Source organism: Janthinobacterium sp. GMG1, from assembly GCF_034427795.1.
Taxonomy (GTDB): Bacteria; Pseudomonadota; Gammaproteobacteria; order Burkholderiales; family Burkholderiaceae_D; genus Janthinobacterium.
This window is the reverse complement of sequence record NZ_JAXQNT010000003.1, coordinates 514,863-571,899: the sequence shown is the minus strand read 5'-3', so window position 1 is coordinate 571,899 and position 57,037 is coordinate 514,863. Positions and strand designations below refer to the sequence as shown.

The following is a 57,037-nucleotide window of genomic DNA, read 5'->3' as shown; positions in this document are numbered from 1 at the left end:
TCCGGACACTGGGTGCCGACGGAAAAGGGCAGGGAGCATGCGCTCGTAATGGACACCGGCAAGGCGCACTCAAGCGGCACGCCCATCCAGCAAGTGAAATGGCGCGACTCGGTACTGGCGGAGGTGGCATTGTGACTGGCCAAGCTGACAATCGCGCGCGTCCGACTTTTGGCGTAAACAAGACGAAGCGCCGCCGCTCAGGCATCACGCTCCCGAAACAGGGTTCGCGCTCATACGCGCTGCTGCAAGCGATGCTGGCCGGACCAGGCACCTTCTACCAAATCTGCGAGCGCGCTGGCTTCGATATCGAAGAAGCGGGCATGGAACACCGCCTGCGCATGATCTTCTCGCGCTTCATCCAGGGCAATGTGCGCCAGGTTGGCATTCGCTACGTGCTGAAAGACGCCTCGCGCGCGGCGCTGCTTGGCGTCGAGCCAGAACAGCCTGGCGAGGTGGCCACGCCACACTTTCGAGGTACGGTGGGTGCAATGCCTGTCGTGGTCGTTCGCCGGACAGCTGCCGAGGTGGGCCAATGAAGCGCGACGCCTTCACCTTGTCCCTCGACCTGGGCACAGAGTTGATTATCGACAACTTCGCCGGCGGCGGCGGGACCAGCACCGGCCTGGAGCAAGCATTCGGCCGCCCGGTCGATATCGCCATCAATCACGACCCCGAAGCGCTAGCCATGCACGCGGCAAATCACCCGTACACCACGCACCTGTGCGAGAGCGTGTGGGACGTCGACCCGATCAAGGTCACCGGCAACCGCCCGGTCGGCCTGGTCTGGCTATCTCCCGATTGCAAGCATTTCAGCAAGGCCAAGGGCGGCAAGCCCGTCGAGAAGCGTATCCGTGGCCTGGCCTGGGTGACGCTGCGCTGGGCGGCAAAGTGCAAGCCGCGCGTGATCATGCTGGAAAACGTTGAGGAATTTAAGACATGGGGCCCGCTGCTGGTCGAGGCCGACGGCAGCGCCAAGCCGGACCCTGCGAAGAAGGGCAAGACGTTCGACAGCTTCATCCGCCAGCTGCGCGCACACGGCTACATTGTTGACTACCGCGAAATGCGCGGTTGCGACCACGACACGCCTACCATCCGCAAGCGCTTCTTCCTGGTGGCACGCCGCGACGGTATCGCCATCAAGTGGCCAGAGCCTACTCACGGTGCGCCCGACAGCATCGGCGTTCGCGCCGGCAAGCTGTTGCCGTACCGCACGGCGGCCGAGTGCATCGACTTCAGCCTGCCGTGCCCATCGATCTTCGAGCGCGACAAGCCGCTGGCGCCGGCCACGCTACGCCGCATCGCCAAGGGCATCATGCGCTACGTGGTTGACGCTGCCGATCCGTTCATCGTGAACACGGCCAACAGCAAAACCACCGGCAGGGCCCCGAACGTTTGGGAAACGGCCGAACCGCTACGCACCATCACCAGCGCACCAGGGTTTTCCGTCGTGGCGCCGACTATCGTCCCGGTGACACATCAGGGCGGCGACCGTACCGAATCCATCGGCGAGCCGTTCCGCACAATCACTGGCGCGCACCGCGGCGAGAAGGCCCTGGGCGTGGCCACGCTGGTACAGGTGGGCTACGGCGAGCGTCAGGGCCAGGCGCCGCGCGCGCTGGATATTAAGAAGCCGCTGGGCACGGTGGTGGGAGCGGCATCGAAGCATGCGCTGATAGAAGCAGAGCTTGCAGCATTCGTCATGACCAATACCACTGGCCACCCTGGCGCGGGCGCTGACTCGCCGGTGCCGACCATCACCGCCGCCGGCAATCAAGCGCTGGTATCCGCGTTGCTTGCCGGCGTCGGCGGCCGTGCTGGCCAGAGCCGACCGCGCGGCGTGGACGAGCCGACAGCCACCGCGACCTCGAAGGCCGATGCGGCGCTGGTGACGGCTGTGCTGGTCGATGCTGCGCACGGCGAGGTGTCGCCCGGCGGCGTCAAGCGCTGGGGCACTGGCGCACACGACGTCGAGGCGCCGCTGGGTACCGTCACGGCCAGCGGTAATAAAGCGGTGGCCACGGCATTCCTGGCCAAGCATTACACGGGCGTAGTCGGCTCCGACTTGACCGATCCTATCGGCACAGTCACCGCATGCGACCACCACAGCCTGGTGACGGCCTTCTTGACCGAGCACGCCAACGCGAGCAATCAGCGCGTGATGCCGGCCGACGAGCCGTTGCGCACCATCTGCGCCCAGGTCAAGGGCGGCCATTTCAGCATGGTGTCGGCGCACATCACGAAGTTCCGCACCGGCGCCACCGGCAGCTCGATGACGGAGCCGCTGCCGCCGATCACGGCCGGGCCGAAGGAAAAGCCAGCCGGCGCTCCGCATGCGCTGGGCATCGTCACGGCCCATATCCAGCGCGACATGGGCGCCAGCGTCGGCCACGCTGCTGATGCGCCGCTCGGCACAGTAACGGCTGGTGGTGGCGGCAAGTCCGCCCTGTTCACGAGCAACATGATCAAGCTGCGCGGCACCAGCACGGCGGCCGGAACGGACGAACCGCTGGGCACGGTTAGCGCCGGCGGTCAGCACCACGCCGAGGTGCGCGCGTTCCTGTTGAGCTATTACGGTACCGACCAGGCGCCGGAGATTGATGGGCCGCTGGCCACCGTAACGAGCCGCGACCGCTTCGGCCTGGTAACGATCCACGGCCAGGACTATCAGATCGTGGACATCGGGTTGCGCATGCTGCAGCCGCGTGAGCTGTTCCGCGCCCAGGGGTTCCCCGACGATTACATCATCGGCGACGACCCGGCGCAGGGCCTGAAATTGACGAAGAGCGCCCAGGTGCGTATGTGCGGCAATTCAGTTTGCCCGCCCATGGCAAAGGCGTTGATCCTCGCCAACTTCGCGCATGAGCGCGAGATCGCGAGGGTCGCATGAATCAATTAATTTCAAGAAAGGTGCATCGCTCGACCTGCAGCCTGGCATTCCGCAATACCCGTATCAAGAAGTGCCATGGTTCCCACGAGCAATTTGTGAGCACTACAGATAAATTTTTTCCGTTTTTCGCTGGAATCGAGGGAGTTGTCGTGTCCAGCTTTTTCAATAACTCGCCGCATAAGTCGTATTTGATCTGTTGCCTGGGTCAAGCATCCTGCTGCTTTATTGGGGAGCGGGACAAGGGGTATAAAAGTTTCAGCCTTCCAAATATCAATTATCGAAAGTTTTGGGGCGAAGCTCAAAATTCTATTTGTGATGGGGTCGATCAGGGCGAATTCAGCCATTTCATCAACTATAAGCTTCAGCTCTCCTCGGACATACGCGATATCCAGCAGTATGCCGGCAGCGTGCAATTGCGCCCTTGTCATTTCCTCTCGATTTCGTCTTCTCGATTCGCTCGTTGCCAGCCAGATTGTGCCAATAAGAGTTCCGACAGTCCCAAGTGCACCCGACCATGTGCCTTTATCTCCAGGCAGCAGTGTCGGCCAAATCCGGATCGTGTAACCGAAAAATATGAGCAGCCCGGCAATAAGTACAAACGTAACTACGTTACTGGCGTGCTTGTTAGCGAGTTTCCACATGAATTGCCTTATCAAAAGGAAATGTTAGCATGATCGCCAATCCCGCCCAAATTACCCGCCACCATCTGGCGAACCAGGCCGCACCAGCCTATTCGCTGATCCGCAAACTTTGCTCCTGCGGCAAAGCCAGCACCGCCAAGCAGCTGGCCCAGCACGGCAAATGCGCCGCGTGCGCGCTGGCCGCCGTCCGCGACGCGATCATGCCTGGCGACTTCGCCAAGCTGCAGCACATGCTGGGCGCCATCCAGGGCAAGCCGAAGTATTACTGGGGTTTGCGTAATTACTTTGCCGCCGGCGGCTGCCAGCAGCACGAGGCCATGCAGCGCCTGTTAGCCGCCGGCCTGGCCACGGCTGGCCGTGCTTCCAACGAAATGACCTACTTCCATGCCACTCGCCTGGGTTGCAAGGCTGCTGGCCTCGATGGCGCTGGCATCAAGCGCGCGATGGAGGAATAACGATGAGCGAGCCCGTATTGTTAGCTCCCTGGATCACGCAGTTGCCCGAGCAAATCATCGACCTGATTGCGCGCGGCCCCGTCTTCGACATCATCAACCACATTGGCGGCAGCTACAGCCAGGACATGGTGCTGGTGACTGGAGTATCGGCTGAATCGCCGAGGCGCGGGATCGTGAGGCCGGTATGAAGTTACTTACTCGGCAACACAGCCAACAATTTGAGAATTTCGGATTTGGCTTCGGCGTATATATCCTTCAACCCGGTTGCGTAAGCTACGAGTTGCTCGAATTTCTCCTGAGCAATCGCGATATCCACCTGGGATTCAGATTTTCGGGCGATGGAACGTACCGCAACAAATTCAGCAAGAATGGCATTATTAGCCCTGAATGTCGTGACAAGACTGTTGGCAACTGCGCATGTATGAATTATCTGAACTCGCAGAGAGTGGTCTTTGATCAAGTAAAAGCTCGGCAGCATGGCATGGTAAACCGGCAGCACTCGTTCCGAAATTGGGAAGTCAATGTGAAAGATTTCGCCCGGAGCGATGTTTTCTATGTGCTCGCCGACGCGTTTTTCCACCATATTAAAACTTACCAGAAGCTCAGCTCGAATCCCCAAAAGCAGGCCATGCAACGCGACCGCCTCAGCTCGAGCTTCGCGTTTTTCGTGCACGCTGTTCTGATAGGCAGCAAGGGCAATGGCTACTGCTACTGCAATTATGGTACCTACCGCTCCGACCCAATACGCCCATTCAGAAGCGCCCATTTTGCAACCGTTTTCCCCCACTGTGCACCACGGAATCCAAAGTGCGAGGGCAAAGCCAAGCAGGGTGATTATCGCCGAAACAAAAACAAATGCCAGAGTTATGCGCAGAACCATTATTCCCCCAATTTAAGTTGGCGGAATCGTAACACGCAGAGTATTGGCGGTGGGAAATGAAGCGCTCACCGATGAAGCCGGGTAAGCCGCTGGCGCGCACACCATTCAATCGCACCTCGCCCATGCCCACCACCGGCATGCTCTCCGTGCAGTCGCACCAGCGCACGGCGCCGAAGCGTAAGGCCGGCTTGAAGTCAAAAGGCCCGCGATCAACACCCATCCGGCGCGCCGCGCGTGGCCAGGACTGCACGCTGCGCCTGGCCGTCTGTAACTTCGACCCTGATACCACCGTGCTCTGCCACAGCAATTTCCTGTCGGACGGGAAGGGCATGGGCCTGAAGGCTCCGGACACGGCCGCCGCGTTCGGCTGCAGCGCTTGCCACGACGTGCTCGACGGCCGGCGCCCGCGCCCGGCTGATCTGTCGCTGGCCGGCCTGGAGGCGGCTTTCCGCGCTGCCGTCAGCACCACACACGAAATTTTACGGTCGATGGGCCTGCTCGATGCAGCGCCCGTCGCCATTCAACCTACATTGGAACACCCATGAGCGCCTTTAGCCCGCAAGAGCAAAAACACCTGAAAGAAGCCGCGTACAGCGAATTCCTGCGCGCCAAGATCAAGCTGGCGCAGCGCAAGGGCTTCGACGTGCCGCTGGCCGATATCCATCCCGGCCTCAAGCCGCACACGCGTGACATCGTGCGCTGGGCCCTGGCAGGCGGCCAGCGCGCCATCTTCGCCTCGTTTGGCCTGCACAAGACCAGCACCAACCTGGAGGTGATGCGCCAGATCGGCATCCACCGGCCAGGCCTGCGCCTGATCGTGCTGCCGCTGGGCGTGCGCCAGGAGTTCATCCGCGAGGCGGCAAAGCGCTTCACGGGCGAATACGAAGTGCAAGTGCGCTTCATCCGCACGGACGCCGAGATCGTTGGTCAGGACGTTGTCTACCTGACGAACTACGAATCGGTGCGCGAGGGCAAGATCGACGTGCGCAAGTTTCGCGCTGTCGGCCTGGACGAGGCAAGCATGCTGCGCAGCTACGGTAGCAAGACCTATCAAGAGTTCCTGCCGCTGTTTGAACAGGTCGAGTTCAAATTTGTCTACACGGCTACGCCATCGCCGAACCGCTTCAAAGAATTGATCCACTATGCCGGCTTCCTGGGCGTGATGGACACGGGCCAAGCCCTGACGCGATTTTTCCAGCGCGACAGCGAGAAGGCCGGCAACCTGACGCTGTATCCGCACAAGGAACAGGAATTCTGGTTGTGGGTGGCCAGTTGGGCCGTTTTCATCCAGCGCCCGAGCGACTTGGGCCATTCGGACGAGGGCTACGACCTGCCAGCGCTCGACGTGCGCTTTCACGAAGTGCCGAGCAACTACGACACGGCCGGCGCCGAGAAGAACGGCCAGGGCCTGCTGATCCCGAACGTGGCCATGGGCCTGTCGGCCGCCGCTGGCGAGAAGCGTGACAGCATGGCCGCGCGCGTGGCCAAGGTGGCTGAGATTATGGCTGCGGATCCTGATGACCATTTCCTGATCTGGCATGACCTGGAGGATGAGCGCCACGCCATCCAGGCGGCCGTGCCCGGCGTGGTCAGCGTGTGGGGCACGCAGGACCTGGACCAGCGCGAGCAGCGCATTGCCGATTTCAGTGACGGCAAGATCAAGGATCTGTCGACCAAGCCGATCATCGCCGGCAGCGGCTGTAACTTCCAGGTGCATTGCCACCGTGAGATTTTCGCGGGCATCGGCTTCAAGTTCAACGATTTCATCCAGGCCATCCACCGCGTCCAGCGCTTCCAGCAGCAGCACGCGGTGCGCATCGACATCATCCACACTGAGGTCGAGCGCAAGGTGCTGGCCGATCTGATGGAAAAATGGCGCCGCCACGACGAAATGCAGGCCAAGATGGGGCAGATCATCCGCGCCTATGGCCTGGACCAGCTGTCCATGCAGGATTCGCTGGCGCGCACCATCGGCGTCGAGCGCGCCGTGGTGGCCGGCGAGCGCTTCTCGGTGGCTAATAACGACTGCGTGCTCGAAGCCATGCAGCAGCTGGATAACTCGGTGGGCATGATCATCACCAGCGTCCCGTTCGCCAACCATTATGAATACACGCCGAGCTATAACGACTTTGGCCACACCCAGGACAACGATCACTTCTGGGCGCAGATGGACTTCCTGACGCCGGAACTGCTGCGCATCCTGCAGCCGGGCCGCATCTACGCCTGCCACGTCAAGGACCGCATCAATTTTGGCAACGTTACCGGCGCCGGCGTGCCCACCGTCAGCCCGTTCCACGCCGAGGCGCTGTTCCACGGCATCAAGCACGGTTTCGATTACATGGGCATGATCACCGTCGTGACCGACGTGGTGCGCGAAAACAACCAGACCTACCGCCTGGGCTATTCCGAGGTGTGCAAGGACGGCACGAAGATGGGCGTCGGCTCGCCGGAATACATCCTGCTGTTCCACAAGCCGCAGACGGACCGCAGCCGTGGCTATGCCGATACGCCTGTGACCAAGGCCAAGCCAATGTGCCTGGACGATGCCGGCGACCGGATCCCGTTCGACCGCAAGGCCGCACCCATTCCCGGTACCGGCTACAGCGTGGCGCGCTGGCAGGTCGACGCGCATGCGTTCTGGCGCTCGAGCGGCGACCGCCTGCTGGGCGCGGCCGAACTGGCCAGCTTCGGCCCTGGCAAGTTGGCGAAGCTGTTCACCAACATGTCGCTGGAGAACGTCTATAACTACGAATACCACGTCGAGGTGGGCGAGGCGCTGCTGGCTGGCAAGGCGCTGCCTGCGGATTACCTCAGCCTTGCGCCCGGAAGCACCGACCCGGCAGTGTGGCACGACATCGTGCGCATGCGCACCCTGAATGGCGAACAGTCAGCGCGCGCGGTCGAAAAGCACGTTTGCCCGTTCCAGATCGATATCGTGGACCGCCTGATCAACCGCTACAGCAACTTGGGCGAGGTGATCTACGACCCGTTCTGTGGCCTGGGCACCGTGCCGGTGCGCGCAATGAAGCTGGGCCGCCAAGGCCGCGGCAGCGAGCTGAACCCGGCATATTTCGCTGACCAGGTGCACTACTGCCAAGCCATGGAGCGCGAAGTCAGCATGCCCACGCTGTTCGATATGGAGCTGATGGACGAGGAGAATGCAAAGTGAAGATCGATCATCCAATGTCAGCACGCCGCGTCGCGGCGATCACTGCGGCGCTGGCCAGTCAGGCGCTCAGCGCGCGCGACCTGGCACCGCTCGTCTTCCTCAGCGTCGAGCAGACGCGCCGCTATCTGGTGCAGATGCACCTCGACGGCGCCGTGCGCATTGCGCGCTGGGCCGTACAGGCTACCGGGCGCGAAACTCGGCTGCCTGCGTACAGGGCAGGCGCCGGCCGTGATGCGCCGCGACCGGCGGTGCTTACGTCGGCTCAGCGCCAGATCAAGCACGTGGCGCGCGTCAGGCGCGACGAAGACCGGTATGAACTGCACAAGGCCCGCAATCGTGCGCGCAAGCTGAAAACGGTACGTGATCCGCTGGTGGCTGCGCTGTTTGGCGCGGCGCGCGCGCAGGAGGGCCGGCTTTGAATTACTACAGCCATCACATCGGCGACTTTGACCGCGCGACCCGGCACCTGACGCGTATTGAGCGTAGCGTGTATCGCGATTTGCTCGACACCTACTATGACACTGAGCAACCGCTGACGCTGGACCGGGCCGCACTGTGCCGAAAAATCCTTGCACGTTCCAACGAGGAGGCAACGGCCGTTGAACAGACGTTGAACGAGTTTTTCATCGAAACGCCGACCGGCTGGTATCACCAGCGGTGCGAGGAAGAGCTAGAGGCATACCGCGCGTCGAATAGCCAGAAATCGGCAGCTGGGAAGGCATCTGCTGCCAAAAGAGCATTGAAATTGCAACAGGCGATGAACGGGAGTTCAACGACCGTTGCAACGACCGTTGAACAGACGCTCAACGGCTCGGCAACTAACCAAGAACCAATAACCAATAACCATAAACCAGTAAACCTAAAACCTACGTCGGCTTCGCCTCTGGGGGGATACCCCGAGGAATTCGAAACGGCATGGGATGCATACCCACCACGCCCTGGTGCAAGCAAAAAGGACTCGCACAAGGCCTGGGTTGCGCGCAGGAGGGAGGGTGTACCGGCCGAAGCGCTTCTTGCTGGCGTCCAGCGCTACGCGAACTACGTGCTGCTCTCGCGCACCGAGCCGCAATTCACGAAACAGCCGGCCACGTTCTTCGGGCCAGGAGAGCACTACAAGGCCGACTGGGCAGTCGGCGCAACGCAAACACAAAAAGGCGTCATCCATGGAAACTTTGGCAAGCAGGATTACCACAAGGGTGTTGGGGCAGATGGCACCTTTTGAAGGCAAGAAGCGCTACGCCAGCGCGCAGATCGAGCGGTGCCCGATGCACGGCGAGTACACGGCCATGCTGATTCGGGACGCCTGGTCCGGCTGCCCAGATTGCATGAACGTCGAGGACCAGGTACGCGAGGCCGAGCAGCGCGCCGCCTGGCGCCAGGAGCTCAAGGCGCGCGAGTGGAGCGCAAAGCTCGGCCGTGCTGCTATTCCCGAGCGTTTTGCTGATCGCCGCCTCGAATCGTACCGGCCGGATTGCCCTGGCGCCGAGCGCGCGCTGACGGTGGCCACCCGGTACGCCGAGAACTTCGAAGACGCCCGGGCCACTGGCGCGTGCCTGATCTTCGCTGGCGATGTCGGCACCGGCAAGACTCACCTGGCCGTGGGCATCGCCCACCACATCATGGGCCACGGCCGCCAGGCGGTGTTCACGTCGGTGATGCGCGCCGTGCGGTCCGTCAAGGAAACCTACGCAAAGGGCGCCGGGCGCACCGAGGCGCAGGCCATCCGCGACCTGGTCGAGCCTGATCTGCTGATTCTCGACGAAGTGGGAGTGCAGCACGGCAGCGACACGGAAAAGCTGATCCTGTTCGAGATCATCAACGGCCGCTACGAGGCGGCGCGCCCGACCATCGTCATCAGCAACCTTGATGCGGACGGCCTGGAGCAGTTCCTGGGCGAGCGTGCTTTCGATCGATTGCGCGAGGGCGGCGGCAGGCTGGTGGTCTTCGATTGGCAGTCGCATAGGGGAAAACGTCCGAGCGTCCAGGCTGCGAATACCGTTCAGGATTTGCCAGAGGCACCGCCGCACTGCGCAAGGGGCATGGACACTACGAAGTGACGTACTCATCAGAAAAACGCCTTAAAAGGCTTCAAATGAAAAATCAAGAAAACAAAATCGCAGCAAACAAACGCCTGGCCGAGCTGCTGGGCTGGTCCAACATTGTCGAGGTAGGCGGCGCCCTGGTCGGGACACCGCCGGCGGGCGCGCTCGCAAGTCGCGGCCAGGCCATGGTGCCGGACTGGGTGGGCGACTGGGCGGCGTCCGGGCAATTGATTTGCGAATACCGTGTCGATCTCGAATGGTCGCATGACGGAAAGGACGTGGTGGCGATCATCAACAGAAACTACATGTACGAGGAATTCACGGTGCTGCTGGCCGACTTCAGTACGCCCGATGCGGCCGCACGTGCCGCCGTGGTGCGCGCCGTCGCCGAGCTGGTGGGCTGCGCATGATGGCCCGTGGCTTACAGGCGCTGGGCCGCCTCAAGGTCGGCGCCATGAACAAGACTGAGGCCGCGTATGCGCAGACGCTGGAGCTGCGCAAGGCCGCCGGCGAGGTGGCCTGGTACAAGTTCGAAGGCCTGAAATTCCGCCTGGCCGACAACACGTTTTACACGCCCGACTTCGCCGTGCAGCTGGCCGACGGTGCGCTGGAGGCGCACGAAGTGAAAGGGTACTGGCAAGAGGATGCGCGCGCGAAGATTAAAATCGCGGCCGACATGTATCCGCTTCGCTTCGTCGCCATCCAGGCGCTGCCGAAGAATGCGGGCGGTGGATGGAAAGTGGAGGAATTTTGACGCAATGGACTTGCAGATGTGAATAAACCGGCTAGATAATTGCTTTTTGGAAATTGTGATGACATACTGTATTTTTAAATAACTATGGGCATGTTATGGCATTCGGATTCGGATTTTTAATTCGGGCAGAAGGTGGTGAAGCGGACAATGGTCGAGTGAACTTGTACGACGGTGCGCAGTCAATAAGCGGTTTGGCTCGTTGTTTGAATTTGGTTGCTCACGCGTTTGCTAATGGAGAGGCTGTTCGAACCAAAGGTGATAACCCAAAAGGTGTCGAAACGTTTCTCCATGCCTCAAAAAAAGGATGTTTTGAAGAAAGAATAGATATTGAGTTTAGTGATGCACTTGCTAAAAAAATTGGCAAGTCAGTGATCCAAAAAAATTTTTGGGATTATTTGTTATGGTCATGGTCTGCTGCTGTCGGCAGAAAATATGATCCGGTAACACCTTATGTTCGCAAAATTGAAAATAAAAACACTCCATATGCTGATGAAATTGCTGATGCATTGCAAAGTGCAATGAACGATTTTCATCGTTTGATCAGCGAGGCTCCTGGAACGACAATAAGCCTCGCTAAATTGATAGGGGAAGATGAGCTGGTACTTAATGATGAAACTTATCAGTATGTTTCAGCCGCTCTTAGGTCTCCAGAACCAATATATGCGTATGGAAATGTAACCAAGTATAATATATTATCCGGCTCTGGTCGTTACTTTGATGATAAGCGACGGGAGGTTGTTTCATTTCTTCTTTTGAATCATAAAGAAAAGCCAAATGATGAGGGGCTTGCCGTTAGGTCAATGGAGCAGCGAATATTAGGCGAGGAAGGAAAAATTAGGTTTAGAGGCGACACAATAACAACATCTCGTGGAGTATTGAAAAGATTTTTAGTGGAAAGTATCGAGTTGGAAAAATTGTGAAAACACCATTATCGCCAATTTTTTGTTTTGAGTATTTTAATGTATGTTATCGATTATCAGAGTGGCTAATCATGTGGCAGATATTTGCTATTGTGCTTACTTCTGTTGTCGGAATAATAGGAGTCATTAAAGTATATTCAGAATTGCAGAGAATTAAGGATCAGCGAGCAAAGGAATCCGCAGCAATTGAACTCGCTGCGAAACTTAAACGAACAGAATTTTTTCTAAGTCAACACCGCCGGCTATTCGATGATCAAAAACTTTTTGAGGTCTTATGTTTACTCGATAGTGATGACTGGAAATTGGCCGAAAGAGCTATGTGGGACAGTAATCGAAAATTCTTGACATTTATAGAGGAGATCGAGCTGTTGGTCGGTGCCGGGCAAATAAATTCTGATGTGGCTCAGTACATGTTCGGATATTACGCCTGCTGTGCAAGAAATGGTCCAAACTTTAACGCCGGAATTAATTCACGGGAATCCTATTGGCGACTATTTAATAGATTCTGCGATTCTCATGAAGAATTTCAGCGGCGAATTGAGGACGATAAAACCTTCTTGCCTAGGCTATAAAGTACGGCGAGATTTGTGCTGAGTGAGGTTGCAGAAAAAATCATGGAGATTGAATTGAGGTTGATGATCAGGTGCGAGCGCTGCGGCAAAGCATCTGTAAGGCGATGGTTTTCCTGCGCGGCGTCTCGAGTATAGAGATCGCGTGGACTTCACTCGCGGTCGTGCGCGAGTTCAACCGGACTGGCGTGCTTTGCGTATGAGCTGCGCCGGAGAGTGGCAGGGCTAGCACTTGTCAAAAAAGGGTGTTAACGTTGACGTACGGAATGAAGGGGAACTCATGGGCTTCGCAGAAAAGTATGTAGCATCGATCAACTCGACCAACCTGAAAGACGACGAGAGGCATCACCTTACCGAGGCCCTTGCCGCGGCGGCGCTGGCCGACCGGTCGGGTGCAGGCCTGGGGGCATTGTTGTCGAGGGTGAAGTATGCAGACGGTGCTGCGCGCCAGCTCTTCGAAAGTGGCTCGGCAAACCTGGCGCAGTTGCTGCGTATTTGGACGGCAGCTGTTGCTGAAAAGGGGCGCTCGCGTGGTTGGGTTAAGGCGAACACTGCATGGGACCAGCAAGCAGCCCAAGCCCTGTACCGCCGTGTGGCGCATGCGTCGCTTGCGCACTGGCTCGATGGGAAATGCGTTGCTTGCCAAGGAACGGGCGTAACGAATAATCGGCAGTTCTGCGTGCCGTGCAAGGGAGGTGGCAAGGGGGAGGTGCAATGCGCCGGAGGGTTTGAGTTCGAACGGATTAATGATATGGTAAGTGAATTAGATGGCTTGGTGCAGTCGCACAATGCGCGAGCGGCAAGTCGCTTACGAAATTATTAAAGGTCTTGCCTTATGAATCGAAAGCAGTTTATAACTCAAAATGGGGCCACTTGCGATAACTGGACATGGAGCTGGTCTTTTGTAAATCATTCGGCACGAGAGATTATTTTTGGAGCCTGGGATGTGAACACTGAAGGCAATGGCACACTCATTTTCTCCGATCGATGGAAAATAAACAAACGAACCGGGAAACGTCAGAGTGCCTACAACCAGTCGGTAGAACATATTGGTTTTCTTGAGAATGAGGGTTACAAGCTTAAAATCTTCAAGATGATTCAGTCGGATAAGAATAAACGATCAGATGGCACTGGCCCTGCGGCCATTGGTAAGTTTGATCCGATTTTGAAACCAGCTCGATTTGTGAGAAGCGGTGGGGATCTGTACGCTTACGAGCACGAGGCAATCGTCATTCGTGAGGAGGATATTGTTTTTGAGGAAAAGATTGGCAATATTGAAAGTTATATCGAGGGAGCGGTAAAATCGATAACTGTTAATGCATACGAGCGAAATCCGGAGGCGAGGCAGAAATGTATCAACCATTGGGGAGCAACGTGCAGGGTGTGCGAATTTGATTTTGGGAAGATTTATGGTGAAATCGGTAAAAACTACATTCACGTACATCATTTGATTCCCTTGGCAATGCGAGGTGCGCAATATGAAGTCAATCCAATAGATGATCTCTTGCCAGTATGCCCAAATTGTCACGCAATGCTACATATGGATGAGCAGCCCAGTCCGGGTGAGGACAAGCTTTGGAAGGTAAGGGCTCTTCAAAACGCTATGAAATTGCAACGTCGTTAATTTATCTAAACATTCATTTAAAAATGATTGCAATATATATTTTGAAGGCGTAAAATTATCTTACACAAACTTGCTGCACTCGTAATAGTCGTTTCTTTGCGACACCGATAGCAGTAATTCGCGAGGCGCCCATCTTTCGATGGATTCGCTCGCGATAAAATTTTGTAGCTCACCATGCAGATTGTCATGGGAGTAAAAACGAAGCCACCCTTGAGGTGGCTTTTTCTATGCCGCTGCGGCCGATTCTGCTCGGTACTGCAAGACCACCTTTTCCATGTGAGCTAGAACATCGTCATAACGGATCGAAACCACAGCGCTGGGACTGCCGTTTTCGAAACAAAGCTTGTCGCCCGTGTTTGATGCCCAGGCTTGAACGCACTTGTTGTCGAAAGGTGGTGCCGAGTTTTGCACATCGATAGGGCAGCGAAGACCAACTGTCTGCTTGGCAGTGCGGAATGAATTCTGCGTACGTTCCGTATAGCGGAAGACGTATGCAGGAAGAAATGACTTGTTCACATCAGCTCCAAAGATGAAGCCGTCCTCAGGGGCGGGGAGGCGTTTCAGTCTATATTGTATGCGTTTCTGTCAATATTGCAAAAAATTAACTTAACGGTAAGTTTTCAATCCCGACGTGATCATCGCGCGGGCGTAGCTCAATGGTAGAGCGGAAGCCTTCCAAGCTTTCCACGCGGGTTCGATTCCCGCCGCCCACTCCAGCTTCTCCTTGACCGGCACGCCCGGTTTCGCCGCCGGCCGCATCACTGCACTGGCGGCATCTTTTTTGCATTGCGCGAGCGCTCTAACACGGTCTTGATCATGGCAGAAAGTTGCTCAAGCGGGCGATCCAGGATTTTTTCACGCTGCACGGCTGCTACTAGGCCAACTAAATCCGAGTGGTGGAGTGTTTCTATCATTTGGCTTGCATCGTAGCGAGGGCCTACGGAGCCAGAGCTTAACCAGCGTGATATTTGGCGGTTGTGTCCGTGGGTGTAGTCATTGAATATTTTGTAATGATTTCTGAAAACCTCAAACCACTCCCCCAACTGGTGTGTGGCTCGAAGTTTCTGAGCCATCTTGTCGAAATTTGATGGGAAATATTTTAGCTGAAATATTTGCTCCACCTGCCCATCTGTGGCGCATGAGTCTATCCACACTCCTGTTACAGCTGCCTCAAGCAGCGAACGCTGCAAGGCTGTTGCGCTAGCGAATGCACCTTCCTGCACGAGCAGTAGAAGGGCTTCACGATGATCTAGCGCCAGGTTTAGGTATGCCATTGCCAGATAAGACCGCCGGTCAAGCTCTCCTTGGTCGCCAAGTATTTCTTGCAAAGAAAATGAGATCGCAGCGGACTGTTCGAGTGCGAGTTCCAGATTGTCATCCTGCATAGGTTGGCTCCGTATTGCTGCATGGTTGTGTGCGGTCGGTAGCAAATCCTACCATTGCGAACCTGCCAGCGCGCTCCCGTGGCAGAGCTTCAAGAAACGGGCGCAGCTCACCGACGTAGCAAAGATCCAGAGGACTCCAGCCGCGATTCACTGCGGCGCCTGCTGGGGGCGGGCGGTGACATTTCGAAAGCCAATATGCAGAAAATCCAACACACATCGAACAACGGCGTGCTCGGCGCACCTGTAGGCTGGAACCTGGCCGACCTGCCGTGCAACGCGCTGCCGATCACGCGCACGCACGTTGGCGACCTGCCGGCCGTGCTGTCGTACTGGCGCCCCGATGCTGACGAACTGGCCGCGCTGAACGCCGGCGGCGCCGTCCGGCTGTGGGTGGTGGGCGCAACGATGCCGCCCGTAATGCTCGATGTCGACGGCACGAGCTGATTCGCGCTACTCAAGCCGCTGAATGCCAAACCCGCTCGAAGAGCAGGTGCAGATAATAGGCGAGCTTAGCAAAGTTGGCAGCGACGCCCAGCTTGCGGCGGATTTTGATGTATTTACGTATGTTACTCATAAGTGGAGACCTCCATTGGGGTTTCGTGAGAAGGAGGCGGCCCACCGAGTACCGAAGGTGGGCCGCCGCTTGCGAATGTCATGGCAGATTTGCCTTCTGTCCGTCTCTAGTGTGGGTTAGCCGCGCCAAGCCATGAAAAATAACCGTTCTGCCACCCCTGGAGCTCGTCCAATCCCGCCCGAATGCTTCGCCGACCCGCTGAACAACCGCTACATGCCCGCGCCCGAGGTGCTCAAGTGGGCGCGCGCAACCATCCTCACCGAAGGCGGCGCGCTCTACAACCAAGACCACGCCCACCTGGAATACGCCGACGTGCAGTTCTTGTGGGCGCCGATGGGCTTCGTGAAGGCCGGCCGCACCGTGCTGGGCCAGTGCGAGGAAGTGACGTTCCGCTGCGGGCCATGGCAGAAGGGCCGCCAGCAACAGCAGATGGCCGACTGGTTCGGCGCGGTGCCGGACTTCCTCATTACCCTCGACGCTTCGTGTTGCCTGACCTGCAACGACGCTGAGTTCTGCGCGCTGCTCGAGCACGAGCTTTATCACATCGCCCAGGAACTGGATGAATTCGGCGCGCCAGCCTTCAACAAGTATGGGCTGCCGAAGCTGTGCATGCGTGCTCATGACGTCGAAGAGTTCGTCGGCGTGGTCCGGCGCTACGGCGCCAGCGAGGACGTGCAGCGCATTATCGACGCAGCAAAGACCGCGCCAGAAGTGGCGAAAATCAACATAGCGAGGGCGTGCGGAACGTGTCTTCTAAAGGCTGCGTAGCCTTTACGTTGCTTTACAGGAAACTAAAACATGGCCGCACTCAAGGACGAGGTGAAGCTGTACGTCGTCACCGCGCTGGCCTGTTTCGACTCGCCGACGCAGGTTTCGATAGCAGTAAAAGAGGAATTTGGCCTCGATGTGAGCCGCCAGCAGGTGTCCTGCTACGACCCGCACACGTACGTCGGCCGCAACTTGAGCCTGAAATGGCGCACGATCTTCGAAGAGACGCGCGCCAAGTTCCGCGCCACTGCCGAGGAAATCCCTATCGCCAGCAAGGCATTTCGCCTGCGTGGCCTGGCTCGGCTGGCACAGAAAGCCGAGAGCATGCGCAACTTGCCGCTGGTGGCCAGCCTCTACGAGCAGGCCGCCAAGGAAGTGGGCGATATCTACGTGAACAAGGGCAAGGCTGAGACGGCCGACCAGGCGCCCACACCTGTCGCCATTACCTTCGGCGTGAAAGACGCCAAGCGCCATGACGACAATCCAGTTTGACCTGAACGTCCCGCAGTCGAGCTTCTTGCAGTTGCCGCACAAATTCAAGGCCTACGTGGCTGGGTTCGGCTCAGGCAAGACGTTTGTGGGCTGCGCGGGCATCTGCGCCCACTTTTGGCAGTGGCCGGGCATCAATCAAGGCTACTTTGCGCCGACTTACCCGCAGATCCGCGACATCTTCTATCCGACGATGGAGGAGGTGGCCTATGCGATGGGCTTGCGCATCAAGGTGAAGCAGGGCGACCACGAAGTCGAGGTGTACGAGGGCCGCCGGTACCGGGGCACTGTAATCTGCCGCTCGATGGAAAAGCCTGAGACCATCGTCGGCTTCAAGATCGGCCATGCGCTGATCGATGAGCTGGACGTGATGCCCTTGAAGAAGGCGCAGATGGCCTGGCGCAAGATCATCGCCCGGATGCGCTACAACGTGCCGGGCCTGATGAACGGCATCGACGTGACGACGACGCCCGAGGGCTTCAAGTTCGTATATCAGCAGTTCGTGAAGGCAATCCGGGACAAGCCAGAGCTGGCCAGCCTGTACGGCCTGATCCAGGCGAGCACCTTCGACAACGAGTTGAACCTGCCAGACGACTACATCCCGTCGCTGATGGCCAGTTACCCGCCGGCGCTGATTGATGCCTACCTGCGCGGCAAGTTCACCAACTTGACCAGCGGCAGCGTGTATGCCGACTTCGACCGCGCGCTGAACCACACGAATGAGATCATCCTGCCCGGCGAGCCGCTGATGGTGGGCCTCGACTTCAACGTGCAGAACATGACCGCCTGTGTCAACGTGGTGCGCGACGGCCTGCCGCGCACGCTGGCCGAGCGCGTGCAGGTGCGCGATACGCCAGCCATGGCCAGGATCCTGAAGGAAGACTTCAAGGACAAAGGCCACCAGGTGAAGATTTTCCCGGATGCGTCCGGCCAGAACACCAGCAGCAAGAACGCCAGCGAGTCCGACCTGTCCATTTTGCGCCAGGCGGGCTTCCTGCTCGAAGTGAACCACTCAAACCCTGCGGTCAAGGACCGGGTCAACGCCTACAACGGCATGATCCTGAACGCGCAGGGCGAGCGCCGCTGGAAGATCAACACCGACATGTGCCCGACCACCACCGAGGCGCTCGAGCAGCAGGTGTGGGGAACTGACGGCCAGCCTGACAAGAAATCTGGCCACGACCATCCGAATGACGCGAACGGCTACTTCCTCGTGAAGCGCTACCCGATCGTGAAGAGCACGACGACCACCGCGCCGCTGCGCATGTAACAACAAGGATTTCCATGACCGACGCCGTACGCAAACAATCAGCCGAAGCCGCAAAGCTGAACGAGGATTGCGCCCTGGTAGCCGCGCTGCTGGGTGGCACCAAGGCCATGCGGGCTGCCGGCAAGACCTATTTGCCGCAGTGGCCAGGCGAGGACGCCGCAAGCTACGATCTGCGTCTGGCCGTGGCCACGTTGTTCCCGGCCTATGCTCGTACCATTGATGTGCTGTCGGCCAAGCCGTTCAGCAAGCCGGTGACACTGGGCGAGGATGTGCCGGAACGGCTCAAGCCTTGGTTGCAAAATGTCGACTTGTCCGGCCGCGACCTGCATAGCTTCCTGTCGGAGATCACCCAAGAGGCGATGGGCTACGGCTTCGCTGGCATCTTGGTCGACTTCCCCAAGGCTGGCAATCTGGTCACGAAGGCCGACGAGCAGGCCGCTGGCGTACGTCCGTACTTCGTTCAGGTGCACGTACAAAACATCCTGGGCTGGCTGCCGAAGAATGCCACCAGCCTGAACGGACTGACCCAGCTGCGGTTGCTGGAAAGCGTGTCCGAGCCGGATGGCGACTTCGACACCAAGGAAATTGAGCAGGTGCGCGTCCTGGGGCGGGGCACCTGGCAGACCTGGCGCCAGCGCGAGGCCGGCAGCAAGAAGGAGTGGGCGCTGTTCGAGGAAGGCGTCACCACGCTGGAGACAATCCCGTTCGTGCCCGTCTACGGCAAGCGCCTGGGTTACATGCAGGCCACGCCGCCGTTGCTCGAGCTGGCGCATAGCAACATCGAGCACTGGCAAAGCAAGAGCGACCAGCAGAACATCCTGCACATTGCGCGCGTGCCAATCCTGTTCTCCAAGATGCTGGGCGAGGGCGGCATCACGGTCGGCGCCGGGACCGCAGTGAAGTCGGACTCGCCCGAAGGCGACCTTAAATTCGTGGAGCACGGCGGCAAGGCCATCGAGGCCGGCCGTCTGTCCATCCTCGACCTGGAAGACCGCATGCGCCAGGCTGGCGCGGAACTGCTGGTGATCAAGCCTGGGAACGTGACCGAATCGCAGACCTTGGCCGACAACGAGCAGGGCGCATGCGCGCTACAGAAGATCGCGGGCAATGTCGAGGATGCTGGCGATCAGGCGCTTCAGTTCATGGCTGAGTGGGTGGGCGAAGCCGAAGGCGGCCACATCACCATCTTCAAAGACTTCGGCGCAGCGTCGCTAGCTGCCGCCAGTGCAGAGCTGCTGTTCAAAGGAGCATCGAGAGGCCTGCTGTCGGCCGAGAGCTACTTTAATGAACTCAAGCGTCGCGGCATCCTGTCGCCAGATCTAGATTGGGAATCGGAACGAGCGAAGATCAAAACAGCCAAAGATGGACGTGGGAGTTAACGATAAAAGGCACTAAGTGTCAGCGTTGGTATTTCGATCCCAAGCACATGTCGCACTTCCTTCTAACGAGGGAACGCTAAAATTGTTGCCGTGTGGGAATAGTGGCATAATAGCAGCGTCGAAATTTCTAAATTTATGATATGACTGTTGGAGCAGTGCCTGATGGCTTTATCTTGTCGTTGCAAATCATTGCCTCGGGAATGATGGGGGCGGATTATTTTTTTGATCCTGATCAAAGAGAAAATATTAATATATGGATAAATAGAAAGGCCAAGAATTTTCAATTGCGAGCAGAGTCGAACTGGAAGTTGTCGTATCAAGAGATTTTTGTTAATAATCGGACCAAGCTCGCAATAACTTTATTCCTATTTATTGCGTCCTTGGGAATGATGTTTTCACAAGAGTATATTGTGAGAAAATTCGGACTGTTGGGCATAGTCGTTCCGGTAACAGGGATTTTTTTATTCATATTCTCGGTTGCTGTATTCTCTAAAAACGTTTCGAATCATATATTTTCGGCGATGATTTCGTTATTTTTCTGGATAACGTCTTTTTTTGTGAGTTATTGTAAAAAAGGCGCTATCTTTGGAGTTGGATTCCTTTTTCTTTTGTTCTCATTCCTTTGCCGCTATTTAAATCTTCCCTAATATGTATTGCTGAATTGAAGCCGCCTTTAAATATGGCGGTTTTTTTTTGGTGCAAGCGAAGGCGCATGGAAACTGCATCGCAAGTTGCTGGCTGTGCGTGGGCCGCTTGGATCGGCTTCAACCTACAGATGGTTGCTTTCGCCGCGACGGCTTTGCCTGCGCACCAGGTTCACTTCGACGGATTCAGGGCGCGTCTGCCAGCTTCACTGCCCACGATGCTGGCGCCAGCCGAGATTGCTGCCGCCGTAGCTCACGAGCATGGACATGGCCGCCACCTGCATAACTGGACCAACCCGCTGCATCGATGCCTACTGCTGAATCCCGGGCTGCAGCGCCGGCGCCGACAGGAAATCGAAGCCGGCGTCTATGCCGCTGCGGGCGGGCACGGTGCTCTGGCCAGTGCGCTGCGCAAGCTGTCAAACCATCCTGACGATGTATCGCGGGCCGAGCGCCTATAACGCATGTAACAAAAACGATTTCACCGACCGCCCTTGTGGCGGTTTTTTATTGCCGCAAGCGGACGCGACGCGGTGCACGGCCGGAAGGCCATTGATAGGGCGGATGCCCGGAAAGAACGACCATGCCATTTAAATACAACGCTGACGGAACCATTGCGATCGACGGCGAAAAGAAGCTGCCGATCTTCATTCATCCCAACGGGACCGAAGCGCCATTCGACGCGGATACCACGCTGGGCACGATCACCCGCCTGAACGGCGAGGCCAAGACGCACCGCGAGGGCAAGGAGGCCGCAGAGGCCAAGCTGAAGAGCTTTGAAGGCATTGAAGACGGCGTGGCTGCACTGGCTGCCCTGAATACGGTGAAGAGCCTCAGCTCCGGCGAACTGAAGACGGCCGCCCAGGTCAAGGAAATCCAAGATGCGGCTGCCAAGACCGCGCAAGAGCAGGTCGCCGCGCAGGCCAAGGCAAGCGCCACTCAACTGCAGGAATTGACTGCACAGCTGGATAAACGCACCAACGAATTGAACACCCACATGATCGGCGGCGGCTTCGCCAGCTCGAAGCTGCTGACCGACGACAAGCACCCGAGCCGCCTTGCGATCCCAACCGAGATGGCAAAAGCCTATTTCGGCAGCCACTTTAAGGTCGAGGACGGCAAGATGGTGCCGTACGACGCCGCTGGCAACAAGATTTTCTCGCCGACCCGCCCGGGTGAGGTCGCTGATTTCGATGAAGGTTTGGCGCAGTTGGTACAAGCCTGCCCGTTTAAAGATCAAATCCTGAAGGGATCCGGCGCATCCGGCGGCGGCGCCCAAGGCGGAAATGGCGGCGGTGCAGGCGCCAAGCAAATCTCCCGCGCTCAATTTGAGGCGATGGGCGTCCAGGATCGCGCCGCAGCAATGAAAAGTGGCGTAACTGTCGCCGGTTAAAAGTTCGCAATTCAGGGCGACGCCTTGACGTCCTGCACGTGCCTTTTCGATGGATGTCGGAAGGGTGCTTTGGGCTGGATGGCCTCTCAGTTCTAAAACTCAAATCACCCCTCAATGGCTCGCTTTCGCGGGCCTTCTTCATTTTTGAAAGGCTTTACGACAATGGGCACTCTTACCCTGAACGGCTTGCTGCCGACTATCTACAACGCAATGGAGGTAATCTCGCGCGAGCAGATCGGCATGATTCCAGCAGTATCGCGCGACTCCAATGCTGAGCGTGCGGCAATCAATGAAACCGTGCGTTCGCCATCCGTCGGCCCTATGGTCGCCGAAGATTTGACGCCAGGCGCTTATGCTCCCGATACGCCGAATCAGGCCATCAACTACGTTGACATGACGATCCAGAAGGCGCGCTCGGTGCCATTTGGCATCACGGGCGAAGAAAATCGCGGCTTGAACAACGCTGGCACGCTGGGCGATATCAACGCGCAGCGCATTACCCAGGCGCTGCGCACGCTGGGCAATGAAGTCGAGGCCGATCTGGCTGCGCTGCACATCTACGCCTCGCGCGCCTACGGTACTGCCAACGTGACCCCGTTCGGCACGGCGGGCGATTTCACCGATTTCTCGAATCCGCTGCGCATCCTGGACGACAATGGCGCGCCACTGACCGACCGCCAAATGGTTCTGGGCTCGTCCGCGATCTCGAACATTCGCGGCAAGCAGTCCGGCCTGTTCAAGGCGAACGAAGCGAATAGCGATGAATTGCTGCGTCGCGGCATCATCGGCCAGGTCGAAGGCTGGGACATCCACAACTCGGGCCAGATCCGCTCGCTGGTTCCTGCCGGCACTGCGGCTGCTTCGACCACCAATGCTGCGGGTTATGCCGTCGGTGCCACGGTGATCAACCTGGCTGCTGCTGGTACCGGCGCCTACGTCACGGGCGACATCGTGGCGTTCGCTGGCGATGCCGACAACAAGTACCTGCTGTCAGCTGGCGATGCTGACACCTCGAACGGCGGCACCATCGTGCTGGCCGAGCCGGGCCTGCGCAAGGCAATTGTCGGTGCCACCGCGATTACTGTGATCGCGGCAACCACCCGCAACATGTTCTTCCACCGCTCGGCCATCCAGCTGGCTTGCCGCGCGCCGGCCATGCCGGATGAAGGCGACTCGGCCGATGACGTGATGATGGTGACCGACCCGGTTTCCGGCATTACCTACGAGTTCTGCATCTACAAGCAGAAGCGCCAGGTCCGCTACGAGGTCAACCTGGCATGGGGCGTGAAAGCAGTGGCGCCACGCCACATGGGCATTCTGATCGGCGCGTAAGCGTTGCTGGGCTAATCATCAACCTGGCCCGGCCAGCACTGCGGTGCTGCCGGGCCTCACCTGGACTTCACCATGGATACCCTCAAAATCGTATCGACGGACCTGCGCACGCAGGGCCCTTTCGTCGTAATCAATAAATCCGACTTCAACCCCGACGTGCACGAACTGTACGGCGACCAGGACCTGGGCGCGCCCACCGAGCGCGCGCCGACGATGGCCGAACTGCTGGCCGCGCGCGATCAACTCCTGGAGCGCGAGCGCTCACTGGACGCCGAGAAGGAGCGCATTGCCGCGCAGGAGCAGCGCCTGGCCGATCAAGCCCAGGCCAACGAAGTCGAAGCGCAGCGCCTGCGCAACGAAGCTGCAAGCCTGCAGGCTGCGAAAGATGTAGCTGCGGCCGCAACTCTTGCCACTTCGACCGAAAAGCCAGCAAAGGCTGCCAAGGCGTAATCCCTGGCCAGCACCGCCCCGCACGCCGGGGCATTTACATCAGGATAAGAATGCTCGTCATCGAAGCTGGCACCTGCATGTCGGACGCCGAGTCATATGCTTGCGATGCCTGGGTGGACGCGCACCATACCTAAAAAGGGGAAGTATGTCTCTCACCACCGCGCAAATGGCTGACGTCAGGCGCTATATGGGCTATTCGCTCGTGGGCACGACCATGCAGATCGGGCCGAATCATGATGTGGTTTATGGTCGCTTCGGCATGACCTTGATGTCGCTGTACACGCGCCTAACGACTTTGACGGCCGACGAGGAGGCTGTGCTGGTCAATACCTACCTCGCCAACCTTGGCCCGCTCGAAGCGGCGATCTTCGGCGCCGGCGCGAATCTGGACACCGACCAGGCCGCGATCTGGACGCACAACAAACGCGAGGTGGTGGATCGCACTGCACTGTTTAATCAGGTGCGGCGCCAGATGTGCGAGTTCATCGGCTTTCCGCCTGGCGGCCAGCTCGGCACCGGCTGCAACTCCATCAGGCTGGTGAGAGCATGAGTTTCTTCCCGGCAGTGAGGATCGACGGCTGTTTCATCGCAGATAATACTTATCGTGACGGCGACAAGGTCTGGATCGTAACGAACCTGATCGCACGCGCCAAGGATCTGGTCCCGTTCGACTTGCCGCTGGCGGCAATCTATTCGGGTTCGGAAGTGTGGCCGGCAGTGGGCTCGGCCTACGGCATTGCGCATCATGTGCGCCGAGCGCTCGATGTCGACACTAGCCACCCGATCATCATGTGCCAACAAGGCTTCATCATGGATGGCTGGCATCGCGTGCTACGTGCCCTAATTGAGGGCAAGTCGACGATCAAGGCGGTGCGCTTCGCCGAGACGCCGCCGCATGACTACTTAAAGGCCTCCTAATGGACGGCGCCACCATTCAAAACCGCGTTTATCGCGGCTACGCCAAAGCGGCCGCCAAGATCGGTATCGCACACGATCAGTATCGGCCCGCCGGCGCGCTAACGCCGCTGGCGACAGGGAACAAGCTGGCGAGCCTGCCGGCCAGCTTCAACGCCGAGAGCTTCACCTACGGGAAGCCGAACAAGTACGGCAAGCCAACCTGGTATGCCATCGTTGACGGCGCGCAGACGCGAGTGGGCGACTACTTGGTCGGACCGAGCGGCACGTTCTTCATCGCCGCTCAGCAGGCGCTGTTGCCGATCCTGGCAGTCGAGTGCAACCGAACGATTGATATCCTGCGCCCGCAGCAGCAAACGGGTGTGGGTGCGGTCGGCTACGGCGGCGACACAGACGACAACGAGACGCTGCTGATGCAAGCGTGGCCAGCCTCGGTGCTGCAGGGCGCCAAGGGCGAGAAGAATGAAACGAATCTTCCGGGCGACGTCCGCTCGCCTTGGTGGGCGGTGCTGTTGCCTGCGCTCCCAGGTATTCTGTTGCGCACGGCGGACATCATCACCGACGATCTAGGTCGCCGGCTGCTGGTCAGCTCGGCCGAGCTGACCGACATGGGCTGGCGCATCACCGCAATGCAGGCACTGACATGAGCGATATCGGCGACGTACAAAACAGCCTCGTGGCCATGGTTGCAGCTGCGGTCTACCCGGCCGGTACCGGCGCCGCCTCTGTCTCCGGCAAGGATATCGTTGTCTACGCCGGCTGGCCGACCAGTTCGCGCCTCGACGCAGATCTACTGGTGGAAAAGGCGCACGTCACTGTTTTTCAGACCCAAACCGAGGCGAACAAGACCCGTTACCCGAAGGATTGGAAGGAGGCGAGCATCAACACTGCAGGCCTGGCCATCGCGGTGACCGGCCAACAGATCACGATCAGCGGCGCACCGCATGAGTCATTTCAGCCTGAGAACGTCTCGGTCCGGATCGGCCGGAAGTGCTACGTGGTGGCCGCGAGACCGGAAGACACGCCTACGACGCTGGCTTCCGTCCTGGCGGTGCAGATTGCCGCCGATTGGCCGGCTGCAGTGGCAGCTGGCGGCGTCATCACGCTGCCAGCTGCGGCGAACATCACGGCGGCGCTGATCGGCGTGGTCGGCACCGTAGTGCGCGTGCTTCGCACCCTGGAACGCGTGTTCCAGATTACGGTCTGGTCGGCGACGCCGGCACAGCGCGACGTTATCGGCAGGGCACTCGATACCGCGCTGGCGGGAACTGAACGCTTCACGCTGGTCGATGGGTACGGCGCGCGGCTTATATATCGGAGCAGCCACGTAACTGACCAGCAGCAGAAGGCGAAGCTGTATCGGCGCGACTTTCAGTACAGCGTCGAGTATTCGACAACGCAGTCAATGACTGCAACCCAAATCACGCAAACCGCACTGAACAGTGCGGGAAGCGCTACTTAGGAATGCCATGAATTTCAATTTAACGGTTGTTGAAGCTTTCCTTTCCCACAGTAAAGGCGACGTGATCAACGACGCCGCGCAGGTCGCGCAGTATGTCGATTCTGAATGGCAAGGTCATTTCGTGAAGAGTGCGGCACCTGCGGCGTCTGCTACTAAACCGGCGACAAAGGGCTACGCTGCCGGGAAGTAATCCAACATCAAGCCATTTTGGCCGCCGTCGGGCGGCTTTTTCATTTCTAGGAGCCGTTCATGACTGTAGTTCAACAGGGCAGCATCAATACCACGGCACTTATCGTGCCCGATCTGTACGTCCAGATTGTTCCACCGAGCGTTGCGCTGCTCAACGGATTGCCGACCAATATCCTCGGCATTGTCGGCACGGCGACCTGGGGGCCGGTCAATGCACCGGCGGTTATCGGCAGCATGGCCGACTATTCGCGCCAATTCGGTGCAATCATGCCCCGCAAATACGATATGGGCACGGCCGTGGCCGCTGCAGTGCTGCAGGGGGCCAATAACTTCCGCTGTGTGCGTGTCACCGACGGCACCGACACTGCGGCCAGTGGCACGCTCACAGCCGCGTCGGCGGTTGATGCTTCGGCAATTGCGGCCGCAATCAATGCCGGCCAGTCCGGCTTGCGCGGGCCGTCCCAGCTCGCGGTGGCCACCGCCGCCTTGGCAGTTGTCACCGTCACGTCCAAATATACTGGCACCCTCGGCAATTCCATGGTGGTCTCGATCGGCGCCGGCAGCAAAGCGGCAACCAGTCGCGTCACGATTGCTCTGCCTGGTCAAGTCCCGGAAGTGTTTGACAACCTGGGCGTTGCCAGCGCGGCGGCCGCCACCGCTACGGTTGCCGGCGGCACGGACGGTGCTACGACGATTACGGGGGGCGTGCTGGTGGGCGTAGACACCGTGCCCCGCAAAGGCATGTACGCGCTCCGCAACACGGGTGTGTCCGTCGCGATGCTGAGCGACGTCGATGATTCGACCCAGTGGTCTACCCAAGTGGCGTTCGGCTTGTCGGAAGGCACGTATATGGTTTTGACAGGCCCGGCCGGCGATACCATCACCAATGCCGTGACGGCAAAGGCTTCGGCAGGCATCGACTCGTACGCGGCAAAACTGCTCTTCGGCGACTGGATTTACTTTAACGATACCGTCAACAGCCAGGTGCGCTTGATTTCGCCGCAGGCATTCAGCGCTGGCCGGCTGGCCAACTTGTCGCCCGAGCAGTCCAGTTTGAACAAGCCGATGTATGGCATCGTCGGCACGCAGAAATCGCAGCAAAACCTGGTGTATTCGAATGCTGAGCTGCAGTTGCTGGGGCAGGCAGGCATCGACGTCATCACGAATCCGATTCCTGCCGGAAACAGTTTCGGCGCGCGCTTCGGCCACAACACATCGAGTAATGCGGTCACCAACGGCGACAACTATACCCGCCTGACCAATTACATTGCGTACAGCCTTGATGCGGGCATGGGCCAATACATTGGCAAGCTGCAGTCGCCAAGCGTACGCCGCTCTGCATCCGCATCGATTTCATCTTTGCTGGAAGGTATGAGCGGCCAGGGCATGATCGGCAGCGCAGACGGTAGCCAACCCTACAGCGTGCAGATCAATGATGCCAACAACCCTCAAGCGCGCGTCGCCTTGGGCTACATGCAAGCTGACGTCAAGGTGCGCTACTTGTCGGTGATCGAGAAATTCATCATCAATCTGGAAGGCGGCCAGTCGGTCAATATCAGCCGACAATCCGTCAATTTGGCCTAAGCCGTTCATCCCACCGAGGCCCGCGGTGCCGGGCCGAACTTTTTCTAGGAGCATCAGATGCCGCTTAATGGCTACTCAGTTGGGCGCGACTTGTCGCTCGATATTATCGGCCCCAATGGGCCGATCAATCTTAACCAGATCGTCGGCTTCACAGCTAAACCCGACGTCACCGACAAGAAAATCAAGGGCCTCGATGGCATTACCCGTCATCTGCGCTTTCCTGACGGCTGGTCGGGCTCGTTCGACCTGGAGCGCCAGAACAACGTCGTTGACGACTATTTCTCGACGCTGGAAGCAAATTACTACGCAGGCCTGAACGAAAACCCGGCCACGATCACGGAGACTATCCAGGAAGTGGATGGCTCGGTTTCGCAGTATCGATTCCTGCAAGTGCTGCTGACGCTGGAAGACGCCGGCAGCTTCAAGGGTGACGATACCGTGCATCAGAAGGTGCGTTTTGTGGCAGCCCGCCGCGTGAAAGTCTCCTAATTCAACCGCTGCCGGTGAGTCCGGTGGCAAACAAGGAATGCCATGAATACCGAACAAGTAAAAGTGACCTTGCGCGAAGCGCCTGCAGCGCAGGTACTCGCCAAGGCCAACGAGGAAACAGTTACCACCGATGCGCGCGGCCGAGTTATCAAACTGAAGAAGCCAGGCGTGCTCGCACAATATCGTCTGATCGAGGCATTGGGTGACTCAGCTGCCAACCAGACCTATATGGGCATGGTCTTACCGTTGATCTACGTCACCGCGATCGACGATCTGGCAGTGAACCCGCCTAAGCTGAAAATGCACGTCGAGGCGCTTATTCAGCAGCTGGACGAGGACGGCATCGAGGCCGTCATGAAGCACGTCCAGGAAACCTACGGCAAGACGGATCCGGACGCTGACAAGGCGGAATTAAAAAAGTAGTCCGGGCCGGCCCGATTCGCGAATGCCTGTTTCTGGTAAAGAACCATGTGCCATTTGATACTGCGTTCGGGCTGGATGACATCACGCGAACGGGCTGGTGCATCATTTTTTCTGAAATGGACGGCGCGAAATTCAATTTTCATACCATGGCCTATGAGGAGCAGAAATGAAGCATTTTTCGGATATTGGCGGGATGATCAAGCATCTGACCCTCATAGCTGCCGCTCAGACGCTGGCCGACCATCGTGCGTTGAAGAAGTGCGCCGTAGCGATAGAAAACACGGCCAAAGAAGAGTTCGGGCATTACCAAGGCGAGGTAACGCCGTTTGCTGGCTGGGAAGAATTAGCCGAAAGCACTAAAGAAGATCGACTGGCGAAGGGCTTTACTGAAAATGACCCACTCCTGCGCACCGGCAGGCTCCGTAAATCGGTCAGCCATTTGATCAGCGGCGCTGCCGCCGTGATCGGTTCCGAAAGCGAAGTGATGGTGCACCAGGAGCTGGGCACTGACAAAATTCCGCCGCGGGCGGTGCTTGGGCCGGCTGCCATCCGCAATACACAGCTGATTATCGACACGATTGGTCATTCGGCAGCGGAGGGCCTGCTTTACGGCTCCGGCCTTACATTGGCCAAATTAACGTAAATGCAAAGTAGAAAATAGCCGCTGCAAATGCAAGGCCAACCAGGCCAAGCACAAGCAGAGCTCCCGACAAAACGAGCAAATCAAAGCGTTGGCCCATCGTTAAATGGCGCTTTGCCACCGGACTTGATCGTGATGCATCGCGAGTAAAAGCATCTGCCGGCCTGATATTGGGGTACTGAACCCATGACACCCGGTCGGCTGCCCATTCCTGAATTCTGTGCGACAGCTTCATATTTTCCCAAGGTTTCTCAATGTTCGATGCGTACAAAATCGGCGTAACGCTTTCCCTGACAAATCATGTCAGCAAGGGCCTATTGCTTATGGCCGGGGATTTCGCCAAGACGGAAGCGCAGGCCACGTTGCTCCAGCGGCGCATGAATAGTATCAAAAATGATGCCCTTAAAGGTGGTTTGATGCTCGGCGCCGGCGCGGGCATGCTGATGCTGCTCAAGGGGCCATATGAAGAAGCCAAGAAGCTCGCCCAGGCACAGGCGAATTTTCAAACACTGAACTTGTCAGCAGGTGAGAACGCGGAGGTGTTCGGGAAGGCGGCAGCCATGTCGCATAAGCTGCTTGGCACCACGATTACCGAAAACGTGAAGCTGATTCATGACCTACACACCGCGTTTGGTGACCTACATCATGCGGTCGACACGGCGGATATGTTCGCCAAAATGTCGATCGTGGGGAAGGTGGCGAACGGTGGTAAGGACATGGACGGCATGATTAATGCGGCAGCGAAGGCCCTTGAACACCGCGGCGGCAAGGTGATCAATAACCCAGCGGAGTTCAATGCTGAAGCGAGCCTGATGACAAAAGTGATGCTTGCCACCAAGATGCGCGTCAGCCCCAGGGACTACCTGACTGCATCAGGTACCGGCAAGATGGCTTACCAGCTATATGACAAGGAATATTTGTACGGAAACTTTGCCGGACAGATGGCAATCAATGGTGGCGCACGCACAGGAACGGAGGCAATGACTGCATTCAGTTCGCTGATCAGCGGGCGCATGGATTCCAAAGGCAAGGGTTTTCTGGCTGACTTGGGACTTTGGCAGGAGGGATTTAGTAAGAAGCGTCTCGCTCTTTTGAATGCCTCGATGAAAGACATGACACCGGAAGAAAAGAAGTTGTCGATCGCCAGTATGGGGGGGCAAAGTATTGTATCGGGAGGCTTGAACGACGTGGATTCGGAATTGTTCGCTCGTCGCCCCGATCTTTTTATCCAAAAGCTTTTACCCTTAATTCGTTCCCGTTTTGGTATGGATCTGACCGATGACCAGATTGCATTGATGGTGGCCAAGAAATTTAATCGCAGCACAGGTAATTTTCTTGGCACTCAGATCACAATGGCGTCGAAATTAGCCAAAGACACGGCCATTATTAATAAAACGATGGGAGTTGGGGAGGCCTACCAGCACTACCTTAAGTCGCCCGAGGGTGCGGAGGAGGCAGCTGGTGCCGCATGGAAGAATTTTCTTGCTGTATTCGGCTCGGTATATCTTCCTGCCATCACCAAGGGCCTGCTGAAGCTGGCCGGCGGGCTGGATTCGATGTCTAAATGGGTTAAAGAGAATGAAGGGCTGGTCCGTGGCTTGGTTGTAGCATTCTCGGTATTGGCCGGTAGTATGGCGATTCGCGGGTCAATCCTTCTGCTTGGAGCCGCATTTAATTCTCTCGGCTTGTTACTGACTATGGGAACTGGCCTGACTATACCTGCCAGTTTGACGGCCCTGGGAGTCGCGGCGGCAGGTTTGGCTGCCCCTGTCGCGATTGCAGTTCTTGCCATCACGACTATCGCCGGGGCGCTGTATGCATTTCGGCCTATTACAAAGGCCGAAATCGAGGCCGCGAAATTCGAAGGCGGCGCAAAGTTGAGCTCTTCCGCTGCAGCGCGCATCGCCAACGGGGAACTTGCAGTGCCGTCTCTTCCAGTGGCTCCTCGCATTCCCACTGTGCGATATGGCGCCCCTATGGTTGCCATATCGCAAGGCCCTACGGTTACTTCCCCCCTTGTTGAAAACGCAATTGCAAGCACGACTCAGCGTGCCGGCATGGTCGAAACGAATATTCATATTGATGGCGTGAGAATCGGCAAAGCGGTCACCGCCTACCAGACCAAGGTTTCGGCCGGGCCGCAGTCCGGAATTGGGCGCTTTGATTCCTCAATGGCAGCACCACAACCAGGGATATCACGATGAAGCCTGACACTTACATGCAGCTCGGCGACATGCAGTTGTCGCGCTACGAGGTGCCGGAATCGATCGGCTTTGGTGGCGAACAGGCACTCGCTGTGCATGAACTGACCGGTGGCAGGCGTGTTGTTGACGCGATGGGGCGCCAGGACCGCCCCCTGGAGTGGTCGGGCATGTTCATCGGCGAGAACGCCAGCGAGCGCGCTCGCTATCTGAATGCGCTACGGATCGCTGGCAAGCAGGTCAACGTATCTTGGGCCGAGTTCGCTTACAAGGTGGTCATTCGGTCTGCGTTGCTCGACTACCGGCGTGCCTACGAGATCCCGTACACGATTTCGTGCACCGTCATCGAAGACCTGACAATCCCGGTGTCGGAGCTGACGGCATTGTCCATCGACACCGCTATCAGCGACGACATGGACGCAGCGAATGCGCTGGGGGATCAAATCGGCGATGGAACGTTGTCGACGATGCTGGGCACGCTCAATTCCGCCATTAAATCCGTGTCGTCCTTTGCCGGTGCGGCGCAGAGCACGATCACCAGCGTACTGGGGCCTGTCCTGGCCGTCCAGTCGCGCGTCTCGGCACTGATCGCCGCGACGGGCAACACGATCTCGAATATCTCGACGGTCGGTGGCGTGCTGCCGAATAATCCGATCGCGTCGCAGGCCGCCAAGCTGTCCCGCCAAGTGGCGGGCTTTACGCAACTGCCGCTGCTGCTCAACTTGCAGTCGACGGTGGGGCGCATGGGCGCGAACCTGGGCGCGGTGTCCGGCGCCGGGACCAGCATCACGACCGCCGGCGGCAACCTGTTCGCCATGGCGTCCAAGGCCTACGGCGACGCGTCGAAGTGGGTGGGTATCGCCCGAGCCAATGAAATCAGCGACCCGGCGTTGACCGGTGTGCAAACAATCATCGTCCCGCGCGTGCCGGGCGATACGGGAGGCATCAATGCCGGTTAATCCAGACGCGGTATCTGCTGCGCGCCAGCCGCGCGGCATTGTCAACGTGGACGGCGTACGCGTCGACGGCTGGGTGCGCTTCGAAGCGGATAACAATACCTACAGCGAAGCCGATACGTTCCGCGTCGTGTTCGCGCTGTCGGCGCTGCCGGCCGCCTATGGTGATGCGTTCTGGGCATCGCGGACGGAGGTGTTCGTCGAGGTGTTCGCCGGCTTCCCGGCTGACGCCGAGCACTATAGCGCCGAGGAGTTGCGGAGTTGGGTCTACGGGCGCGTCGATGACGTCGAGTTCGACCCGGTGGCGCGCACAGTGGTTGTCTCAGGGCGCGACCTGACGGCCATCCTGATCGACGCGCGGACCATGGAGTCGTTCCAGAACCTGACCGCGTCCCAGGTGGCCACAAAGCTGGCCCTGCGCCATGGCTTTACGCCAGTGGTCACGGCGACAAGGGACATGGTCGGCAGCTACTACGAGACGGACACGATCAAGGTCAACACGCAGCGCAGCGAGTGGGACATTTTGACGACGCTGGCGGCGGCCGAGGGTTTTACCTGCTTTGTGCGCGGCAAGGATCTTCACTTCGAGCCGATCGCGCCAGCGCCGGTCGACGGCTACGCGTTGAAATGGGAGGCGCCAAACGACCAAACGGGCGCCTACAGCTTCAACGGCAAGGCCATCAGCTTTCGCCGCGCACTGAGCATCGCCCGCGGCGTGGTTGTAGAGGTGACCTACACCGTGCCGAACAAAAAAGGCACGTTCCGTGTGCGCTATCCGAGCAAGGCCGCCGATATCAAAGTGGGGCAGAGCGCCGCTTCGGCGCAACTCTACCGCATCACCATGCTCGGCACCAGCCCACAGGGCGCGCTGAATCGGGCGCAGCGGGAGCACGCCGCAATCACGAAGCACGAGGTCAAGATGGTGGCAAGCCTGCCGGCCGACGACATCCTGACGACGACGAACATCATCACAGTGACCGGCACCGGTACTGCGTTTGATCAAACCTATTATCCGGAGAGCATTATGCGCGAAATGGATGTCAGCACCGGCTATTCGATGACTGTGCACGCGAAAAACCATTCGCCAGAAACGGTCGTGGCGATATGAGGGGCATGCTCAACGCGATGCGCCAGCAGGCACAGGCTGCTCTCGGCGACGTGGCGCTGCCGAGCACTGGCATCGTGCGCAGCTACGATCCGGCGAAATACGCAGTGCGCCTGGAGTTGCAGCCGCAGGGCAACATGACCGGCTGGATCCCGCTGCTGACGCCCTGGGTGGGCAACGGCTGGGGTATGTTCTGCCCGCCGACCATCGGCGACCTGGTCGAGGTCACGTTTTTGAATGGCGACATCAATTCCGGCGTGGCCGGCCTTCGCGCCTTCAACGACCAGGACCTGCCCCTTCCGGTGGTGTCCGGCGAGTTCTGGCTGGTGCATGCCGCTGGCGCATTCATCAAGTTGAGCAACGACGGCAAGATGCTGGTCAATTCTCAGGTCGAGATCGATGCCACGGCGCCAACCGTGCAAATCACCGCGGCGGGCGCCATCAGCATCGTCGCCGCTACGGCGTCAGTCACGGCCACCACGTCGGCATCGGTGACGGCACCGAGCATTACGCTGGGTGCGGCGGCGCAGTCGCTGAAAAGCTTCATCACCGACGCGTTCATTTCGCTGTTCAACGGGCATACGCACAACGATCCGCACGGCGGCGTCTCGGGCGCGCCGAATCAGCAGATGACGGCCGCCCACGCGACCACCACAGTAAAGGGCGGCTAATGTCGGATCTATTCCACTATTTCGGCGGCGACCTGTCGCGGTCGTCCACTGGTGATCTCCTCAAGGTGGACGGTACCGGGGAGGGCGTGCAGCGCGTGCTGCGCCGGCTGCTGACGAACCCGGCTCTAATCGATGCTGACGGCAACACGCTGATCCAGGGCGACTACATTTTTCACCCCGACTATGGCGCCGGTCTGCCCCGCATGATTGGCGACACCGTAAACATTCCGAAAATCAAGGGGCGCATCCAAGGGCAAATGTTCCTTGAGGCCTGTGTCGCACGCAGTCCGGCGCCTGTCATCAAGGTGGCCGAGATCCAGGGCGGTGTGTCGGTTGATATCCGCTACAACGATGCGCAGACAGGGACGCCGGCGGCGCTCGCGTTCGATGTAACCAGATAAGGCGATCATGAGTATTTCAACAAAAGATTTTGTAACGCTGGTCCGCGACGCTGTCACTGCGATCCAGGGCTCCGCGAGCGGCCTGGTCAACCTGACCGTCGGCTCGATCCTGCGCGCCGTGGTCGAAGCCAACGCCACGGTTATCCTGTGGCTTCAGGGCCTGATCTTGCAGTTGCTGGCTGCCACGCGTGCGGCGACTTCCAACGATGCCGATCTGGATAGCTGGATGGCCGACTTTGGTGTCGTGCGCCTGGGCGCCGTTCCGGCCTCAGGCCTGGTCTCGTTCTCGCGCTACACTCCGACTGCCCAGGCCGTCGTCCCGGTCGGCGCCACCGTTTTGACGCTTGACGGCACGCAGGCGTATGTCGCGCTGCTTGACACGACGAATGCCGCGTACAGCGCACTGCTGGGTGGCTACGTGCTGGCGCCGGGCGTGGCTAGTATCAATGTCACAGTGACTGCATCGACGCCTGGCGCGGCGGCGAACGCAGTGGCCGGGCAGATCGCGTTGATCAACCAGCCGATCCCTGGCGTCGACGCCGTCACGAACGCGGCCGACTTCACTAATGGCGTCGATGCAGAGAAAAACGCCGCGCTGCGAGCCCGCTTCATCACCTACATCGCCTCACTGTCGAAGGCGACCAAGCTGGCGATCGGGAACGCCATCACGTCGCTGGCGCAGGGCGTGACGTTCTCACTGACCGAGAATTGCACCTACGGCGGCGTGGCGCAGAACGGCTATTTTTTCGCTGTCGTCGATGATGGTACGGGCTATCCGCCATCGCAACTTCTGCTGTCGGCGGCGAATGCGATCGACGCAGTGCGACCGTTCACGTCGACGTTTGGCGTTTTTGCCCCGATAGTGGTTACTGCCAATATCGCGATGACTATTACTACGGCCGCTGGCTACGACCACACGGCGACAGCCGCGAATGTGGCGGCAGCGCTTCGCACCTACGTCAATTCGCTGACTTTGGAGCAGAAATTGGCGTTCTCCCGCTTGACGCAGATCGCCTACGATGCCTCGCCAGGCGTCACCAACGTGACCGCAGTCTTGCTCAACGGCGGCACAGCCGACCTTGCTGCCACCGCCCTGCAGGTCATCAAGACCGGAACCGTGAGCGTGGCGTGATGACAGGCGACCAAGCAGATATTGTTGCACGTATCAAAAGCGTGCTGCCTCCCTGGTTCGGGGCGGTGCGCGACCTGGTCGACGCGCTGATCCAAGGCCTCGCCAATGCATCCGCCTTCGCATATGCGCTCTACCAGTACGCGGTGCTGCAAACCCGTATCAAGACGGCGACAGAGGGCTGGCTCGACATGATCGCCGCAGACTTTTTCGGCACCGCGCTGATGCGCTCGGCGAACCAGTCCGACGCCAGTTTCCGAGCACGGATTATCATCAACCTGTTCCGCGAACGCGCCACGCGCAATGCGATCACTCGTGTACTGACCGACCTCACCGGGCGCGCGCCGATCATCATCGAGCCGCAACGACCAGCGGACACGGGCGCTTACGGGGCGCCGAACAGCGGCTACGGCGTGGCCGGTGCCTACGGATCGATGTTGTTGCCGTTCCAGGCGTTTGTGCAAGCTTACCGCCCAGCCTCGTCCGGCATCCCGTACATCGCCGGTTATTCCTCGCCACCAGGCGGTTACAGCGCGCCTTCTCGCGCAGCTTATGCAACGCTGTTGCAAAGCACGGGTGCAGTGACGGACGCCGACTTGTACGCGGCCGTGGACAGTGTGAAGCCGGTCGGAACCATCGTCTGGCTGTGTATTCGCTCCTGATAAATCTGCAATTCACCCACAAGGGCCGCACACGCGGCTCTTTTTTTGGAGTAAATTTTGAAACGTCAAATTATCTATCCAGGCCAAATCCCCTTGGAGACTGACCTGCTCGGCACCAATAAGAACACGATGATTGCCTTGGCAAAGCTGACGGCGGCAATCTTCGGCACCGCTACCATGGTGAACGGCTTAGCATGCGCACCAAACTCGCCGGCGGCGCTGAACGTTGTAATTTCCCCCGGTGAAATTTACAGCATGCAAAACATCGACGGCACGGCGTATAGCTCGATTGCCGCCGATACCACCCATACGATCATGAAACAAGGGATATCCCTGGACGCTGTGACACTGGCGTGCGCGGCACCGGGCACGGCCGGCCAGAGCATCAACTACCTGATCCAGGCAGCATATTCCGAAGTGGACAGTGGGGCTGTCGTGTTGCCTTACTATAACGCCAGTAACCCGTCGATGGCTTACAGCGGCCCGGCCGGATCCGGCGCAACAAACAATACGGTGCGCGACGGCACGGTTGCGCTGTCGGCGAAAGCAGGTATTGCTGCGACGACTGGCACCCAGTCCACGCCGGCGGCAGATGCTGGATACGTTGGTCTTTGGGTCGTGACCGTGGCTAACGGTCAAACTAGTATTGCTGCAGGCAGCATCGTGCAGTATGTCAATGCGCCGTTCTTCGGAACGGCCGCACTGCTAAATTCCATGAACGCATTCACTGTCTCTCCGACAGGGCCAACCCCGCCACAGTTCGACGCAAGCACCAAATTGGTGACGGCAGAGTGGGTGCGGCAACAGCAGGGGAGCCTCGTCGCACAAGCCTCAGTAAGTGTTTCGCGCAGCCTTATTGCCGCTGATATTGGCAAGTGTTTAAATTTTACGAATCCAGGCTTGACGCTGACATTGCCAAGGCCTATCGATCTTGGCATTCCGACAAACTCAGGACGATGCATCCACCTCTTCGGTTTTCTTCAAAGTGGAGCCGTAGCACCCGGGGCTGGCGCAAGTATTGCCTTTGGCACGGGTGCGGTTGCAAGTATTACGCTCAAGCTCGGTCAATACGTTACGTTGACCGCGACCTCCTCTGACTACTGGACGGTTATAGACTCGACTGCCGATATGTGGAGGAATGCCGATTTTGAAACATCCATTACGGGTGGCGGGGCGACATCCAATCAACTGTCGCCCGGCGGGATCATTTGTCAAACGGGTTTTTTCTTGGCTAGCGCATCCGGCTATACGACTTTGACATTTCCTGCCGCATTTCCGAACGGCCTGCTCTCGATCAATGGGAATATAAATTTGGGCACATTGGGCGCGGGCACTGTCAATTTCAATATGGATGCTAAAACTGCCAGCGGCGTACCGGTAGCAGTCGTAAATTCCTCTGCCAGTGGCTATCTCGGATATCGCATCAATTACACCGCGCGCGGTTATTAAAAAGGACATACCGATGGAAATCATTCCCTCCCAGGATCTCGATGTCGTTTTTTACTCCATGAAATCGCGGGGCTTCTACCCCGAGAGTATGCGTTCGGCATACGACGCTGCCGGATCGTGGCCAGATGACGCTGTGCAAATTCCGGCCAATGAGTTTGCCAATATGCAGGCTGCTGTCGCCGAGGGGGCGGCAGTGCAAATTGATAGCGACGGCCATTTTATCGTGATGGTACGGCCGCCTACACCATACTCGCAGCTTGCGGCTGCTTTCCTTGATTCGGTCCGCTTGGTGCGTGAAGCCGTGCTAAATCGGCTTGCGGGCATCGGCTTCGCTGCGATGATCACTGGTGATACCGATGTGGTGGGGGGCGTCATCAAAGCGCGCCAAGCGCTGCTTGATATCACCGCTGCGCCAGCTGTCGTTGCCGCATCCGACATTGCCGCGCTGACGGCCGCAGTTCAAGTTGAGTACCAGGCGATCATCTCGGCGGCTATGCCAATCATCCGTGACGCTTTTGACCCAAGTGCGCTCTGAACGCTCATCTGCGCCATCACAAACCCGCTTCGGCGGGTTTTTTCATTTCCACCACCTGAAAGGCACTACATGGCACTCGAAACGACCGCCGCCGGCGGCGCACTGATTAAAATTTTTGGCATCCCGGTTCTGGCCGGCGCTGCCGCAACTTCACTGGGATTCATGTTCATGTGGCCAAAAACTGCCAAGGAAGCGGGCGTGCGCTTCTTCGTCACCATTTTGTTTTCCGCCCTGATGGGCCCGGCCCTGGTCGTAGTCGTGCGCAACTGGATGCCGGGCCTGTTCGACAGTGCGCGCGCCGTCGCCGTGCTGTACGGCAGTGACCCGGCCCTGGGCTTCCTGTTCATTGCCGCGCCGCTGATGGTGGCGGCCGGCTTGCCCGCCTGGTGGGTGCTAGGCGCCACCGTGCGCTGGCTCGACAAGCGCCGCGACAAGGATATCGGCGAGCTGGCGCGCGATGCGGCCGCCATCGTCAAGGATGTGCGGGGTGGCCTGTGAACCTGAGCCCTCATTTCAGCCTGGCCGAACTGGTCGGCTCGCAGGTGGCGACCCGCAAGGGCATCGACAACGCGCCGGCGCCTGCCATCATCGCCAACCTCACGCGCTTGGCCACGCTGCTCGAGCAGGTGCGCACGCTGGTCGGTGCGCCCATCGCCATTTCCAGCGGCTACCGCTCGCCCGTGCTCAACAAGGCCGTGGGCGGCGCGTCCAATAGCGCGCATATGTTGGGCCTGGCCGCCGATATCAGCACGGCCAAGCTGGCGCCCAAGGCGCTGGCATTGCTGATCCGGCAAAGCGATATTGTCTTCGATCAGCTGATCTACGAGGGCACGTGGGTGCATATCGGGTTGTCGGCTGGCACGCCGCGTCGCCAGGTGCTGACGGCCAAGTTTGCCGGCAATGGTGTCAGCTACGTGGCAGATATCGTATGAGCGCCCTGGGCAGTTTGTCGGGCGCCGCCGTCAGGGGCACCTGGAAGGCGGCCGCTGTCATCCTGGCCGTCGCGCTGCTGCTGGTGGCCAGCTCAACCTGCACCGGCTGGTGGCTGGCTGCTGGTGATCGTGACGCCGCGCGCGCTGCGCTGGTGCAGGAGCAAGGCGTTAGCGCGCAGCTGCGCAGCTCGATTACTGAGCAAAACCGCGCCATCGATGGCATGGCCAAGGCAACCCAGGCGGCGCAGGAGCGCGGTGCTGCGGCGCAGGCGGCCGCCGCTGCCAAGGGCAAGAAGTATGACGCCGCACTGGCGCAGATCGCTGCCTCACGCGCCGCGACCTGCGACGAGGCCATGCCGGCCGTTAGGCAGATGCTGGAGGACCTACGATGAAACACCAGATGGCGCGACAAATTATTCCTAAAATTATTCTGGCGGCGCTGCTGGTCGGCTGCGCCAGCGCGCCACCAGCGCCGCAGCGGGTGGACGTTCCCGTCTTCAACCCATGCGTAAAGGAGGTGCCGACGCGTCCGGTCTACGAATTCGACCAGTTGGTGCTAGCAGCTACGGACGGCGAGATTGTTCTGGCACTCGCGCGGGACTGGCCGCGCGGCCGGAAGTATGAAGTGGAACTGGAGGCAATTATTTACGGATGCCTGTAGCCTAATGATCTAATAATTCTACGGTGATTGAAATATGTAATTTATTCGTTCGGATAAACTGTTATGTTTTAGGTATAGTAATATTTTTATCTTCCAGCATCATTGGTAGATGTAATCCAATAAATGCTAAAAAAGAAAATGCCTTCAGGCTGTTAATTTCACTGCCATAATTGGAGCACTCCCCGTGCATAACCTGATGACGATTAAGGCCTATGAAAGCCTCTCCTGTTTGAATCATTTCTTTATCACGTTTCGATTTACTTTTCAGGAGGTCAGAATCAAGCATAATAAGAAACGGATGAAGAAGATCAGAGAGCTCCTGGTCACTGTCGAGTGCCGGCCGAAGGGCGAGCATGGCTTTCATTTCTTTCGTTGGTTTATGTGTACTCAGAGGGGATTCAATTTTTAATATTTCAGATAGTAAGCCATCCGCTTGAGCGATGAATACTGGTATCGAAAGAAAGTACCCGACATCTCCAAGATTTTTGTGAGCCATAAATGCTGCAGAGATTGCCTCTGATCTCTTCGGATATCGTTGAATTAGTTTTAGCTCAACAGAATCAATATTATTTCGATAGTATTTCGCCATTAATTCGTCGACGTCTTTCGGGGCAATTGAATCGAGTTTTTCTATCAGAGTTAGCAGATCTGATAAGGAGTCATACCAGCCAAAAAACCAACCTTTGGAAAGCAAAAAAATCATGGATTTTTTTGAAAGATCAGGTATTGCATTTAATCTTCGAATTGCCTCATCCCAGTCTATTTTGTTGATATTCTGAAGGAACTCCACACCCTTTTGAACCGCTGGTCTGTGATTTTCCAGCCACTTGTTCATGCGGTCCAGACCGTCTTGAATTTCCGGGGCTCGGTGCTCTATTGCTCTTGAAATTTGATTCAGAAATACTTCGGCAATTGAGATGTAGTGTGGTTTTTTTTGCATGGTATCTTTGTGAATTTTTTGATATTTATGGATTGTGCTACAAGTATGCTGGATATTTATCGACTATTTTTTGTCGTATTTATCCATGAGTCGGTGGCACACGCCAAGTAGCGCATGAATAGCCATGCTGACTTCATGGTAGTGCTCTTCTAGGTCGGGCTGAGTTACGTGGAGTAGGTCACTTGCTGCTGGATTAATTCCGATAAGCTCGGGTCGCCACATTAGGGTATGCAAAGGATCGACCTTAAGAAATTGAGCATTTATACCATGGACCAAGTCATGCCGGAAAAACGATTCTTTTTTTGCGAATTCTAAAATTGCAATCATTTCTTCTTTTTCATGAGAAAGTGATCGGGTGGTAGAGAAAGCCACCCTTATTAATTTTAGTTTTTTGGTAAAAGAAATGGGTTTATTGGGTTCTATCTTTGGTGTAATATTTTGGCGGTCTAGGATAATAATTATGTCATATAGGCAGCATTCTAATGATGACGAGTTTCTGACATAAAGGCCAAGCCACGCATTATAGTCGCGATCACTTTCAGAATGAAATGGGAAGAATGGATTCGAATGTGCCATGATTTATTTCACTTTTTTGATATTTTTAGATGAAAAACAAAGTATAAATTATTACGTAACTTCCATTCTTTAGTAATACTCCATGGTCATGCCATCCATTTCTATTATGGAGTCGTGCCATAAGGCGCGGAATCGAATTGGTCTTATGGGTGAGGTTTGTTGGATTAAGACTGTATATTACGTCTTTCATCCTTCGTGTAGGTTAAAAATTTCCTATTGGTTGTCCTCATTGAACTGGCTCGATGGCTCGATGGAGTGCGAAGCGAATTTGTCAGCGGTGTCCTGTTGACTTCCTCATCGCGCAGCCTGATCCCTTGCCCTTCAAACAAGAGCAAAACCACTGGCGAAGCCTGATACTGTGCAGCAAGGCTCACTTTTTTAGAAACAATTTTATCCTTCCTGTTTCTTACTTCGATAGATATACTGTATAAAAACACAGTATGTGAGCCAATCATGAATGCAACATTAGCAATACTTCAACTTTTCCAGCCAGGTGTATTGCAGGTGCCTTTACCGCTTGCGCAGTACCCAATTCCCAGTGCGCGGCCGGAAATTTCCCATCGGATATCCGCCGGGTTCCCGTCGCCGGCCGCCGACTATACGGAAGATGGCCTAGACCTGAATGCACTGCTGGTGCAGCATAAGGCAGCCTCGTTCTTTTTCACGGTCGAAGGCGACTCGATGCGCGACGCCGGCATCCTTCACGGCGACAAGGTGGTAGTCGACCGCTCCGTTTCACCACTTCACGGTCATATTGTCATTGCGGTGATCGATTCCGAATACACCCTCAAGCGCCTTTATTGCCAGCGGGGCACGGTAGAGCTGCGTCCGGACAACCCTGCGTACAAGTCGATCTGCCTGGCCGAAGGTAGCGAGCTGCAGATATGGGGCGTAGTGACTGGCGTCGTGCGAAAGCTCCGGGTGTGACATGGGCGACCCGACCAAGCAGATTTTTGCGCTTGTCGACGTGAACAATATGTACGTCAGCTGCGAGCGTGCCTTCAATCCACGCTTGCGCGACCGCCCGGTGGTAGTGCTTTCCAATAACGATGGCTGCGCCGTGGCCAGGTCGAACGAGGTCAAGGCATTGGGCGTGCCGATGGGCGCACCCTGGTTCCAGATGCGCGACCTGGCGCGCCAGCACGGAATAGTGGGCCTTTCCTCCAATTACACCCTGTACGCGGACATGAGCAACCGCATCATGACCATCCTGCGGACCTACAGCCCCAATGTCGAGGTCTACTCGATCGACGAATCGTTTCTCAGCCTGAACGGCTTGGGCGGCCTGTGGACATCCCCAACCGCCATGGGGCAAGATATTCGCGCCAAGGTGGCGCAGTGGACCAGCCTACCCGTTTGCGTGGGTGTGGGCCAGTCGAAGACACTGGCCAAGCTAGCTAACCACGTGGCAAAGAAATTTCCGCTATTCAACAGCGTTGCCGACTTCACGACCATGTCGGACGCCCGGACCGCCTGGCTGTTGCAGCGCATCGAAGTCGGCGAGGTATGGGGCGTCGGCCGCCGCATCAGTGCCAAGCTGCGCGCCATGGGCATCAACACCGTGCAGGACTTGAAAGACGCGCCACCGAGCACCATGCGGGCACATTTCGGCGTCGTGCTCGAGCGCACGTGCAACGAGCTGCGTGGAATATCCTGCCTGGAGTTGGAGGAGGTGGCGCCGCGCAAGGAGATTGTGTCGTCGCGCTCCTTTGGCACCATGGTCATCACAGCGGCCGAGCTGGGCGAATCGATATCGACCTATGCCGCGCGCGCCGGCGAGAAGCTGCGCGGTCAGCATTCCCTGTGCGGTGCTGTCCATGTTTTCGTGCAAACGAACAGATTCCGGGAGCGGGACGAGCAATACAGCAACGGCATCACCATCCCCTTGGTGGAGCCCAGTGCTGATAACCGTGTTCTGGCGGGCGCCGCGCTGCAGGGCCTGGCCATGATCTTTCGCGAGGGGTTCAAATACAAGAAGGCCGGGATCATGCTGATGGACCTGCAGCCGGATACGCGGCGCCAGGGCGTCTTATTTGATGCGGGGCAGGACCGGGCTCGGTCAGTGGCCACCATGGCTGCTCTGGACGCGCTGAATGAACGGTTCGGCCGGGATACTGTGCACTTGGGATCGGCGGGCCTGGTCAGGCGCTGGGCAATGTTGTCCGAGAACCGCACGCCACGCTATACCACCAGCTGGACCGAGTTGCCGAAAGTGCTGGCGAAGTAGGCCGGTAGGCGAGTTCAAGGGAGTGATGTGCAATGAGTAAGTTTCGAAAGCCCCTCAGCATCGAGCAGCTTAAAGAGATTCAGGAGCGCAGCGACTCGCCCGATATGCGGGCGGTGCTGTGGGAAGTGCGGCGCCTTCGTGAGATAGCGGCGACCGCAGACGAGCTGGAGCGGAGCCTGGGTCCGCGTGTCGACATGTCTGGGCTGATCCGTGCCTCGCTTCGGGTGCAGCTGGATGGCGAGCCTTGCACCGTCTCGATGCCTCCATCCACATGAATGTAGCCAGTCAGCGTGCCGGGCAAGATCGTCCGGCGGATGCCCAGCCGGCTACGCGCTGTTGCTGGTCGACCAGCACGATGACTTGGCAGCCGACTGCCGTGCTGCCATAGTTCAGTTGCAGGTATTCGCCCTGATGTTGATAGCTGGCGGGCGTGCCGTAGCGGGAGGCGAGTGCGAAGCTGTCCAGTCCCATCAGATCGCCGCCGCGGTGTTGGGCAATGCCGCTGGACTTGCAACTGCACAGTGTAAGCAAGAGGAGGGCGCCCAGCGCGAGCTTCATTGCAATCTTTCCATTTGGGTTATGCTTACAGATGGCGGTGCCTTCTATTATGTTGGGTGCCTACCTACCCGATCTTGTGCAGCCTCAGAAAGAGGCGAAGAAGCCGCCAAAACAGGGGCGAAATTTGGGCGAAAACGTAGACATTTCCAGACTTTTCCAGACATTTATACAGAAGCGGAAATGGCATTCCCACTATGTCTACAGAGGTTTGAGAATGTTTAAGACAAGAGGCAAGAATTTCTGTATAATCTGCTTTTGCGCCAATAGGAAATGCTATGCGTCTACTTCAAAAAGCACTCACATTCGATGACGTGCTGCTCGTCCCAGCCTACTCCAACGTTCTGCCCGCCGATACGTCCCTCAAAACTCGCCTGACCCGCAATATCACCCTGAATATTCCCTTGCTGTCCGCAGCCATGGATACGGTGACGGAAGCCCGTCTGGCCATCGCGATGGCCCAGGAAGGCGGCATCGGCATCATCCACAAGAATTTGAATCCGAAGGACCAGGCACGTGAAGTGGCCCGCGTAAAGCGTTTCGAAGCTGGCGTGTTGCGTGATCCGATCACGATTCCGCCGGAAATGAAAATCCGCGACGTGATCGCCCTGACGGAGCAATATGGCATCAGCGGTTTCCCTGTCGTCAAAGGCAAGGAAGTCGTCGGCATCATCACCAACCGCGATTTGCGCTTTGAAAAGGAACTCGACGCGGAAGCTTCCGCCAAGATGACCCCGCGCGAAAAACTCGTGGTCGTCAACGAAGACGCCGATACGGCCGAAGCCAAGCGCCTGATGAACAAGCACCGCCTCGAGCGCGTGCTGGTCGTCAACGACGCGTTTGAACTGCGCGGCCTGATCACCGTCAAGGATATCCAGAAATCGACTTCCCACCCGTTCGCGTCGAAAGACAGCCAGGGCAAGCTGCTGGTCGGCGCTGCTGTCGGCGTCGGCGCCAAGGATGAAGAGCGTATCGACCTGCTGGTCGCCGCCGGTGTCGACGTGCTGGTGGTCGACACGGCCCACGGCCACTCGCAAGGCATCCTCGACCGCGTACGCTGGATCAAGACCAAGTACCCGCAGGTGGAAGTGATTGGCGGCAACATCGCTACCGCCGCCGCCGCCAAGGCGCTGGTGGAATACGGCGCCGATGCCGTCAAGGTCGGCATCGGTCCTGGCTCGATCTGCACCACGCGTATCGTCGCCGGTGTGGGCGTGCCGCAAATCACGGCTATCTCGAATGTTGCCGAAGCACTGGAAGGCACGGGCGTGCCATGTATCGCCGACGGCGGTATCCGCTTCTCGGGCGATATCTCGAAAGCGCTGGCCGCTGGCGCCTCGACCGTCATGATGGGCTCCATGTTTGCCGGTACGGAAGAAGCACCGGGCGAAGTGATCCTGTACCAGGGCCGCAGCTACAAGTCGTACCGTGGCATGGGTTCGCTGGGCGCGATGTCCGATGGTTCGGCTGACCGTTATTTCCAGGACGCCACCATGAAGGCCGACAAGTTCGTGCCTGAAGGTATCGAAGGCCGCGTTGCCTACAAGGGCAGCGTGCTGGCGATCATCTTCCAGCTGGTGGGCGGCGTGCGTCAATCGATGGGTTACTGCGGTTGCGCCACCATCGACGAACTGCGCGAAAAAGCGGAATTCGTGGAAATCACCTCGGCCGGCATGCGCGAGTCGCATGTCCATGATGTGCAGATCACGAAAGAAGCGCCAAACTACCGTTCAGAGTAATTAGCGACAGACCAGACCGGCGCCTAGTGCGCCGGTTTTGTAATGACCTCAGATAAAGTCCCCATCATGCATTCTAAAATCCTCATTCTCGATTTCGGTTCCCAAGTCACCCAGTTGATCGCCCGCCGCGTGCGCGATTCCGGCGTGTTTTCCGAAGTCTTCCCGTATGACGTCAGCGACGAATTCGTGCGCAACTATGGCGCCGCCGGCGTGATCCTGTCGGGCAGCCACAATTCGACCCTGGACGGCGATTCGCCGCGCGCGCCGCAAGCCGTGTTCGAGCTGGGCGTTCCCGTGCTGGGCATCTGCTACGGCATGCAAACCATGGCGGCCCAGCTGGGCGGCAAGGTGGAAAACGGCCTGGTGCGTGAATTCGGCTACGCCGAAGTGCGCGCCCGCAGCCACACCAAGTTGCTCAACGGTATTGCCGACTTCGTCACCGACGAAGGCCACGGCATGCTGAAAGTGTGGATGAGCCATGGTGACAAGGTGCTGGAAATGCCGCCAGGCTTCAAGCTGATGGGCAACACCCCGAGCTGCCCTATCGCCGCCATGGCCGATGAAGAGCGCCAGTTCTACGGCGTGCAATTCCATCCGGAAGTGACGCACACGGTGCAGGGCAAGGCCATGCTCGGCCGTTTCGTGCATGAAATCTGCGGCTGCAAGTCGGACTGGAACATGCCTGATTACATCAGCGAAGCGGTGGAAAAAATCCGCGCGCAAGTCGGTACCGATGATGTCATCCTGGGCCTGTCCGGCGGCGTCGATTCGTCCGTCGCGGCAGCGCTGATCCACCGTGCCATCGGCGACCAGCTGACCTGCGTCTTCGTCGACCACGGCCTGCTGCGCCTGGACGAAGGCAAGATGGTGATGGACATGTTCGCCAAGAACCTGGGCGTGAAAGTCATCCGCGTCGATGCGGAAGAGCAGTTCATGGGCCACCTGGCCGGCGTCACCGACCCCGAGCAAAAGCGCAAGATCATCGGCCGCGAATTCGTCGAAGTCTTCCAGGTCGAATCTGGCAAGCTGGTCAATGCCAAATGGCTGGCGCAAGGCACGATTTACCCGGACGTGATCGAATCGGCCGGCAAAGGTAAAAAAGGCCAGACCATCAAGAGCCACCACAATGTGGGCGGCTTGCCGGACACCATGAAGCTGAAATTGCTCGAGCCGCTGCGCGAACTGTTCAAGGACGAAGTGCGTAAACTCGGCGTGGCCCTGGGCTTGCCGCATGACATGGTCTACCGCCACCCATTCCCGGGCCCAGGCCTGGGCGTGCGCATCCTTGGCGAGGTCAAGAAAGACTACGCCGACCTGCTGCGCCGCGCAGACGCCATCTTCATCGAAGAACTGCGCAACACGCCGTATGAGCCGGTCGTGGTTCCTGGCTTCGACCAGGATAGCGTGCCGACCAACTGGTACGAAGCGACGAGCCAGGCGTTTGCCGTCTTCCTGCCCGTCAAATCGGTGGGCGTGATGGGCGATGGCCGCACCTACGAGTACGTGGTGGCCCTGCGCGCCGTGCAAACGCAAGACTTCATGACGGCCCACTGGGCGCACCTGCCGCACAGCTTGCTGGGCAAGGTCTCCAACCGCATCATCAATGAAGTGCGCGGCATCAACCGTGTCGTCTACGATATCTCGGGGAAGCCGCCGGCGACCATCGAGTGGGAGTGAGTTTCCTCTAGGAAACTTCAAATGCCGGAATGACTGAGTAAGCCAAAGCCCTGTTTTTACAGGGCTTTTTTATGCTATAGATGTTGGCTTTCATTGTCTGCTGTGCTGGCACAAGGTCGCGCATCTGTTTACTAGTGGTAATTCGATAGATGAAAGACAGTTACCAAACAGGTAAAGTTCTCAAGAAATAAATAAAATTGCCATACAGAAATAATTATTTTATAATCTACTTAGGAAAATAATTACGTAAGGCAACATATGCACCTGCGCTTGACGCCATGGTGCGGTGTATTTTTGTTCAGTGGCACCCTGTGTGCCGCCGTGTCCGCGCAGACCCGTCCCGAAATTGCACCGCCCCTTCCCAACACGCCTGGCGCCAGCCAGCGCGACGATGCCAGCCAAGAATTGATACGCCAGCAAGAACGTGAGCGCCTCCTGCGCCAGCAGCAGGAGCGCAATCCCGACGTGCGCCTGCTCGAGACGCCGGCGGCCGTGTCCGCCAACCGCTTGCCCGCAGGCGAGTCGCCGTGTTTTACGATTGACCAGCTTGTGTTGCGTGGCGAGGACTCTGCGCAGTTCCAGTGGGCGCTGGCCGCCGCCGTGCGCGACGACCTGGGCGCGGTTGACGCACCGCTGGGCCGCTGCCTGGGCACGCAAGCCATCAATGTACTGATGGGGCGGCTGCAAAACGCCATCATCGCGCGCGGCTATGTCACCACGCGCGTGCTGGCTGAGCCGCAGGATTTAAGCAGTGGCACGCTGGCCTTGAGCCTGATACCGGGGCGCATCCGCCAGATCGGCTTTGCGCCCGGCACCAATCCCCGCGCCACCTGGTGGAACGCCGTGCCGGCGCGGCCGGGCGACTTGCTCAATGTGCGCGATACGGAGCAGGCGCTGGAAAACTTCAAGCGCGTGCCGACGGCCGAAGCCGACATCCAGATCATGCCGGCCGAGGGCGGCAACGCCAAGCCGGGGGAGAGCGACCTGCAGATTCAATGGAAGCAGGGCTTGCCATTCCGCCTGGCGCTGGGCCTCGACGATGGCGGTTCGCGCTCGACCGGCAAGCTGCAGGGCAGCTTGACCCTGTCGTATGACCATTGGCTGACCCTGAACGACCTGTTTTACCTGAGCCTGAACCAGAACGTCGACGGCGACCGCAACGGTCCGCGCGGCACGGCCGGCATGGTGGCCCACTATTCGATTCCCTACGCCTACTGGCTGCTGGCCTTCACTGTCAGCGACAGCCGTTACCACCAGTCCGTGGCCGGCATCAGCCAGGACTACAACTACAGCGGCGCCAGCCAGAACAAGGAAGTCAAGTTGTCGCGCCTGGTGTACCGCGACGCCTCGCGCAAGACGACGGTGTCCTTGCGCGGTTGGCAGCGCGCCGCGCAAAACTTCATCGACGACACGGAAGTGGAAGTGCAGCGCCGTCGCATGGCGGGCTGGGAGCTGGGTATCGGCCACCGCGAATTTCTGGGCCAGGCCACCCTGGACCTGAACCTGCAGTACCGGCGTGGCACTGGCGCAATGGACGCGCTGGCGGCGCCCGAGGAAGCGTTTGGCGAGGGCACCTCGCGCATGCGTTTGCTGCTGGCCGACGCGGCCCTGTCGACGCCGTTCACGCTGGCCGGCCAGCCGCTGCGCTACACAGGCAGCTGGCGCATGCAGCACAACCGCACGCCGCTGGTGCCGCAAGACCGCTTCGCCATCGGCGGACGCTACACGGTGCGCGGCTATGACGGCGAAAGCAGCCTGTCGGCCGAGCGTGGCTGGCTGCTGCGCAACGAAGTCGGCGTACCGCTGGGCAGCAGCGGTCAGGAAGCGTATGCGGGCCTCGACCATGGCGAAGTGGCGGGGCCGTCCGCCGCCTGGCTGATTGCCAGCAACCTGACAGGCGCCTTCGTCGGCTTGCGCGGCCAGTGGCTCGGCGTGCAGTACGACGCCTTTGTCGGCTGGCCTGTGCGCAAGCCCGACCTGTTCCGCACGGCCGGCCATACGGCCGGCTTCAGCCTGAACGCCAGTTACTAGGACGCCGCCACCCGCCAGCCGTTCTTTCCCCCTTTATCGCATCATTTAGTTGTCAGTAGGATATTTCATGAACAAGAACCTGTACCGCATCATCTTTAATAAACGCCGTGGCCAACTGATGGTCGTCGCCGAAAACGCTTCTTCGCAAGGCAAGGCGGCCAAAGGGGAAGGTGGCCTGGACAGTGGCGTGTTTGGCGGTGATGGCGGTGGCGGGATCAATGGCAAGTTGCGGCCGCTGGCCTTGGCGATATTTGGCGCGCTGGGCATGGTGGCCTTTGTGGCTGGCCCGGCCATGGGGCAGATCGTGGCCGACCCGAATGCACCGGGCAGGCAGCGTCCGACGGTGGTGCAAAGCGCGAATGGCGTGACGCAGGTCAACATCCAGACACCGAGCGCGGCGGGCGTGTCGCGCAATACCTACAGCCAGTTCGACGTGACGACGAATGGCGCCATCCTGAATAACAGCCGCGGCAATGTGCAGACGCAGACGGGCGGCTGGGTGCAAGGCAATCCATGGCTGGCGGGCGGCAGCGCACGCGTCATCCTCAATGAAGTCAATTCTGCCAACCCCAGCCAACTGCGCGGCTATGTTGAGGTGGCGGGCCAGCGCGCGGAAGTTGTCATCGCCAACCCTGCCGGCGTGGCCGTCGATGGCGGCGGTTTCATCAATGCCAGCCGGGTCACGTTGACGACGGGCACGCCTATCCTCAATGGCGGCAACCTGGACGGCTATATGGTGCAGCGCGGCGTGGTCACCATCAACGGGCGCGGCCTGGACACCTCGCTGAGCGACTACACGGCGATCCTGGCGCGCGCCGCGCAGATCAATGGCGGCATCTGGGCGCAGGAACTGAAAGTGGTCACAGGAACTAACCAGATCGATGCGGCGCATGGCGTGGCGGGCGCTGCGTCCGGCGTAGGGCAGGCCCCAGCCTACGCGCTGGACGTGGCGCAACTGGGCGGCATGTATGCGGGCAAGATCACCCTGATCGGCACGGAAGCGGGCCTGGGCGTACGCAATGCGGGCGTAATGGCGGCCACGGCCGGCAACCTGGTACTGCAATCGAATGGCTGGCTGAGCAATAGCGGCAATATCCAGTCCGCAGGCGCGGGCAGCCAGAGCAGCATCGCCGTTACGGGCGACGTGGCCAACAGCGGCACCGTGTATGCGGGCGGCGACAGCCAGGTGCAGGCGCAGGGCAATATTGCGAACAGCGGCGTGATCGCTGCCCAGGGCAATGTCAAGGTGCAAGCCACGGGCGCGGCAGCGCGCATCGATGCCACTGCTGGTTCGGTACTGGCGGCTGGCTTGAATCTGGACAATACCTTGGCCGCCAGCGGCAAGCTGAGCGTTTCTGCTGGCGCCACCATTGCCGTGCATGGCACGGCGGTCGCGGGCGGCGACAGCAGCCTGTCGGCGCGCCAGCTGGACCTTGCTGGGGCGCAGGTTTCTGGCGGGAACGTTAGCCTGGGCGCTAGCGCCGGTGACCTCGACGCCAGCCGCGCGCAGGTCAGTGCACGCGGACGCCTGCAGCTGGACGCGGCGCAGACCGTGCGCAGCGATGGCGGACAACTGACGGGCCAGCAACTGGGCGTGAACGCGCACGACCTGTCGAACGTGGGCGGCCAGCTCATGCAGCTGGGTAGTGGCGATCTCGCCATCAGCTTGCCGGGTGCGCTGGACAATACGCGCGGCGTCATCGCCACGAACAGCCAGGCGCTGCGCCTGCACGCCGCCAGCCTGAGCAACCAGGACGGGCAAATCCAGCATGCGGGCACGGGCGCGCTGGAGATCGGCGCGGCGCAGATCAACTTGCAGCGCGGCAGCATCATCAGCAACGGCGCCATGGCGCTGACGGGCGAGCAGGTCGACCACCGCGATGCCCGCACGGTAGCGGGGCAACTCAGCATCAATGCCGGTAGCTTGGACAACCGGGGCGGCAGCCTGGCGCAGAGCGGCCAGGGAGTGACTGGCGTGCAGGTGCGCAACGGGCTGGACAACCGCGGCGGCGCGCTGGAAAGCAATGGCGCTTTGAGCGTGCAGGCGGGTCATGTACAAAATCAGAAGGGCCGTATCGTCTCGGGCATGGACCTGGCATTGTCCACTGGCGCGCTGGACAACACCGAGGCGACCCTGGCTGCGGGCCGTACACTGCGCCTCGACAGCGGCGACGTCAACAACACGCGCGGCCAGATCCAGGCAGTGGCGGGCGATGCGGCCTTGACGGTCGCAAAACTGAACAATACGGCCGGTAGCGTGTTTGCCGGTGGCAACCTTGCCACCTGGGCCAGCGAAGCGCTGAACAGCGGCAACCTGTATGCGGCCGGCAACCAGGCGCTGCAGGTGAGTGGCGCCGTCAGCAACAGCGGCGTCATTGCCGCGCAGGGCGACAACCGCATCGACGCCAGCCGCATCGACAGCACCGCTGGCAGCTTGCTGGGCGCCGGCATCCGCGCCGACGGCAGCCTGGCCGGCAGCGGTCAGCTGCAGCTGACGGCTGCGCAAGCGATCGCGGCCCACGGCCAGAACCTGGCCGCCGGCAAGACCAGCATGCACGCCACCGCCATCGACCTGAGCGGCAGCCAGACGGGCGGCGCGGCCATTGATTTGAATGCCAGCGCGGGCCATGTCGTCACCGATAACGCGCTGGTGACGACCACCGGCCTGCTGTCCGTGGCGGCGGCCGGCAGCGGCCAGGCCCTGTCGAACGTGCGCGGCACCCTGAGCGCGGGCCAGCTGGACCTGAAAACGGGATCGCTCGACAACCGCGGCGGCACCCTCATCCAGACGGGCAATGGCGACACGGCATTGCAAGGCAGCACCCTGGACAACACGGACGGGCGCATTGCCGTCAACAGCGCCAAGCTGGCACTGCAGGCCGACAAGCTAAGCAATCGCGACGGCAGCATCGAACACGCGGGCACGGGCAGCCTGCACATTGAAGCAGCGCGCTTCGATGACGAACGGGGCAAGATCACGGGCAATGGCCGGGTCGACATCCAGGCGGAGACGATCGATCACCGTCATGCCGTTACTTCCGGGCAGCAGGTAACACTGCAGGCCGGCCAGCTGGACAACAGCGACGGCACCCTGCAGCAGACGGGGGCAGGGCAGATGCGCGTGGACGTGGCGCAAACGCTGGACAATACGCGTGGCAACATTGCCGGCAATGGCAGCCTGCAGCTGCAGGCTGCTGTGCTGGACAACAGCAAGGGACGCATCACCTCGGCCGCTTCGGCTGATATCGCCAGCAAGGGTGCGCTGAAGAATACGGATGGCGTGATTGCCGCCACGCAGGCGCTGCAGTTGGCCGGTATCGGAATCGATAACACGCGAGGCGTATTGCAGGCGGACAATTTGCGTCTCGATGCGACGACCTTGCTGAACCAGCAGGGGACGGTGAGCGCTGGCACGGACCTGACGGCGCGCCTCAGCGCAGACGTGAACAATGCGGGCCTGCTGTACGCGGGCCGCAACCAGCAACTGACGGTGGGTGGCTTGCTGAACAACAGCGGCTCCATCGCCTCCGTCAACAACACGACGATTTCCGCTGGAAAAGTGACCAGCAGCGGCCTGCTGGGCGCAGGCATCAAAGCCGATGGCAGCCTGGGCACGGCGGGTGATCTGACCATCAATGCCGATGGCATCGTGCAAGCGAGCGGGCAGAACCTGGCGGCGGGCAGCGCTGTGCTGAAAGGTGATTCCATTGATTTGTCGGGCAGCCAGACGGGCGCCGCCAACATCGCCATCACCGCGCGCAGCGGCGATGTATTGACGAATAAAGCCGTCATCTCGGCCAGCAACGTGCTGGCCATCACGGCCAATGCAAATAATGCCCAGTCCCTGGTGAATACCCAGGGCCAGCTGGTGGCAGGGCAGTTGCAGCTGAACGTCGCCAATCTGAACAACGCTAGCGGCGAGATCGTGCAGACGGGCGCGGGCGATACGATCATCACCACAGGCAAACTGGACAACACGGCTGGCCGCATCGCCGTGAACAGCGCCAACCTGGCCTTGAACGCGACGGTCTTGACGAACATCAATGGCAAACTGGAACACGCGGGTGCCGGCATCCTGGCCATCCACGCGGGCCAGTTCAACAACCAGTTTGGCAAGATCACGGGCAATGGTTTGGTCGATATCACGGCAGCCACGTTGGACCACCGCAATGCGACCACTGTGGCCAATCGGCTGACCGTCAACGCGGGCAGCCTGGACAACCGCGCCGGCAGCCTGGCGCAGACGGGCACAGGCTTGATGACGGTCGCGGCCACGGGCCAGCTCGACAACACAGGCGGCAAGATCGAGGGCAATGGCGATGCGCAGGTCAAAGCGGCTACCTTGCTGAACAACACAGGCCGCATCGTGGCGGCGCAGGATGCCGAACTGCAGATAGGCAGCCTGGACAATACGGAGGGCATGATCGCGGCAGGTCGCAACCTGGTATTGGGCGGTGGCGACATCGACAATACCAAAGGACAATTGCAAGCCGTGGCGGGCAACGCCACCATGAACGTGGCGAACTTGAACAATGCGGCAGGTAGCGTGTTTGCCGGCGGTAATCTGAGTACCACGCTGGATACTTTGAGCAACACGGGTAGCCTGTATGCGGCAGGGAATCAATCTCTTACGGCAAAAGGTGCCGTCACGAACACGGGTGTGATCGCGGCGCAGGGAAACACCAGCGTCACGGCAAACAGTCTTGACAGCGGCGCAAGCAGTCTCATTGGTGCGGGTATCAAGGCCGATGGCAGCTTGGGTACGGTAGGCGACTTGACGGTGAGCACCACGCAAACGCTGGTCGCGCATGGTCAGGTTCTGGCTGCCGGTAGCGCCAATCTGACAGGCGCCAGCATCGACATCGGCGGCAGCCAGACCAGCGCCGCGAACATCGGCCTGACGGCAGTACAGGGCGATGTCAGCACGAATAAAGCCGTGGTAACGACGCCGGGCGCGTTGAACATCACGACCAGCGCCACCTTGCACAACACGGAAGGTGCCTTGCAGGCGGGCCAGCTCGATCTGCACGTAGGTAATCTTGACAACACCAAGGGCACGGTACTGCAAACGGGTACGGGTAATACCATCATCCAGACCAGCAATCTGGATAACACGGCAGGGCGCATCGCTGTCAACAGCAACAATCTGACCATCGATGCGACCACGCTGACGAACCGTGATGGCAAGATCGAGCATGCGGGAACAGGCATCTTGTCCGTGCAAGCGGGCGTGCTGGACAACAGCAAGGGCCGCATCACGTCCGCCGCCTCGGCGGAGATTGTCAGCAAGGGCGTGCTGAAGAATACGGATGGTGTGATCGCCGCCACCCAGGCGCTGCAGTTGGCAGGTATCGGAATCGACAACACCCGAGGCGTATTGCAGGCGGACAATTTGCGTCTCGATGCGGCGACCCTGCTGAACCAGCAGGGCACAGTCAGCGCCGGCACGGACCTGACGGCAAAAGTGAGCGGTGACCTGAGCAATACCGGTCTGCTGTATGCAGGCCGCAACCAGCAATTGACGGTGGGGGGATTGCTGAACAATAGCGGTTCGATTGCGTCGGTGAATAACACGAATATTACTGCTGCCAAAGTGACCAGCAGCGGCTTGCTGGGCGCCGGCGTGAAAGCCGATGGCAGCCTGGGTACGGCAGGAGATTTGACCATCAATGCCGATGGCGTGTTGCAAGCGAGCGGCCAGAACCTGGCGGCGGGCAGCGCGGTGCTGTCCGGCGAGGCCATTGATCTGTCAGGCAGCCAGACGGGGGCGCGCAACATCGCCATCACCGCACGCAGCGGCGATGTCCTGACGAACAAAGCCGTGATTTCCGCCAGCAACGTACTGGCCATCACGGCCAATGCGAACAACGCACAGTCGCTGGTGAATACCCAGGGTCAGTTGGTGGGTGGTCAGTTGCAATTGAATGTGGCGAACCTGAACAACGCCAGCGGCGACATCGTGCAAACGGGCACAGGCGACACCATTTTCACCACAGGCAATCTGGACAACACAGCCGGCCGCATCGCCGTCAACAGCGCCAACCTGGCCCTGAACGCGACGGTCTTGAAGAACATCAATGGCAAGCTGGAGCACGCGGGTGCGGGCGTTCTGGCCATCAACGCGGGCCAGTTCAATAATCAGCACGGCAAGATCACGGGAAATGGCAAGCTTGACATTACTACAGTCACCCTGGATCACCGCAACGCCACGACCGTGGCGAACCAGCTGACGGTCAACGCCGGCACGCTAGACAACCGCGCCGGCAGCCTGGCGCAGACGGGCACAGGCTTGATGACGGTCGCGGCCACGGGCCAGCTCGACAACACAGGCGGCAAGATCGAGGGCAATGGCGATGCGCTGGTGAAAGCAGCTACCTTGCTGAACAACACAGGCCGCATCGTGGCGGCGCAGGATGCCGAGTTGAACATCGGCAGCGTGGACAACACGGATGGAACGGTCGCGGCTGGCCGTCATCTGGCATTGACCGGTGGCGACATCGACAATACCAAAGGGCAATTGCAGGCTGTCGCTGGCGATGCGACCTTGAAGGTTGGCAAGCTGAACAACACCGCGGGCAGCGTGTTTGCCGGCGCCAACCTGAATGCCACCTTGGCTAGCCTGAACAATACCGGCAGCCTGTACGCGGCCGGGAATCAATCCCTGAACGCCAGCGGCGTCATCGTCAACGCGGGCGTGATCGCGGCGCAAGGCAATACCAGCCTGATGGCCAACAGCCTCGACAGCAGCGCAAGCAGCTTGATCGGCGCGGGCATGCAGGCCGATGGCAAGCTGGGCACGGCTGGCGACCTGACGATCAGCACTACACAAACGCTGGCCGCGCATGGCCAGAATCTGGCGGCGGGCAAGGCGGCCCTGACGGGCGCCAGCGTGGACTTGTCTGCCAGCCAGACCGGTGCAGCGACGATCAATATCACGGCACGCACTGGCGACGTCAGCACGCATCAAGCCGTGGTCAGCACGCCTGGCGCCTTGACGATCCATGCGCACGATACCTTGCGCAATACGGAAGGGCAACTCAGCGCCGGCCAACTCGATCTGCACGTGGGTAAGCTGGACAATACCAAGGGCACATTGATACAGACGGGCACGGGCGACACCTTCATCCAGACGGGCAAGCTGGACAACAGCGCCGGGCGCATCGCCGTCAATAGCAATGACCTGACCCTAGGCGCGGCCACCTTGACGAATGCGGGTGGCAAGATCGAGCATGCGGGTGCAGGCACTCTGGCCATCACGGCGGC

The 57,037-nt window shown here is 59.0% G+C and carries 60 protein-coding genes and 1 tRNA gene (2 of these 61 only partly in view); 54 read left to right on the top strand and 7 right to left on the bottom strand.

Going from position 1 to position 57,037, the window contains the following annotated elements:
* The 3 genes in view from SJI03_RS11305 to SJI03_RS11295 are tightly spaced (each overlapping or abutting the next) and all read left to right on the top strand, a layout consistent with a single transcriptional unit that may run on beyond the window.
* Positions 1–135, top strand: the 3' portion of a protein-coding gene (locus SJI03_RS11305) for a KilA-N domain-containing protein (protein WP_322427264.1). Its footprint begins 624 nt before the window's first position; only the last 135 of its 759 coding nucleotides appear in the window; its start codon lies off the left edge, out of view; it ends in the stop codon at positions 133–135.
* Positions 132–536, top strand: coding sequence for a hypothetical protein (locus tag SJI03_RS11300; protein ID WP_322427263.1), 405 nt, complete (start codon positions 132–134; stop codon positions 534–536). Before SJI03_RS11305 ends, SJI03_RS11300 begins: the two co-directional genes overlap by 4 nt.
* Positions 533–2,887, top strand: a complete 2,355-nt coding sequence (locus tag SJI03_RS11295; RefSeq protein WP_322427262.1) for a DNA cytosine methyltransferase — start codon at positions 533–535, stop codon at positions 2,885–2,887. Before SJI03_RS11300 ends, SJI03_RS11295 begins: the two co-directional genes overlap by 4 nt.
* A gap of 11 nt (positions 2,888–2,898) precedes the next feature.
* Here SJI03_RS11295 and SJI03_RS11290 read toward each other — a convergent pair whose 3' ends face one another.
* Positions 2,899–3,528 (bottom strand): hypothetical protein, encoded by a 630-nt coding sequence (locus tag SJI03_RS11290; RefSeq protein WP_322427261.1) that lies wholly within the window; start codon positions 3,526–3,528, stop codon positions 2,899–2,901.
* 29 nt (positions 3,529–3,557) lie between these two features.
* On the opposite strand from SJI03_RS11290, the gene SJI03_RS11285 reads away from it, so the two are divergent.
* On the top strand, positions 3,558–3,983 hold the full coding sequence (locus SJI03_RS11285) for a hypothetical protein (RefSeq protein WP_322427260.1): 426 nt from the start codon (positions 3,558–3,560) through the stop codon (positions 3,981–3,983).
* A 2-nt stretch (positions 3,984–3,985) separates the two neighbouring features.
* Complete coding sequence (locus SJI03_RS11280) at positions 3,986–4,171, top strand: hypothetical protein (RefSeq protein ID WP_322427259.1); 186 nt, start codon at positions 3,986–3,988, stop codon at positions 4,169–4,171.
* A 2-nt stretch (positions 4,172–4,173) separates the two neighbouring features.
* Here the strand turns inward: SJI03_RS11280 and SJI03_RS11275 are convergent, their stop codons facing one another.
* Positions 4,174–4,863 (bottom strand): hypothetical protein, encoded by a 690-nt coding sequence (locus SJI03_RS11275; protein ID WP_322427258.1) that lies wholly within the window; start codon positions 4,861–4,863, stop codon positions 4,174–4,176.
* 56 nt (positions 4,864–4,919) lie between these two features.
* Between SJI03_RS11275 and SJI03_RS11270 the strand changes: the two genes are divergently transcribed.
* From SJI03_RS11270 to SJI03_RS11215, 12 genes are all read left to right on the top strand, one after another.
* Positions 4,920–5,408, top strand: coding sequence for a nuclease domain-containing protein (locus SJI03_RS11270; protein WP_322427257.1), 489 nt, complete (start codon positions 4,920–4,922; stop codon positions 5,406–5,408).
* Complete coding sequence (locus SJI03_RS11265) at positions 5,405–8,032, top strand: DNA methyltransferase (RefSeq protein ID WP_322427256.1); 2,628 nt, start codon at positions 5,405–5,407, stop codon at positions 8,030–8,032. The genes SJI03_RS11270 and SJI03_RS11265 overlap by 4 nt, the downstream gene beginning before the upstream one ends.
* Positions 8,029–8,451, top strand: a complete 423-nt coding sequence (locus SJI03_RS11260; RefSeq protein ID WP_322427255.1) for a hypothetical protein — start codon at positions 8,029–8,031, stop codon at positions 8,449–8,451. Before SJI03_RS11265 ends, SJI03_RS11260 begins: the two co-directional genes overlap by 4 nt.
* On the top strand, positions 8,448–9,254 hold the full coding sequence (locus SJI03_RS11255) for a YdaU family protein (protein ID WP_322427254.1): 807 nt from the start codon (positions 8,448–8,450) through the stop codon (positions 9,252–9,254). Before SJI03_RS11260 ends, SJI03_RS11255 begins: the two co-directional genes overlap by 4 nt.
* Entirely contained in the window at positions 9,196–10,089 is an 894-nt protein-coding gene (locus SJI03_RS11250) for an ATP-binding protein (RefSeq protein WP_322427253.1), read from the top strand. The genes SJI03_RS11255 and SJI03_RS11250 overlap by 59 nt, the downstream gene beginning before the upstream one ends.
* 35 nt (positions 10,090–10,124) lie before the next feature.
* On the top strand, positions 10,125–10,484 hold the full coding sequence (locus SJI03_RS11245) for a hypothetical protein (protein ID WP_322427252.1): 360 nt from the start codon (positions 10,125–10,127) through the stop codon (positions 10,482–10,484).
* Between the two features lie 44 nt (positions 10,485–10,528).
* Entirely contained in the window at positions 10,529–10,828 is a 300-nt protein-coding gene (locus SJI03_RS11240; protein ID WP_322427251.1) for a DUF1064 domain-containing protein, read from the top strand.
* A 95-nt stretch (positions 10,829–10,923) separates the two neighbouring features.
* The gene (locus tag SJI03_RS11235; RefSeq protein ID WP_322427250.1) at positions 10,924–11,748 is read left to right on the top strand and encodes a hypothetical protein; all 825 of its coding nucleotides are present in this window, start codon (positions 10,924–10,926) and stop codon (positions 11,746–11,748) included.
* The gene (locus SJI03_RS11230; RefSeq protein ID WP_322427249.1) at positions 11,745–12,320 is read left to right on the top strand and encodes a hypothetical protein; all 576 of its coding nucleotides are present in this window, start codon (positions 11,745–11,747) and stop codon (positions 12,318–12,320) included. The genes SJI03_RS11235 and SJI03_RS11230 overlap by 4 nt, the downstream gene beginning before the upstream one ends.
* A 277-nt stretch (positions 12,321–12,597) precedes the next feature.
* The gene (locus tag SJI03_RS11225) at positions 12,598–13,140 is read left to right on the top strand and encodes a hypothetical protein (protein WP_322427248.1); all 543 of its coding nucleotides are present in this window, start codon (positions 12,598–12,600) and stop codon (positions 13,138–13,140) included.
* Positions 13,141–13,263: 123 nt separating this feature from the next.
* Entirely contained in the window at positions 13,264–13,941 is a 678-nt protein-coding gene (locus SJI03_RS11220; RefSeq protein WP_322427247.1) for an HNH endonuclease, read from the top strand.
* A 642-nt stretch (positions 13,942–14,583) separates the two neighbouring features.
* A tRNA-Gly gene (locus SJI03_RS11215) sits at positions 14,584–14,657 on the top strand.
* A gap of 42 nt (positions 14,658–14,699) precedes the next feature.
* Here the strand turns inward: SJI03_RS11215 and SJI03_RS11210 are convergent.
* A complete protein-coding gene (locus SJI03_RS11210; RefSeq protein WP_322427246.1) occupies positions 14,700–15,326 on the bottom strand; it encodes a DUF6988 family protein in 627 nt (208 codons plus the stop codon).
* Between the two features lie 195 nt (positions 15,327–15,521).
* Here SJI03_RS11210 and SJI03_RS11205 point away from each other — a divergent pair, with 195 nt between their 5' ends.
* From SJI03_RS11205 to SJI03_RS11120, 18 genes are all read left to right on the top strand, one after another.
* Entirely contained in the window at positions 15,522–15,770 is a 249-nt protein-coding gene (locus tag SJI03_RS11205; protein ID WP_322427245.1) for a hypothetical protein, read from the top strand.
* 262 nt (positions 15,771–16,032) lie between these two features.
* Positions 16,033–16,668 carry a putative metallopeptidase gene (locus SJI03_RS11200; protein WP_416208741.1) on the top strand — a complete coding sequence of 212 codons (636 nt, stop codon included), beginning with the start codon at positions 16,033–16,035 and terminating at the stop codon, positions 16,666–16,668.
* A gap of 30 nt (positions 16,669–16,698) precedes the next feature.
* Positions 16,699–17,160, top strand: a complete 462-nt coding sequence (locus SJI03_RS11195) for a DUF2280 domain-containing protein (RefSeq protein WP_322427244.1) — start codon at positions 16,699–16,701, stop codon at positions 17,158–17,160.
* Positions 17,141–18,427 (top strand): terminase large subunit domain-containing protein, encoded by a 1,287-nt coding sequence (locus SJI03_RS11190; RefSeq protein ID WP_322427243.1) that lies wholly within the window; start codon positions 17,141–17,143, stop codon positions 18,425–18,427. Before SJI03_RS11195 ends, SJI03_RS11190 begins: the two co-directional genes overlap by 20 nt.
* Positions 18,428–18,441: 14 nt before the next feature.
* Positions 18,442–19,806 (top strand): DUF4055 domain-containing protein, encoded by a 1,365-nt coding sequence (locus tag SJI03_RS11185; RefSeq protein WP_322427242.1) that lies wholly within the window; start codon positions 18,442–18,444, stop codon positions 19,804–19,806.
* A 712-nt stretch (positions 19,807–20,518) separates the two neighbouring features.
* Complete coding sequence (locus SJI03_RS11180; RefSeq protein ID WP_322427241.1) at positions 20,519–20,911, top strand: hypothetical protein; 393 nt, start codon at positions 20,519–20,521, stop codon at positions 20,909–20,911.
* Positions 20,912–21,033: 122 nt separating this feature from the next.
* Complete coding sequence (locus tag SJI03_RS11175) at positions 21,034–21,843, top strand: DUF6651 domain-containing protein (RefSeq protein WP_322427240.1); 810 nt, start codon at positions 21,034–21,036, stop codon at positions 21,841–21,843.
* A 114-nt stretch (positions 21,844–21,957) separates the two neighbouring features.
* On the top strand, positions 21,958–23,175 hold the full coding sequence (locus SJI03_RS11170) for a P22 phage major capsid protein family protein (RefSeq protein ID WP_322427239.1): 1,218 nt from the start codon (positions 21,958–21,960) through the stop codon (positions 23,173–23,175).
* A gap of 72 nt (positions 23,176–23,247) precedes the next feature.
* Positions 23,248–23,625, top strand: a complete 378-nt coding sequence (locus SJI03_RS11165) for a hypothetical protein (protein ID WP_322427238.1) — start codon at positions 23,248–23,250, stop codon at positions 23,623–23,625.
* A gap of 145 nt (positions 23,626–23,770) precedes the next feature.
* A complete protein-coding gene (locus SJI03_RS11160) occupies positions 23,771–24,175 on the top strand; it encodes a hypothetical protein (protein ID WP_322427237.1) in 405 nt (134 codons plus the stop codon).
* The gene (locus tag SJI03_RS11155; protein ID WP_322427236.1) at positions 24,172–24,543 is read left to right on the top strand and encodes a hypothetical protein; all 372 of its coding nucleotides are present in this window, start codon (positions 24,172–24,174) and stop codon (positions 24,541–24,543) included. Before SJI03_RS11160 ends, SJI03_RS11155 begins: the two co-directional genes overlap by 4 nt.
* The gene (locus SJI03_RS11150) at positions 24,543–25,187 is read left to right on the top strand and encodes a hypothetical protein (protein ID WP_322427235.1); all 645 of its coding nucleotides are present in this window, start codon (positions 24,543–24,545) and stop codon (positions 25,185–25,187) included. Before SJI03_RS11155 ends, SJI03_RS11150 begins: the two co-directional genes overlap by 1 nt.
* Positions 25,184–26,002, top strand: coding sequence for a hypothetical protein (locus SJI03_RS11145; RefSeq protein WP_322427234.1), 819 nt, complete (start codon positions 25,184–25,186; stop codon positions 26,000–26,002). Before SJI03_RS11150 ends, SJI03_RS11145 begins: the two co-directional genes overlap by 4 nt.
* Before the next feature lie 7 nt (positions 26,003–26,009).
* Positions 26,010–26,192, top strand: a complete 183-nt coding sequence (locus tag SJI03_RS11140; RefSeq protein WP_322427233.1) for a hypothetical protein — start codon at positions 26,010–26,012, stop codon at positions 26,190–26,192.
* 59 nt (positions 26,193–26,251) lie between these two features.
* Positions 26,252–27,775 (top strand): phage tail protein, encoded by a 1,524-nt coding sequence (locus tag SJI03_RS11135; RefSeq protein WP_322427232.1) that lies wholly within the window; start codon positions 26,252–26,254, stop codon positions 27,773–27,775.
* 57 nt (positions 27,776–27,832) lie between these two features.
* A complete protein-coding gene (locus SJI03_RS11130; protein ID WP_289898262.1) occupies positions 27,833–28,264 on the top strand; it encodes a hypothetical protein in 432 nt (143 codons plus the stop codon).
* 42 nt (positions 28,265–28,306) lie between these two features.
* Positions 28,307–28,687, top strand: coding sequence for a hypothetical protein (locus SJI03_RS11125; protein ID WP_099376092.1), 381 nt, complete (start codon positions 28,307–28,309; stop codon positions 28,685–28,687).
* 166 nt (positions 28,688–28,853) lie between these two features.
* Complete coding sequence (locus SJI03_RS11120; protein ID WP_322427231.1) at positions 28,854–29,330, top strand: hypothetical protein; 477 nt, start codon at positions 28,854–28,856, stop codon at positions 29,328–29,330.
* Here SJI03_RS11120 and SJI03_RS11115 read toward each other — a convergent pair.
* Complete coding sequence (locus SJI03_RS11115; RefSeq protein WP_322427230.1) at positions 29,308–29,562, bottom strand: hypothetical protein; 255 nt, start codon at positions 29,560–29,562, stop codon at positions 29,308–29,310. The two genes, SJI03_RS11120 and SJI03_RS11115, sit on opposite strands and share 23 nt — an antisense overlap.
* 19 nt (positions 29,563–29,581) lie before the next feature.
* On the opposite strand from SJI03_RS11115, the gene SJI03_RS11110 reads away from it, so the two are divergent.
* The 13 genes from SJI03_RS11110 to SJI03_RS11050 all read left to right on the top strand — a co-directional run bounded on the left by SJI03_RS11110 (position 29,582) and on the right by SJI03_RS11050 (position 40,029).
* Positions 29,582–31,531, top strand: coding sequence for a hypothetical protein (locus SJI03_RS11110; protein WP_322427229.1), 1,950 nt, complete (start codon positions 29,582–29,584; stop codon positions 31,529–31,531).
* A complete protein-coding gene (locus tag SJI03_RS11105) occupies positions 31,528–32,487 on the top strand; it encodes a hypothetical protein (protein ID WP_322427228.1) in 960 nt (319 codons plus the stop codon). Before SJI03_RS11110 ends, SJI03_RS11105 begins: the two co-directional genes overlap by 4 nt.
* A complete protein-coding gene (locus tag SJI03_RS11100) occupies positions 32,477–33,592 on the top strand; it encodes a hypothetical protein (protein WP_322427227.1) in 1,116 nt (371 codons plus the stop codon). The genes SJI03_RS11105 and SJI03_RS11100 overlap by 11 nt, the downstream gene beginning before the upstream one ends.
* A 5-nt stretch (positions 33,593–33,597) precedes the next feature.
* On the top strand, positions 33,598–34,260 hold the full coding sequence (locus tag SJI03_RS11095; protein WP_322427226.1) for a phage baseplate assembly protein V: 663 nt from the start codon (positions 33,598–33,600) through the stop codon (positions 34,258–34,260).
* Positions 34,260–34,661 carry a phage tail protein gene (locus tag SJI03_RS11090; protein WP_322427225.1) on the top strand — a complete coding sequence of 134 codons (402 nt, stop codon included), beginning with the start codon at positions 34,260–34,262 and terminating at the stop codon, positions 34,659–34,661. Before SJI03_RS11095 ends, SJI03_RS11090 begins: the two co-directional genes overlap by 1 nt.
* Positions 34,662–34,668: 7 nt before the next feature.
* The gene (locus tag SJI03_RS11085; RefSeq protein WP_322427224.1) at positions 34,669–35,793 is read left to right on the top strand and encodes a baseplate J/gp47 family protein; all 1,125 of its coding nucleotides are present in this window, start codon (positions 34,669–34,671) and stop codon (positions 35,791–35,793) included.
* A complete protein-coding gene (locus SJI03_RS11080; protein WP_322427339.1) occupies positions 35,793–36,452 on the top strand; it encodes a hypothetical protein in 660 nt (219 codons plus the stop codon). The genes SJI03_RS11085 and SJI03_RS11080 overlap by 1 nt, the downstream gene beginning before the upstream one ends.
* Before the next feature lie 57 nt (positions 36,453–36,509).
* A complete protein-coding gene (locus SJI03_RS11075; RefSeq protein ID WP_322427223.1) occupies positions 36,510–37,901 on the top strand; it encodes a gp53-like domain-containing protein in 1,392 nt (463 codons plus the stop codon).
* A gap of 13 nt (positions 37,902–37,914) precedes the next feature.
* A complete protein-coding gene (locus tag SJI03_RS11070; protein WP_322427222.1) occupies positions 37,915–38,436 on the top strand; it encodes a hypothetical protein in 522 nt (173 codons plus the stop codon).
* Between the two features lie 168 nt (positions 38,437–38,604).
* Positions 38,605–38,934 carry a hypothetical protein gene (locus SJI03_RS11065; RefSeq protein ID WP_290608213.1) on the top strand — a complete coding sequence of 110 codons (330 nt, stop codon included), beginning with the start codon at positions 38,605–38,607 and terminating at the stop codon, positions 38,932–38,934.
* A complete protein-coding gene (locus SJI03_RS11060) occupies positions 38,931–39,368 on the top strand; it encodes a D-Ala-D-Ala carboxypeptidase family metallohydrolase (RefSeq protein WP_322427221.1) in 438 nt (145 codons plus the stop codon). Before SJI03_RS11065 ends, SJI03_RS11060 begins: the two co-directional genes overlap by 4 nt.
* On the top strand, positions 39,365–39,760 hold the full coding sequence (locus SJI03_RS11055) for a hypothetical protein (RefSeq protein ID WP_322427220.1): 396 nt from the start codon (positions 39,365–39,367) through the stop codon (positions 39,758–39,760). The genes SJI03_RS11060 and SJI03_RS11055 overlap by 4 nt, the downstream gene beginning before the upstream one ends.
* Positions 39,757–40,029 carry a hypothetical protein gene (locus SJI03_RS11050; RefSeq protein WP_322427219.1) on the top strand — a complete coding sequence of 91 codons (273 nt, stop codon included), beginning with the start codon at positions 39,757–39,759 and terminating at the stop codon, positions 40,027–40,029. Before SJI03_RS11055 ends, SJI03_RS11050 begins: the two co-directional genes overlap by 4 nt.
* A 61-nt stretch (positions 40,030–40,090) precedes the next feature.
* On the opposite strand, the gene SJI03_RS11045 is transcribed toward SJI03_RS11050, so the two are convergent.
* The gene (locus SJI03_RS11045) at positions 40,091–40,969 is read right to left on the bottom strand and encodes a hypothetical protein (RefSeq protein WP_322427218.1); all 879 of its coding nucleotides are present in this window, start codon (positions 40,967–40,969) and stop codon (positions 40,091–40,093) included.
* 63 nt (positions 40,970–41,032) lie between these two features.
* On the bottom strand, positions 41,033–41,545 hold the full coding sequence (locus SJI03_RS11040; RefSeq protein ID WP_322427217.1) for a hypothetical protein: 513 nt from the start codon (positions 41,543–41,545) through the stop codon (positions 41,033–41,035).
* A gap of 453 nt (positions 41,546–41,998) precedes the next feature.
* Here SJI03_RS11040 and SJI03_RS11035 point away from each other — a divergent pair, with 453 nt between their 5' ends.
* Positions 41,999–42,472 (top strand): translesion error-prone DNA polymerase V autoproteolytic subunit, encoded by a 474-nt coding sequence (locus tag SJI03_RS11035; protein ID WP_322427216.1) that lies wholly within the window; start codon positions 41,999–42,001, stop codon positions 42,470–42,472.
* A gap of 1 nt (position 42,473) precedes the next feature.
* Positions 42,474–43,772, top strand: coding sequence for a Y-family DNA polymerase (locus SJI03_RS11030; RefSeq protein ID WP_322427215.1), 1,299 nt, complete (start codon positions 42,474–42,476; stop codon positions 43,770–43,772).
* A 285-nt stretch (positions 43,773–44,057) separates the two neighbouring features.
* Here SJI03_RS11030 and SJI03_RS11025 read toward each other — a convergent pair whose 3' ends face one another.
* Positions 44,058–44,330: a hypothetical protein gene (locus SJI03_RS11025; protein ID WP_322427214.1), complete on the bottom strand. Its 273-nt coding sequence runs from the start codon at positions 44,328–44,330 to the stop codon at positions 44,058–44,060.
* A gap of 275 nt (positions 44,331–44,605) precedes the next feature.
* Between SJI03_RS11025 and guaB the strand changes: the two genes are divergently transcribed.
* The 4 genes from guaB to SJI03_RS11005 all read left to right on the top strand — a co-directional run.
* Entirely contained in the window at positions 44,606–46,066 is a 1,461-nt protein-coding gene (gene guaB / locus SJI03_RS11020) for an IMP dehydrogenase (RefSeq protein ID WP_099377100.1), read from the top strand.
* 66 nt (positions 46,067–46,132) lie between these two features.
* On the top strand, positions 46,133–47,743 hold the full coding sequence (gene guaA, locus SJI03_RS11015; RefSeq protein WP_035818203.1) for a glutamine-hydrolyzing GMP synthase: 1,611 nt from the start codon (positions 46,133–46,135) through the stop codon (positions 47,741–47,743).
* A gap of 258 nt (positions 47,744–48,001) precedes the next feature.
* A complete protein-coding gene (locus tag SJI03_RS11010; RefSeq protein ID WP_322427213.1) occupies positions 48,002–49,774 on the top strand; it encodes a ShlB/FhaC/HecB family hemolysin secretion/activation protein in 1,773 nt (590 codons plus the stop codon).
* A gap of 67 nt (positions 49,775–49,841) precedes the next feature.
* Positions 49,842–57,037, top strand: partial view of a hemagglutinin repeat-containing protein gene (locus SJI03_RS11005; protein WP_322427212.1) — the 5' end (the start) only. It continues 11,125 nt past the right edge of the window; only the first 7,196 of its 18,321 coding nucleotides appear in the window; its start codon is at positions 49,842–49,844; its stop codon lies off the right edge, out of view.

Coding starts and splice junctions, on each gene's coding strand:
- SJI03_RS11295 (WP_322427262.1), top strand. CDS start 533: ATGAAGCGCGACGCCTTCACCTTGTCCCTCGACCTGGGCACAGAGTTG.
- SJI03_RS11290 (WP_322427261.1), bottom strand. CDS start 3,528: ATGTGGAAACTCGCTAACAAGCACGCCAGTAACGTAGTTACGTTTGTA.
- SJI03_RS11285 (WP_322427260.1), top strand. CDS start 3,558: ATGATCGCCAATCCCGCCCAAATTACCCGCCACCATCTGGCGAACCAG.
- SJI03_RS11280 (WP_322427259.1), top strand. CDS start 3,986: ATGAGCGAGCCCGTATTGTTAGCTCCCTGGATCACGCAGTTGCCCGAG.
- SJI03_RS11275 (WP_322427258.1), bottom strand. CDS start 4,863: ATGGTTCTGCGCATAACTCTGGCATTTGTTTTTGTTTCGGCGATAATC.
- SJI03_RS11270 (WP_322427257.1), top strand. CDS start 4,920: ATGAAGCGCTCACCGATGAAGCCGGGTAAGCCGCTGGCGCGCACACCA.
- SJI03_RS11265 (WP_322427256.1), top strand. CDS start 5,405: ATGAGCGCCTTTAGCCCGCAAGAGCAAAAACACCTGAAAGAAGCCGCG.
- SJI03_RS11250 (WP_322427253.1), top strand. CDS start 9,196: ATGGAAACTTTGGCAAGCAGGATTACCACAAGGGTGTTGGGGCAGATG.
- SJI03_RS11245 (WP_322427252.1), top strand. CDS start 10,125: ATGAAAAATCAAGAAAACAAAATCGCAGCAAACAAACGCCTGGCCGAG.
- SJI03_RS11240 (WP_322427251.1), top strand. CDS start 10,529: ATGAACAAGACTGAGGCCGCGTATGCGCAGACGCTGGAGCTGCGCAAG.
- SJI03_RS11235 (WP_322427250.1), top strand. CDS start 10,924: ATGGCATTCGGATTCGGATTTTTAATTCGGGCAGAAGGTGGTGAAGCG.
- SJI03_RS11225 (WP_322427248.1), top strand. CDS start 12,598: ATGGGCTTCGCAGAAAAGTATGTAGCATCGATCAACTCGACCAACCTG.
- SJI03_RS11210 (WP_322427246.1), bottom strand. CDS start 15,326: ATGCAGGATGACAATCTGGAACTCGCACTCGAACAGTCCGCTGCGATC.
- SJI03_RS11205 (WP_322427245.1), top strand. CDS start 15,522: ATGCAGAAAATCCAACACACATCGAACAACGGCGTGCTCGGCGCACCT.
- SJI03_RS11200 (WP_416208741.1), top strand. CDS start 16,033: ATGAAAAATAACCGTTCTGCCACCCCTGGAGCTCGTCCAATCCCGCCC.
- SJI03_RS11195 (WP_322427244.1), top strand. CDS start 16,699: ATGGCCGCACTCAAGGACGAGGTGAAGCTGTACGTCGTCACCGCGCTG.
- SJI03_RS11190 (WP_322427243.1), top strand. CDS start 17,141: ATGACGACAATCCAGTTTGACCTGAACGTCCCGCAGTCGAGCTTCTTG.
- SJI03_RS11185 (WP_322427242.1), top strand. CDS start 18,442: ATGACCGACGCCGTACGCAAACAATCAGCCGAAGCCGCAAAGCTGAAC.
- SJI03_RS11180 (WP_322427241.1), top strand. CDS start 20,519: ATGGAAACTGCATCGCAAGTTGCTGGCTGTGCGTGGGCCGCTTGGATC.
- SJI03_RS11175 (WP_322427240.1), top strand. CDS start 21,034: ATGCCATTTAAATACAACGCTGACGGAACCATTGCGATCGACGGCGAA.
- SJI03_RS11170 (WP_322427239.1), top strand. CDS start 21,958: ATGGCTCGCTTTCGCGGGCCTTCTTCATTTTTGAAAGGCTTTACGACA.
- SJI03_RS11165 (WP_322427238.1), top strand. CDS start 23,248: ATGGATACCCTCAAAATCGTATCGACGGACCTGCGCACGCAGGGCCCT.
- SJI03_RS11160 (WP_322427237.1), top strand. CDS start 23,771: ATGTCTCTCACCACCGCGCAAATGGCTGACGTCAGGCGCTATATGGGC.
- SJI03_RS11155 (WP_322427236.1), top strand. CDS start 24,172: ATGAGTTTCTTCCCGGCAGTGAGGATCGACGGCTGTTTCATCGCAGAT.
- SJI03_RS11150 (WP_322427235.1), top strand. CDS start 24,543: ATGGACGGCGCCACCATTCAAAACCGCGTTTATCGCGGCTACGCCAAA.
- SJI03_RS11145 (WP_322427234.1), top strand. CDS start 25,184: ATGAGCGATATCGGCGACGTACAAAACAGCCTCGTGGCCATGGTTGCA.
- SJI03_RS11140 (WP_322427233.1), top strand. CDS start 26,010: ATGAATTTCAATTTAACGGTTGTTGAAGCTTTCCTTTCCCACAGTAAA.
- SJI03_RS11135 (WP_322427232.1), top strand. CDS start 26,252: ATGACTGTAGTTCAACAGGGCAGCATCAATACCACGGCACTTATCGTG.
- SJI03_RS11130 (WP_289898262.1), top strand. CDS start 27,833: ATGCCGCTTAATGGCTACTCAGTTGGGCGCGACTTGTCGCTCGATATT.
- SJI03_RS11125 (WP_099376092.1), top strand. CDS start 28,307: ATGAATACCGAACAAGTAAAAGTGACCTTGCGCGAAGCGCCTGCAGCG.
- SJI03_RS11120 (WP_322427231.1), top strand. CDS start 28,854: ATGAAGCATTTTTCGGATATTGGCGGGATGATCAAGCATCTGACCCTC.
- SJI03_RS11115 (WP_322427230.1), bottom strand. CDS start 29,562: ATGAAGCTGTCGCACAGAATTCAGGAATGGGCAGCCGACCGGGTGTCA.
- SJI03_RS11110 (WP_322427229.1), top strand. CDS start 29,582: ATGTTCGATGCGTACAAAATCGGCGTAACGCTTTCCCTGACAAATCAT.
- SJI03_RS11105 (WP_322427228.1), top strand. CDS start 31,528: ATGAAGCCTGACACTTACATGCAGCTCGGCGACATGCAGTTGTCGCGC.
- SJI03_RS11100 (WP_322427227.1), top strand. CDS start 32,477: ATGCCGGTTAATCCAGACGCGGTATCTGCTGCGCGCCAGCCGCGCGGC.
- SJI03_RS11095 (WP_322427226.1), top strand. CDS start 33,598: ATGCTCAACGCGATGCGCCAGCAGGCACAGGCTGCTCTCGGCGACGTG.
- SJI03_RS11090 (WP_322427225.1), top strand. CDS start 34,260: ATGTCGGATCTATTCCACTATTTCGGCGGCGACCTGTCGCGGTCGTCC.
- SJI03_RS11085 (WP_322427224.1), top strand. CDS start 34,669: ATGAGTATTTCAACAAAAGATTTTGTAACGCTGGTCCGCGACGCTGTC.
- SJI03_RS11080 (WP_322427339.1), top strand. CDS start 35,793: ATGACAGGCGACCAAGCAGATATTGTTGCACGTATCAAAAGCGTGCTG.
- SJI03_RS11070 (WP_322427222.1), top strand. CDS start 37,915: ATGGAAATCATTCCCTCCCAGGATCTCGATGTCGTTTTTTACTCCATG.
- SJI03_RS11065 (WP_290608213.1), top strand. CDS start 38,605: ATGTGGCCAAAAACTGCCAAGGAAGCGGGCGTGCGCTTCTTCGTCACC.
- SJI03_RS11055 (WP_322427220.1), top strand. CDS start 39,365: ATGAGCGCCCTGGGCAGTTTGTCGGGCGCCGCCGTCAGGGGCACCTGG.
- SJI03_RS11050 (WP_322427219.1), top strand. CDS start 39,757: ATGAAACACCAGATGGCGCGACAAATTATTCCTAAAATTATTCTGGCG.
- SJI03_RS11045 (WP_322427218.1), bottom strand. CDS start 40,969: ATGCAAAAAAAACCACACTACATCTCAATTGCCGAAGTATTTCTGAAT.
- SJI03_RS11040 (WP_322427217.1), bottom strand. CDS start 41,545: ATGGCACATTCGAATCCATTCTTCCCATTTCATTCTGAAAGTGATCGC.
- SJI03_RS11035 (WP_322427216.1), top strand. CDS start 41,999: ATGAATGCAACATTAGCAATACTTCAACTTTTCCAGCCAGGTGTATTG.
- SJI03_RS11030 (WP_322427215.1), top strand. CDS start 42,474: ATGGGCGACCCGACCAAGCAGATTTTTGCGCTTGTCGACGTGAACAAT.
- SJI03_RS11025 (WP_322427214.1), bottom strand. CDS start 44,330: ATGAAGCTCGCGCTGGGCGCCCTCCTCTTGCTTACACTGTGCAGTTGC.
- guaB (WP_099377100.1), top strand. CDS start 44,606: ATGCGTCTACTTCAAAAAGCACTCACATTCGATGACGTGCTGCTCGTC.
- guaA (WP_035818203.1), top strand. CDS start 46,133: ATGCATTCTAAAATCCTCATTCTCGATTTCGGTTCCCAAGTCACCCAG.
- SJI03_RS11010 (WP_322427213.1), top strand. CDS start 48,002: ATGCACCTGCGCTTGACGCCATGGTGCGGTGTATTTTTGTTCAGTGGC.